Annotated in this window: 52 protein-coding genes and 1 pseudogene (1 of these 53 only partly in view); 29 read left to right on the top strand and 24 right to left on the bottom strand. The window is 74.9% G+C overall.

The window, feature by feature from the left end; all coding sequences use genetic code 11:
• The 5 genes from ABT048_RS11065 to ABT048_RS11045 all read left to right on the top strand — a co-directional run.
• Positions 1-663, top strand: partial view of a response regulator transcription factor gene (locus tag ABT048_RS11065; RefSeq protein WP_350521083.1) — the 3' portion only. It extends 6 nt beyond the left edge of the window; only the last 663 of its 669 coding nucleotides appear in the window; its start codon lies off the left edge, out of view; its stop codon occupies positions 661-663.
• A 556-nt stretch (positions 664-1219) separates the two neighbouring features.
• Complete coding sequence (locus tag ABT048_RS11060; RefSeq protein ID WP_350521049.1) at positions 1220-1999, top strand: transglycosylase family protein; 780 nt, start codon at positions 1220-1222, stop codon at positions 1997-1999.
• A 153-nt stretch (positions 2000-2152) separates the two neighbouring features.
• A complete protein-coding gene (locus ABT048_RS11055; protein ID WP_350521048.1) occupies positions 2153-2827 on the top strand; it encodes a class I SAM-dependent methyltransferase in 675 nt (224 codons plus the stop codon).
• Positions 2828-2979: 152 nt separating this feature from the next.
• Entirely contained in the window at positions 2980-3735 is a 756-nt protein-coding gene (locus tag ABT048_RS11050) for an SDR family NAD(P)-dependent oxidoreductase (protein ID WP_350521047.1), read from the top strand.
• Between the two features lie 201 nt (positions 3736-3936).
• On the top strand, positions 3937-4542 hold the full coding sequence (locus ABT048_RS11045) for a TIGR03086 family metal-binding protein (RefSeq protein WP_350521046.1): 606 nt from the start codon (positions 3937-3939) through the stop codon (positions 4540-4542).
• Between the two features lie 69 nt (positions 4543-4611).
• On the opposite strand, the gene ABT048_RS11040 is transcribed toward ABT048_RS11045, so the two are convergent.
• Together ABT048_RS11040 and ABT048_RS11035 are read right to left on the bottom strand one after the other, a co-directional pair.
• Positions 4612-5079 (bottom strand): (2Fe-2S)-binding protein, encoded by a 468-nt coding sequence (locus ABT048_RS11040; RefSeq protein ID WP_350521045.1) that lies wholly within the window; start codon positions 5077-5079, stop codon positions 4612-4614.
• A 161-nt stretch (positions 5080-5240) separates the two neighbouring features.
• Positions 5241-7637: a xanthine dehydrogenase family protein molybdopterin-binding subunit gene (locus ABT048_RS11035; protein WP_350521044.1), complete on the bottom strand. Its 2397-nt coding sequence runs from the start codon at positions 7635-7637 to the stop codon at positions 5241-5243.
• Between the two features lie 420 nt (positions 7638-8057).
• On the opposite strand from ABT048_RS11035, the gene ABT048_RS11030 reads away from it, so the two are divergent.
• From ABT048_RS11030 to ABT048_RS11020, 3 genes are all read left to right on the top strand, one after another.
• Positions 8058-9383 carry an MFS transporter gene (locus ABT048_RS11030; protein ID WP_350521043.1) on the top strand — a complete coding sequence of 442 codons (1326 nt, stop codon included), beginning with the start codon at positions 8058-8060 and terminating at the stop codon, positions 9381-9383.
• Between the two features lie 122 nt (positions 9384-9505).
• Positions 9506-10258 (top strand): Mut7-C RNAse domain-containing protein, encoded by a 753-nt coding sequence (locus ABT048_RS11025; protein ID WP_350521042.1) that lies wholly within the window; start codon positions 9506-9508, stop codon positions 10256-10258.
• A gap of 100 nt (positions 10259-10358) precedes the next feature.
• The gene (locus ABT048_RS11020; protein ID WP_350521041.1) at positions 10359-10784 is read left to right on the top strand and encodes a cupin domain-containing protein; all 426 of its coding nucleotides are present in this window, start codon (positions 10359-10361) and stop codon (positions 10782-10784) included.
• A 24-nt stretch (positions 10785-10808) separates the two neighbouring features.
• Here ABT048_RS11020 and ABT048_RS11015 read toward each other — a convergent pair whose 3' ends face one another.
• The 3 genes from ABT048_RS11015 to ABT048_RS11005 all read right to left on the bottom strand — a co-directional run bounded on the left by ABT048_RS11015 (position 10809) and on the right by ABT048_RS11005 (position 14348).
• On the bottom strand, positions 10809-11885 hold the full coding sequence (locus ABT048_RS11015) for a restriction endonuclease (protein WP_350521040.1): 1077 nt from the start codon (positions 11883-11885) through the stop codon (positions 10809-10811).
• An 81-nt stretch (positions 11886-11966) separates the two neighbouring features.
• Complete coding sequence (locus tag ABT048_RS11010) at positions 11967-12842, bottom strand: hypothetical protein (RefSeq protein WP_350521039.1); 876 nt, start codon at positions 12840-12842, stop codon at positions 11967-11969.
• A gap of 246 nt (positions 12843-13088) precedes the next feature.
• Positions 13089-14348 (bottom strand): PA0049 C-terminal domain-containing protein, encoded by a 1260-nt coding sequence (locus ABT048_RS11005; RefSeq protein ID WP_350521038.1) that lies wholly within the window; start codon positions 14346-14348, stop codon positions 13089-13091.
• Between the two features lie 69 nt (positions 14349-14417).
• On the opposite strand from ABT048_RS11005, the gene ABT048_RS11000 reads away from it, so the two are divergent.
• From ABT048_RS11000 to ABT048_RS10990, 3 genes and pseudogenes are all read left to right on the top strand, one after another.
• Positions 14418-15626 carry a cytochrome P450 family protein gene (locus ABT048_RS11000; protein WP_350521037.1) on the top strand — a complete coding sequence of 403 codons (1209 nt, stop codon included), beginning with the start codon at positions 14418-14420 and terminating at the stop codon, positions 15624-15626.
• A gap of 180 nt (positions 15627-15806) precedes the next feature.
• A pseudogene (locus ABT048_RS10995) lies at positions 15807-16358 on the top strand (TerD family protein); the annotation flags it as partial.
• Between the two features lie 674 nt (positions 16359-17032).
• Positions 17033-17641: an SUKH-4 family immunity protein gene (locus ABT048_RS10990; RefSeq protein ID WP_350521036.1), complete on the top strand. Its 609-nt coding sequence runs from the start codon at positions 17033-17035 to the stop codon at positions 17639-17641.
• Positions 17642-17706: 65 nt separating this feature from the next.
• On the opposite strand, the gene ABT048_RS10985 is transcribed toward ABT048_RS10990, so the two are convergent.
• Entirely contained in the window at positions 17707-18444 is a 738-nt protein-coding gene (locus ABT048_RS10985) for a TetR/AcrR family transcriptional regulator (protein WP_350521035.1), read from the bottom strand.
• 119 nt (positions 18445-18563) lie between these two features.
• Here ABT048_RS10985 and ABT048_RS10980 point away from each other — a divergent pair, with 119 nt between their 5' ends.
• The 4 genes from ABT048_RS10980 to ABT048_RS10965 all read left to right on the top strand — a co-directional run bounded on the left by ABT048_RS10980 (position 18564) and on the right by ABT048_RS10965 (position 24188).
• On the top strand, positions 18564-19601 hold the full coding sequence (locus tag ABT048_RS10980) for an aldo/keto reductase (RefSeq protein WP_350521082.1): 1038 nt from the start codon (positions 18564-18566) through the stop codon (positions 19599-19601).
• Positions 19602-20091: 490 nt separating this feature from the next.
• On the top strand, positions 20092-22848 hold the full coding sequence (locus ABT048_RS10975; protein ID WP_350521034.1) for an SdrD B-like domain-containing protein: 2757 nt from the start codon (positions 20092-20094) through the stop codon (positions 22846-22848).
• 227 nt (positions 22849-23075) lie between these two features.
• Complete coding sequence (locus ABT048_RS10970) at positions 23076-23861, top strand: hypothetical protein (protein ID WP_350521033.1); 786 nt, start codon at positions 23076-23078, stop codon at positions 23859-23861.
• Positions 23862-23948: 87 nt separating this feature from the next.
• Complete coding sequence (locus ABT048_RS10965; RefSeq protein WP_350521032.1) at positions 23949-24188, top strand: hypothetical protein; 240 nt, start codon at positions 23949-23951, stop codon at positions 24186-24188.
• A gap of 36 nt (positions 24189-24224) precedes the next feature.
• Here ABT048_RS10965 and ABT048_RS10960 read toward each other — a convergent pair whose 3' ends face one another.
• Positions 24225-26291 carry an MDR family MFS transporter gene (locus ABT048_RS10960; protein WP_350521031.1) on the bottom strand — a complete coding sequence of 689 codons (2067 nt, stop codon included), beginning with the start codon at positions 26289-26291 and terminating at the stop codon, positions 24225-24227.
• 229 nt (positions 26292-26520) lie between these two features.
• Here ABT048_RS10960 and ABT048_RS10955 point away from each other — a divergent pair, with 229 nt between their 5' ends.
• Entirely contained in the window at positions 26521-28056 is a 1536-nt protein-coding gene (locus tag ABT048_RS10955; RefSeq protein WP_350521030.1) for an MFS transporter, read from the top strand.
• Positions 28057-28153: 97 nt separating this feature from the next.
• Positions 28154-28795 carry a maleylpyruvate isomerase N-terminal domain-containing protein gene (locus ABT048_RS10950; RefSeq protein WP_350521029.1) on the top strand — a complete coding sequence of 214 codons (642 nt, stop codon included), beginning with the start codon at positions 28154-28156 and terminating at the stop codon, positions 28793-28795.
• A 53-nt stretch (positions 28796-28848) separates the two neighbouring features.
• Here the strand turns inward: ABT048_RS10950 and ABT048_RS10945 are convergent, their stop codons facing one another.
• The gene (locus ABT048_RS10945; RefSeq protein ID WP_350521028.1) at positions 28849-29709 is read right to left on the bottom strand and encodes an ABC transporter permease; all 861 of its coding nucleotides are present in this window, start codon (positions 29707-29709) and stop codon (positions 28849-28851) included.
• Positions 29706-30644 carry an ABC transporter ATP-binding protein gene (locus tag ABT048_RS10940; protein ID WP_350521027.1) on the bottom strand — a complete coding sequence of 313 codons (939 nt, stop codon included), beginning with the start codon at positions 30642-30644 and terminating at the stop codon, positions 29706-29708. Before ABT048_RS10940 ends, ABT048_RS10945 begins: the two co-directional genes overlap by 4 nt.
• A 147-nt stretch (positions 30645-30791) precedes the next feature.
• On the opposite strand from ABT048_RS10940, the gene ABT048_RS10935 reads away from it, so the two are divergent.
• The gene (locus ABT048_RS10935; protein ID WP_350521026.1) at positions 30792-32024 is read left to right on the top strand and encodes a sensor histidine kinase; all 1233 of its coding nucleotides are present in this window, start codon (positions 30792-30794) and stop codon (positions 32022-32024) included.
• Between the two features lie 50 nt (positions 32025-32074).
• Entirely contained in the window at positions 32075-32749 is a 675-nt protein-coding gene (locus tag ABT048_RS10930; RefSeq protein WP_402803159.1) for a response regulator, read from the top strand.
• Between the two features lie 55 nt (positions 32750-32804).
• On the opposite strand, the gene ABT048_RS10925 is transcribed toward ABT048_RS10930, so the two are convergent.
• Together ABT048_RS10925 and ABT048_RS10920 are read right to left on the bottom strand one after the other, a co-directional pair.
• Positions 32805-33644: an SAM-dependent methyltransferase gene (locus tag ABT048_RS10925; RefSeq protein WP_350521024.1), complete on the bottom strand. Its 840-nt coding sequence runs from the start codon at positions 33642-33644 to the stop codon at positions 32805-32807.
• A gap of 168 nt (positions 33645-33812) precedes the next feature.
• Positions 33813-34562: a hypothetical protein gene (locus tag ABT048_RS10920; protein WP_350521023.1), complete on the bottom strand. Its 750-nt coding sequence runs from the start codon at positions 34560-34562 to the stop codon at positions 33813-33815.
• Between the two features lie 191 nt (positions 34563-34753).
• Between ABT048_RS10920 and ABT048_RS10915 the strand changes: the two genes are divergently transcribed.
• Positions 34754-35962, top strand: a complete 1209-nt coding sequence (locus ABT048_RS10915) for a hypothetical protein (RefSeq protein ID WP_350521022.1) — start codon at positions 34754-34756, stop codon at positions 35960-35962.
• Positions 35963-36137: 175 nt separating this feature from the next.
• Here the strand turns inward: ABT048_RS10915 and ABT048_RS10910 are convergent, their stop codons facing one another.
• Positions 36138-37160 (bottom strand): DUF1648 domain-containing protein, encoded by a 1023-nt coding sequence (locus ABT048_RS10910; protein ID WP_350521021.1) that lies wholly within the window; start codon positions 37158-37160, stop codon positions 36138-36140.
• Positions 37157-37504 carry a GntR family transcriptional regulator gene (locus ABT048_RS10905; RefSeq protein ID WP_350521020.1) on the bottom strand — a complete coding sequence of 116 codons (348 nt, stop codon included), beginning with the start codon at positions 37502-37504 and terminating at the stop codon, positions 37157-37159. The genes ABT048_RS10910 and ABT048_RS10905 overlap by 4 nt, the downstream gene beginning before the upstream one ends.
• Before the next feature lie 259 nt (positions 37505-37763).
• Here ABT048_RS10905 and ABT048_RS10900 point away from each other — a divergent pair, with 259 nt between their 5' ends.
• Together ABT048_RS10900 and ABT048_RS10895 are read left to right on the top strand one after the other, a co-directional pair.
• Positions 37764-38327, top strand: coding sequence for a universal stress protein (locus ABT048_RS10900; protein WP_350521019.1), 564 nt, complete (start codon positions 37764-37766; stop codon positions 38325-38327).
• Between the two features lie 12 nt (positions 38328-38339).
• A complete protein-coding gene (locus tag ABT048_RS10895) occupies positions 38340-38750 on the top strand; it encodes a hypothetical protein (RefSeq protein WP_350521018.1) in 411 nt (136 codons plus the stop codon).
• 243 nt (positions 38751-38993) lie between these two features.
• On the opposite strand, the gene ABT048_RS10890 is transcribed toward ABT048_RS10895, so the two are convergent.
• Both ABT048_RS10890 and ABT048_RS10885 read right to left on the bottom strand, forming a co-directional pair.
• Positions 38994-39368: a hypothetical protein gene (locus ABT048_RS10890; RefSeq protein ID WP_350521017.1), complete on the bottom strand. Its 375-nt coding sequence runs from the start codon at positions 39366-39368 to the stop codon at positions 38994-38996.
• A 112-nt stretch (positions 39369-39480) separates the two neighbouring features.
• The gene (locus ABT048_RS10885) at positions 39481-40491 is read right to left on the bottom strand and encodes a S1C family serine protease (RefSeq protein WP_350521016.1); all 1011 of its coding nucleotides are present in this window, start codon (positions 40489-40491) and stop codon (positions 39481-39483) included.
• 168 nt (positions 40492-40659) lie between these two features.
• On the opposite strand from ABT048_RS10885, the gene ABT048_RS10880 reads away from it, so the two are divergent.
• Positions 40660-41853, top strand: coding sequence for a Clp protease N-terminal domain-containing protein (locus ABT048_RS10880; RefSeq protein ID WP_350521015.1), 1194 nt, complete (start codon positions 40660-40662; stop codon positions 41851-41853).
• A gap of 109 nt (positions 41854-41962) precedes the next feature.
• Here ABT048_RS10880 and ABT048_RS10875 read toward each other — a convergent pair whose 3' ends face one another.
• Positions 41963-42379, bottom strand: a complete 417-nt coding sequence (locus tag ABT048_RS10875) for a DUF3592 domain-containing protein (RefSeq protein WP_350521014.1) — start codon at positions 42377-42379, stop codon at positions 41963-41965.
• Between the two features lie 165 nt (positions 42380-42544).
• Here ABT048_RS10875 and ABT048_RS10870 point away from each other — a divergent pair, with 165 nt between their 5' ends.
• Positions 42545-43543: a right-handed parallel beta-helix repeat-containing protein gene (locus ABT048_RS10870; RefSeq protein ID WP_350521013.1), complete on the top strand. Its 999-nt coding sequence runs from the start codon at positions 42545-42547 to the stop codon at positions 43541-43543.
• A gap of 46 nt (positions 43544-43589) precedes the next feature.
• On the opposite strand, the gene ABT048_RS10865 is transcribed toward ABT048_RS10870, so the two are convergent.
• The 5 genes from ABT048_RS10865 to ABT048_RS10845 form a co-directional block, all read right to left on the bottom strand.
• Positions 43590-44855, bottom strand: coding sequence for an NAD(P)/FAD-dependent oxidoreductase (locus ABT048_RS10865; RefSeq protein WP_350521012.1), 1266 nt, complete (start codon positions 44853-44855; stop codon positions 43590-43592).
• Between the two features lie 137 nt (positions 44856-44992).
• On the bottom strand, positions 44993-45424 hold the full coding sequence (locus ABT048_RS10860; RefSeq protein WP_402803069.1) for a nuclear transport factor 2 family protein: 432 nt from the start codon (positions 45422-45424) through the stop codon (positions 44993-44995).
• Between the two features lie 7 nt (positions 45425-45431).
• Positions 45432-46235 (bottom strand): MBL fold metallo-hydrolase, encoded by an 804-nt coding sequence (locus ABT048_RS10855; protein ID WP_350521011.1) that lies wholly within the window; start codon positions 46233-46235, stop codon positions 45432-45434.
• A gap of 171 nt (positions 46236-46406) precedes the next feature.
• Entirely contained in the window at positions 46407-46973 is a 567-nt protein-coding gene (locus ABT048_RS10850; RefSeq protein WP_350521010.1) for a hypothetical protein, read from the bottom strand.
• Between the two features lie 27 nt (positions 46974-47000).
• The gene (locus ABT048_RS10845) at positions 47001-48341 is read right to left on the bottom strand and encodes an MFS transporter (protein ID WP_350521009.1); all 1341 of its coding nucleotides are present in this window, start codon (positions 48339-48341) and stop codon (positions 47001-47003) included.
• 101 nt (positions 48342-48442) lie between these two features.
• Here ABT048_RS10845 and ABT048_RS10840 point away from each other — a divergent pair, with 101 nt between their 5' ends.
• Both ABT048_RS10840 and ABT048_RS10835 read left to right on the top strand, forming a co-directional pair.
• Positions 48443-49537 carry a DUF5937 family protein gene (locus ABT048_RS10840; protein WP_350521008.1) on the top strand — a complete coding sequence of 365 codons (1095 nt, stop codon included), beginning with the start codon at positions 48443-48445 and terminating at the stop codon, positions 49535-49537.
• Positions 49538-49681: 144 nt separating this feature from the next.
• Positions 49682-50557 (top strand): PhzF family phenazine biosynthesis protein, encoded by an 876-nt coding sequence (locus tag ABT048_RS10835; RefSeq protein ID WP_350521007.1) that lies wholly within the window; start codon positions 49682-49684, stop codon positions 50555-50557.
• A 7-nt stretch (positions 50558-50564) separates the two neighbouring features.
• Here ABT048_RS10835 and ABT048_RS10830 read toward each other — a convergent pair whose 3' ends face one another.
• From ABT048_RS10830 to ABT048_RS10820, 3 genes are all read right to left on the bottom strand, one after another.
• Positions 50565-51068, bottom strand: a complete 504-nt coding sequence (locus ABT048_RS10830; protein WP_350521006.1) for a P-loop nucleotide/nucleoside kinase family protein — start codon at positions 51066-51068, stop codon at positions 50565-50567.
• 198 nt (positions 51069-51266) lie between these two features.
• Positions 51267-51524, bottom strand: coding sequence for a ferredoxin (locus ABT048_RS10825; RefSeq protein WP_350521005.1), 258 nt, complete (start codon positions 51522-51524; stop codon positions 51267-51269).
• Entirely contained in the window at positions 51521-52741 is a 1221-nt protein-coding gene (locus tag ABT048_RS10820; protein ID WP_350521004.1) for a cytochrome P450, read from the bottom strand. Before ABT048_RS10820 ends, ABT048_RS10825 begins: the two co-directional genes overlap by 4 nt.
• Before the next feature lie 649 nt (positions 52742-53390).
• Between ABT048_RS10820 and ABT048_RS10815 the strand changes: the two genes are divergently transcribed.
• The 3 genes from ABT048_RS10815 (at position 53391) to ABT048_RS10805 (ending at position 55603) form a co-directional block, all read left to right on the top strand.
• Complete coding sequence (locus ABT048_RS10815) at positions 53391-54476, top strand: S-(hydroxymethyl)mycothiol dehydrogenase (RefSeq protein ID WP_350521003.1); 1086 nt, start codon at positions 53391-53393, stop codon at positions 54474-54476.
• Positions 54473-55108, top strand: a complete 636-nt coding sequence (locus ABT048_RS10810; protein WP_350521002.1) for an MBL fold metallo-hydrolase — start codon at positions 54473-54475, stop codon at positions 55106-55108. The genes ABT048_RS10815 and ABT048_RS10810 overlap by 4 nt, the downstream gene beginning before the upstream one ends.
• 93 nt (positions 55109-55201) lie before the next feature.
• On the top strand, positions 55202-55603 hold the full coding sequence (locus ABT048_RS10805; RefSeq protein WP_350521001.1) for a pyridoxamine 5'-phosphate oxidase family protein: 402 nt from the start codon (positions 55202-55204) through the stop codon (positions 55601-55603).
• Positions 55604-55698: the final 95 nt, after the last annotated feature.

Below are 55698 nucleotides of genomic sequence, written 5' to 3'. Positions count from 1 at the left end.
CGAGTCCTCGTCGCCGACGACGAGCCGCTGATCCGGGCCGGGATCAGGATGATCCTCGGCTCCGCCGACGACATCGAGGTGGTCGCCGAGGCCGCCGACGGGCGGGAGGCGCTGGAGCTCGCGCGGTCGCACCGGGTGGACGTGGTGCTGCTGGACATCCAGATGCCGGTGATGGACGGGCTGACGGCGCTCGGGGAGCTGGCGAGGATCGCCCCCGGCGCGCGGGCGCTGATCCTCACCACCTTCGGGGAGCGCGAGAACGTCCTGCGCGCCGTGACCGAGGGAGGCGCCGGCTTCCTGCTCAAGGACACCGCGCCGAACGAGCTGATCCAGGCCGTCCGGGCGGCGGCGGGCGGCAACGCCTTCCTGTCCCCGGCGGCCACCCGGCACATCGTCGACTCGCTGGCGGCCGGGCGCAGCGGCTCGCTGGCCGCCCGCAGCGCCGCGGCCCGGCGCCGGCTGGAGGTGCTCACCGGGCGCGAGCTGGAGGTGCTGGCGCTGCTCGGGGAGGGCCTGTCGAACGCCGACGCGGGGGCCCGGATCCACATGAGCGAGGCGACGGTGAAGACCTACGTGAGCCGGATCCTGGCCAAGCTGGGGTGCGAGAACCGGGTCCAGGCGGCGCTGCTGGCGCGTGACGCGGAGCTCGACGGACGGAACTGAGCGCGTTCGTGTGCTCACGTCAAGTAGTGAGTGTGGCGGACGCCACTCGACGGCCGCTCGGAGCAGGGAACTCCGGATGCCGTGGTGACGGTCCGTCAGTACGTCGTTGCGATGAGTTGATGGTGTGCCGTCTCTGATGAACGGACAGATGTGAGTGAGGGCACGGGAGTTGATCGTTAGATCTTGTAAATGCGGTCAAACCCGGTCGAACCGGTCACCGTTTCTTGATCGATACCGCCGGTAACAGTCAACTGACCTGCGACGTCCAAGAATTGCTTGCTGAGCCCCGGGGATGCCCCTAGCTTCATTGGCGGCGCAACGAGCGCCACCCGGGTTCACCCCGACGCACCGCCCGCCGACTGACCCACGGCGCCAGGGCGGTGCCCGCCGAGCAGGCCGGCTCGTCCAGGCCCCGTCGGCGAGCGGAGGTGACCGGGGCGGCACGGCACGTCCGACGCGTGCCCGGCCGCCCGTCGAGTGAGGTGAGCGGACACCACCGGCCCATGTCCCGGGCCTGGTTCCGCCTGCCCGCCCGGGGCTTGTCGAGAGGATCCGCATGAATCCCCGTCACGAGACCACCGCTGCCACCGAGACCACCACCCAGCGCAACCGCGTGCGGCTGGCGGTCGTCGCGGGAGCCGCCGTCGCGGCCCTGCCGGTGGTCGGCCTCGTCACGGCCACCTCGGCCTCCGCCGCACCGGCCTCCGTCTGGGACGCCGTCGCCCAGTGCGAGAGCGGCGGCAACTGGAGCATCAACACCGGTAACGGGTTCCACGGCGGACTGCAGTTCTCCGCCGGCACCTGGAGGGCGTACGGCGGCACCGCGTACGCCCCCCAGGCCAACCAGGCGACCAGGGCGCAGCAGATCGCCGTCGCCGAGAAGGTCCTCGCCTCGCAGGGTCCGGGCGCCTGGCCGGTCTGCTCGAAGAGGGCGGGCCTGAGCAGGGGCGGCGCCCCGGCCACCGTCGACACCCCGTCGGCCGCGAAGCCGGCGGCCAAGCCCGCGGCCAAGCCCGCGGCCAAGCCGGCCGAGACGCCCGCCAAGCCGGCGACGCGGGCGGCGAAGCCCGTCGACACGTTCGCTGCGGCGGCCGGGCGGCAGGCGCCCAGGGCCGCCGACCCGGCAGCGGGCCGGCCGTCGGCCAAGCCGGCGCAGTCCGCGCCGTCCACCGAGAAGAACAGCGCGAGCGGGAGCTACACCGTCAGGAGCGGCGACACCCTGAGCGACATCGCCGCCAAGTTCGGCGTCGACACCGACGGCCTCTACCGCAAGAACGTGCGCGTCATCGGCGGCAACCCGGACCTGATCTTCCCGGGCCAGACCCTGACCGTCTGACACGGCCCGACCATCCGGCGGAAGGCCTGACCCAGCCTCCGGCGGAGCCCCGCACCACTCGGCCGAGCGGCCGCCCCCTGCCCGGGGCGGCCGCTCGGCGCGACGCGTTTCCCGGCCGTCTGATGACTCCTCGGGCGCCGGTAGGGTCGGCTGATGGTCCGACTGATCAGTGACGACGAGCTCATCGCCACCTCTGTGGTGGCGAACAGCACGATGAACCGCGAGCGCGGGCTCAGCGGGGTGAACAGCTACGCCCGCACGCTCGGCTTCGACCCGCTGGCCTGGCTGCGGGAGCGCGACGCCGCGGTGCCGGGCTGGCTGGACCTGTGCAGCGGTGAGGGCCGGGCCCTGGCGGAGGCCGCGCGGCAGCTGCCGCCCGGGGGCGCCGAGCTGACCGGGGTCGACCTGGTCGGCCCGATGGCCCCGCCGCCGGACGGGGCGGCCCTGCCGCACCTGCGGCTGGTCACCGCGGCGGTCGCGGACTGGGCGCCGGACCGGCCGTACGACCTGATCACCTGTGTGCACGGCCTGCACTACCTCGGCGACCAGCTCGGCGCGATCGCCCGCGCCGCCTCCTGGCTGGCTCCGGACGGCCGGTTCGCCGCCCACTTCGACCCCGAGTCGGTGCGCCGGACGGACGGGAGCAGCGCGGCCCGCCCGGTGGTGGCGGCGCTGCGGGCGGCCGGGTTCGGGTACCGGGCGCGGCGGCACCTGCTCGTCCTGGACGGTGGCCGGCCGGTCGAACTGCCCTTCGTCTACGCGGGGGCCGACCCGGGCGCCGGGCCGAACTATACGGGGCAGCCGGCCGTCGGTTCGTACTACCGGTAGGCGGCGCGCACGCCGGGGCGCGCGGCGCGGGCAGGGGGCACGGCGTGGCATCGTTGAAGGTTCAACGCAACGTCCGAATACCGCCGGAGGTCCGCGGCGCCGCGGACCAGGATCGAGTCATGTCCGAGATCGGAACGAGGAGTTCTGGAGATATGACGATGAACGGAACCGCGGTGCTCGACGGCAAGGTGGCCCTGGTGACCGGTGGCAGCCGGGGGATCGGAGCGGCGGTCGCGCTGCGGCTCGCCGAGGACGGCGCCGACGTGGTGCTGACCTACCAGGGCGGCGCGGAGCGGGCCGAGGAGGTCGCCGCGAAGATCACCTCGATGGGGCGGACCGGCTGGGCCGTCCGCGCGGACAGCGCCGATCCGCAGGCGGTGCAGGCCGTGGTGGCGGCGGTCGTCGAGCGGTTCGGACGGCTGGACGTCCTGGTCAACAACGCCGGCGTCGGTGCCGTCGGCCCGATCGGCGAGGCGGCGCTGGACGACATCGACCGGGTGCTGGAGGTGAACGTCCGGGCGCCCTTCCTGTTCGCGCAGGCGGCCTCCGCGCACCTGGGCGAGGGCGGACGGATCGTCACCATCGGCAGCTGCGTGGCCAAGCAGGTCGCCTTCCCCGGCGCCACGCTGTACGCGACCAGCAAGTCCGCGCTGATCGGGCTCACCAAGGCGCTGGCCCGCGAGCTCGGCCCGCGCGGGATCACCGCCAACCTGGTGCACCCGGGCCCGATCGACACCGACATGAACCCGGCCGACGGCCCGTCGGCGGAGTTCCAGCGCGGGCTCACCGCGCTCGGCCGTTTCGGCACCGGCGCGGAGGTCGCGGCGGCCGTCGCCTACCTGGTCGGCGAGGACGGCCGTTATGTGACGGGTGCGGAGCTGGCGGTGGACGGCGGCGTCGGGGCCTGACGGTCCTGGTGGCCGGTGGCCGGTGGCCGGTGGTCGGTGACCCGCTGGTCCGGTAGCCGCCGGTCCGCCGGCCGGCGTCCGGCACCCGGTGGGAGCGGGGCCCGGCGCGGTGTCGTGCCGGGCGGTTGTCGGCGCACGCGCTTACGATCGCCCGGCACGACCCGTGCCCCGACCGATGTGCCCCCGACCGAGAGGTGTGCCATGACCGCAGCGGAAGACCCGATCGGACTGCTCGCCCGGGCCCTCGCGCAGACCGCCGGGCTGATCGACGGCACCGGCGTCGAGCTGGCCGGCCACCCGACTCCCTGCCGCTCCTGGGACGTCGGCGACCTGGTCAGTCATCTGCTCCACGACCTGCGGCAGTTCACCGTCCGGGCGAAGGGCGGGCAGCCGGACTGGTCGCAGCCCTTCGCGCGGGTCGAGGAGGACTGGCTGCACGCCTTCGAGGCCGGGGCCGAGGAACTGGTCGATGCCTGGCGTGCGGCCGGGGACCTCGGCGGCACGCTGGAGGTGCCCGGCTTCGGCACCCTGCCGGCCCGCTTCCCGGTGGACCAGCAGATCGCCGAATTCGCCGTCCACGGCTGGGACTTGGCGCGGTCCTCGGGCCAGTCCACCGAGGGGCTGGACCACGAGGTGGCGCTGGCCGCGCTGGCCTGGGCCGAGGGCGCGCTCAAGCCCGAGTACCGCGGCACGGAGGAGGACCACCACGCCTTCGGCCCGGCCGTCGCCGTGCCCGAGGACGCGCCGCCGTACGACCGGCTCGCCGCGTTCTTCGGGCGCGATCCGGCGGCGCCGGTCACCGGGTAGCGCGGGGGCGGCGGACCGGCCGACGGGTGCGCACGCCCCCGCCCGCGACCGGGCGGGGGCGCACCACGGTCACGGCTTGGCCGGCCGTGCGGCCGCCGCCTGCTTGATCGCCTCCCGGATCCGCGGGTAGGTGCCGCAGCGGCAGACGTTCTGGATCCGGTCGATGTCCGCGTCCGTCGGATCCGAGGTGCGGCGCAGCAGGGCGACCGCCGCCATGATCTGCCCCGGCTGGCAGAAGCCGCACTGGGCGACGTCGCAGGCGAGCCAGGCCTCCTGGACGGGGTGCAGGGTGTCGCCGTCGGCGAGGCCCTCGATGGTGGTGACGGTGTGGCCCGCGCAGTCCTTGACGGACCGGGTGCAGGGCTGGAACTCCTGGCCGTCGAGGTGGCTGGTGCAGGCGCGGCAGACGCCCACCCCGCAGCCGTACTTGGGGCCCGTGACGCCGAGCTTGTCGCGCAGCACCCAGAGCAGCGGCATGTCGTCCGGGGCCTCGACGGTGACGGGCTGCCCGTTGAGGAGGAAGGTGTGGGTGGGCATGGGGAGTCGGGATCCTCGGCTCTGGTGGTCGGGAGGCGGTGCCGGACGTTCGCGGTGCCGGACGTTCGCGGTGCCGGACGTTCGCGGTGCCGGACGTTCGCGGTGCCTGACGTTCGTGGCTCAGGGCGGATGCGGTGCCGGGCGTGCGTGGTTCCGGGTGGTCAGAAGTTGACGGGGAAGGAGCGCGGGCTGGTGCCGGTGGCGCGGGCGTAGGCGTTGGCGACCGCGGCGGAGGCGGCCGGGACGCCCAACTCGCCCGCGCCGCCGGGTGGTCCGCTCGGCGGCATCAGGTGGATCTCGACCACCGGCGGGGTGTGCCGCTGCCGGGCGTAGTGGAAGTCGCCGTAACTCCCTTCCCGGAAGGCGCCGTTGTCGAGGTGGTTGCCGGCCTGCAGGATCACCGAGATGCCGTCGACCAGCGCGCCGGTCAACTGGGCCTCCAGCCCCGTGGGGTTGATCACCCGGCCGACGTCGGCGGCGATCACCGCCTTGGTGACCCGGGGGTTGGCCCGGTCGGTGGCGTCCAGCTCGACCAGGTAGGCGGCGGTGCCGCCGTTCTCCTCGTGGTAGCCGACACCCTGGGCTTGGCCGGGCGGCATCGGACGGCCCCAGCCGCCCTTCGCGGCGACGGTGTCCAGGACGGTCCGGCCGGCGGCGCTGCGCAGCCGGGCGCGCCGGAAGGCGACCTCGTCCTGGCCCATCCGGCGGGCCAGTTCGTCCATCACGATCTCGTCGGAGACCCGGACGGTGCCCGAGTAGACCGACCGCCAGCTGCCGGTGTGCAGCTCCAGCGGGACCTCGGCGAGCAACTGGACGGGGACGCCGACGTCGTACGGGTTCTTCTCGGTGAGCAGGAAGAACGCCTCGGAGGTGGTGAGCCCGGCCAGCGGGAGGTTGTAGCCGGCGGCGGTGAGGGCCTCGCCGAGGCCGTGGCCGAAGTCGGTCTGCACGCCGGCGGCGCGGTGCTCCCAGCCGAGCACGTGGTCGAGGCCGTAGACGGCCCGGATCCGGTGGTGGCTGGCCGGGCGCATCCGGCCGTGGCGCATGTCGTCGTTGCGGGTCCACATCAGCTTGACCGGGCGGCCGGCGGCCTTGGAGATCCGGGCGGCCTCCAGGGCGGCGTCGAAGAACAGCCGACGGCCGAACGAGCCGCCGCCGCGCACCACGTGGACGGTGACGGCGTTCTGCGGCAGGCCGAGCTCGGCGGCGATGGTCTGCTGGGCGACGATCGGGCTCTGCGCGGCGAACCACAACTCCGCGCGGTTCGGCCGGACGTCGGCGATGGCGGTGAGCACCTCCATCGGGGCGTGGTTGACGAAGGCGAAGTCGAACTCGGCGTCCAGGTGCTGGGCGAGCAGCGGCGGGGGGAGGAACGGCGCGTGGGCGGCGCGCAGCCGGCTCCTGACGTCGTCGGTGGAGAGCCCGGCGACCGGGCCCGGGTTCCAGGTGGTGCGCAGCGCGTCGCGCGCCTTGAGCGCCTGGTCGAAGGTCTCGGCGAGGACCGCGACGCCGCTCGGCACCTGCACCACGCCGAGCACGCCGGGCATGGCGCGGGCGGCGGAGGCGTCCAGGGACTTGAGGGTGCCGTTGACGGTGGTGGGGCGGGCGACGACGGTCGGCACGGCGCCCGGGATCTGCAGGTCCCCGGTGTACTTGGCGCGGCCGGTGACGATGTCGCGGGCGTCGATGCGGCCGGTCGGCCTGCCGACCAGGCGCAGCCGGTCGGCGGCCTTCGGGACGGCGGGGACGGCGGGCGCGGAGATCGCGGCGGCGTCGGCGGCGAGGTCGCCGTAGCCGAGCCGGCGGCCGTCGGGGGCGAGGACGGCGGAGTCGGCGGTGCGCAGCGTGGCTGCCGGAACGTTCCAGCGCCTGGCGGCGGCCGTCACCAGTCGGGCCCGGGCGGCGGCGGCCGCGCCGCGCACCGGGTCGTACAGCGAGCGGATGGAGTTGGATCCGCCGGTCAGCTGGTTGAAGAGCAGCTCGGGACGGCCGTCGGAGAGTGGTACGTCCACGTCGGTGAGCCGGGCGTCGAGCTCCTCGGCGACCAGCATCGCGATCGCGGTGGTCAGGCCCTGGCCGACCTCCAGCCGCGGCAGGTACAGCACGGCGCGTCCGGCGGGGGTGAGTTCGAGGACCAGCAGGTGCGAGGTCGGCAGCCCGGCGAGGATCATCGCGTCGCCGAGGTCGACGATGTCGGGGATGCCGGGCAGGCCGAGCAGCTGCGGGGGCGCGGCGGACCCGGCGGCCGCGGCGGCGTGGACGGCCTGCGCGGCGGCCTGTCCGGCGCCCGGGGTGGCGGCCCGCGCGGTGGCGGGTTCGGCGGCGTCGAGGCCGAGGCGGGCGGCGACGGTGAGGGTGGGTGCGGCCAGCAGGTAGGTGAGGAAGCGGCGTCGGTCGGCGGGTTCGGCGGGGGGTCCGGCATCGCCCGGGTGGCCGGTGGAGTCCGAGGGGGCGACGGAGGTACTGATGGGAGGAACCCTTCGTGCCGGAGACGGCGCCGGATCGGGCGGGCACGGCGGCCCCGGCCCCGGTGCCGGATCGCGAACGCCGTTGAGCATAAAAGGGCGCTACTGACGGGTCAACACGGTCAAAGTTGGCCCCCGGCTTGGGCGATCGGGCTTTTGCAGCGTTCGGCGGGCGCGGATTCGGAACGGGTACGGACGGCGCTGCGGGGGCGCGGGAACAGCTCGGCCGGAACGTTCCCGAAGGGCCTGGAGAGCCCAACGACCCACTGTCGCACGAGGGTTCAGCGCTCGGTCGGCGGTGCGGCGGCCCGCGGAAGTGGCCCAAGGAACTCCTTGATCATTGGACCTGTCGGATGGGCCAGTTCCGGCCTAGGGTAGGAGCCGAACCGTCGCCGACGGTTGTGAACTCCCGGCCCGCGCGCCGCTCGTCGAATCGGTGATGTCGCCCGTCCGTGGGTGGGTGGTCAGCCGTCGGGCGGACAGTGACGGTCGGTCACCCAGTGGAGGAGAGACGTGCCGACCGACCGAGCCGCCCGGCGGAGCAGCCTCCTCCCGCCCGCCGGCCCCCAGCGGACCCTGGCCGCAGCCCAGTTGGCGAGCGCGGTGGGCGACGGCGCCTACTACACCTGCTCCGCGCTCTACTTCACCCGCGTCGTCGGCATGTCACCGACCGCCCTCGGCCTGGGCCTCGCGATCGGCTGGGCGCTCGGCTCCGTCGCCGCCGTCCCGCTCGGCCACCTCGCCGACCGGCGCGGCCCGCGCCGCACGGCGGTGGCGCTCGGGCTCGCGGCCGCGGCCGTGGTCGTCGCCTTCCTGGTGATCCGCTCCTACCCGTCGTTCCTGCTGGCGGTCTGCCTCTACGCCACCGCGCAGTCCGGACTGACCGCGGCCCGGCAGGCTCTGGTCGCCGGTCTGGTGCCGGCCGGCGAGCGGACCGGCCTGCTCGCCCACCTGCAGTCGACCCTCAACGGAGGCCTGGCCGTCGGCGCGGCCGTCGGCGGCATCGCCCTGAGCGTCGGCACCCGGGCCGCGTACCTGGGCGCCTTCGTCGTCACCACGATCGGCCTCCTCGTCGGCGCGCTGGTGCTCCGGCGACTGCCCGAAGTCCCGCCCGCCGCCCAGGAGTCCGGCACCGGACCGCGCCTGGCCGTGCTGCGCGACCGGCGGTACGCCGCCGTCACCCTGGTCAACGCCGTCCTGCTGCTGCGGATGCCGCTGCTCAGCCTGGTCATCCCGCTCTGGATCGCCCAGCGCGCCCCCGGGATCGGCTGGCTCGGCTCGGCACTGTTCGTGCTCAACACCCTTGCGGTGCTGGCCTTCCAGGTCCGGGCGGCCCGTGACGTCACCGGGCTGGACTCGGCGGCGCGGGCGGTCCGCTCGGCCGGGGTGCTGCTGCTCGCCTGCTGCGCCGTCTTCGGACTGTCCGCGCTCGACGTGCCGGTGTGGGCGGTCGGCGCGCTGCTGGTCGTGGCGTCCGTGCTGCAGGTGGCCGGCGAGATGCGGCAGTCGGCGGGTTCCTGGCAGATCGGTTTCGACCTCGCTCCGCCGGACCGGATCGGGCAGTACCAGGGCTTCTTCGGCACCGGCGTCGCCGTCGCCCGCACCCTCGGGCCGCTGCTGCTCACCGCGCTGCTGCTGGACGGAGGCCTGGCGGGCTGGCTGGTCCTCGGCGGAGTGTTCCTCGCGGCCGGGTTCGCGATGGGGCCGGTGGCCCGCTGGGCGGAGCGGGACCGCGGTCACGCGCTGTCACCGTCGGAGCCGGTCGCGCCGGTCGCGCCGGTCGTGACGGCCACGCCGGTCGGGACGGGCACGGCCGGCACGGCGGCCGAAGCGGCGTAACGGCCGAAGCGGCGCAGCGGCGGCCGGGCCGGCGCGCGGGGCACCCCGGGAGCGGCGGGCGAGCAGCCGGACCGTCCGGAAACCGCTGGCACCGGCCCGCCGCCCACTGGCATGCTGGCCGCGTGGACAGACCCCGGATATGGCTCGACTTCGCCCCTGAGCTGCACCTCTTCGTCTCCGCGCCCCGGCGGGCCGGCCGCACGGCGCTGCACACGGACGGCACCTCCACCCTCGGCCACGTCGTCGAGTCGCTGGGCGTCCCGCTCACCGAGGTCGGCGCCCTGCTGGTGGACGGCCGGGCCGTGCCCGACGCGTACGTCCCGGCCGACGGCGAGCACATCGACGTCCGCGCGGTGACCAGGCCGCAGCCCTCGGCCACCCCGCCGCGCTTCCTCCTGGACGTCCACCTCGGCACCCTCACCCGCCGCCTGCGCCTGCTCGGCGTGGACGCCGCGTACGAGAACCCCGACATCGGTGACGCCGCGCTGGCCGCCCGCTCCGCCGCCGAGCAGCGCGTCCTGCTCTCGCGCGACCGCGGCCTGCTGCGCCGCCGCGAACTGTGGGCCGGCGCCTACGTCTACAGCCACCGCCCCGCCGAGCAACTGCGCGACGTGCTCTCGCGCTTCGCCCCGCCGCTCGCTCCCTGGAGCCGCTGCACCACCTGCAACGGCACGCTGCGCACGGTCACCAAGACCTCGGTGCGCGAGCAGCTGCGGGACGGCACCGAGCGCTCCTACGACGCCTTCGCCCAGTGCACCGAGTGCGGCCAGGCCTACTGGCGCGGCGCCCACCACGCCCGGCTGGAGGCGATCGTCACCGAAGCCGTGCGCGACTTCGGCGACGGGCAGGACCGGCTCGGGGCGGCATCGGGCTGAGGCGCTCTGGCGGGCGGCCGCGCGGCCGTGTTCCCATCGACGGTGGGGGGAACACGTCGTTCGGTCGCGGGACCGGTCGCGGGAGAGGCCAGGTCGTCGGATGAGCAACCAGCCGGAGCACGACCCCTTCCGCACCGCGCGCCTGGCGGACGCCCCCGTCGTCGCCGCGCCGGACGGAGCCGCGGTGTACCCGCTGCTGGTCCTGGAGGGGCGGGGGAGCCTCGCGGTGTTCACGCTCGCTCCCGGGCAGGTGACCCACGCGGTGTCGCACGCCACCGTCCAGGAGCTGTGGCAGGTCACCGCGGGCAGCGGCGCGCTGTGGCGCCGCCAGGGCGCACGGGAGGAGACCGTACGGCTCGTGCCCGGCACCGCCGCGTCGATACCGCTCGGCACCGCCTTCCAGTTCCGGGCGGACGAGGACTCCGACGGGCCGCTGCGGATCACCGAAGTCACCGTGCCGCCCTGGCCCGGCACGGACGGTGAGGCCCGCCCCGAGGACGGCCCCTGGCGGGCGACCGTCCGCTGAGGCAGGCCGGGCCGGCCGGCACGGCTACGCGTCGTCGACCTCCAGGCCGTACGCCACCACGGCCTGGTGCAGCCCGCCCGGGTAGCCGGCGAGGGCCGGGGTGAACTCCCAGTCACCGTGGGCGTCGCGGTCGAAGCGGCCGAGCCGCATGGCGGTGTTGGTCTCCGCGCCGTCCGCGAGGTGCATCACGGCGGCGTCCTGGCCGGTGCCGGTCTCCAGGATCAGTGCCGGGCCGGCGAATCCGGCCATGGTGGCGTCCGGGTGGTTCCCGGTGTCGGCCGCGGCGATGACCACGAGCCGGTCGACGTCGGCGGGCAGGGCGTCGAAGTCGACCATCAGGCAGGCGTTCGCGTCCTCGTAGCCGGTCACCAGCCGCACCGAACCGTCCGGCGTGGAGGCGTTGTTGTAGAAGACCAGGTGGTCGTCCGACACCGCGACGTTCCCCCGGCAGACCAGGGCGGCGATGTCGTACTCCTCCGCGCCGGTCCAGTGCAGGAGGAGCCGGGCGGGCTCGGCGGCGACCTCGATCGCGGGCAGCCCGTCCAGGCCGGCCGCCTCGGCGGAGGCGTCCTCCTGGGCGGCCGCGAACACCTCGTGGAAGCCGTGGTGCTTGAGCAGCCCGACCAGCTCGGCGCCGTTGATCAGGGTGACCGCCTTGCCGGTGACGAACTGGTGGGCGCTCGGGCCGAACTTGCTGGTCGTGACGAGGACGGCCTTCGTCGCGGCCTCGTCGTGCCGCAGCGTGCCGTAGAGGTCCCGCACCGCCGAGGGCGGCACGGTGTCGCGGTACCGCTTCACCTGCACGATCACGTTCCCGCCGCGGAACGGGTCGGTGTCGATGCCGCGGACGTCCACGCCGCCGTCCCGGGAGCGGGCGGTCAGCTCGACCTTCATGCCCATGGCCTCCATCAGCCGGGCCACGAGCTGCTCGAACTCGACGGGGTCCATCGCCATGAGGAGCTGGAGCTCGCGGACGCGCCTGGCCATCCGGCCGCGGTTGGCGTTGGTGTCGTCGCGCAGGTGGCGGAACAGCACGCGCTGGGCGCGGCGTTCGTCGGCGTCGGGGTTGCCGAGGCGGTGGAGTTTCCGGCTCCGGGACATGGAGTGCCCCCTCTTGCAGGTGACGATTCGTGCAGGTAGGCGTCACCGTAGGGGAATCGCCGGCGACGGATCGTCACCCCGTCAGTTCCGCTGCCCAATCGAGACCTGGCGAGGCGGGGAGGGGTTCCGGGCCGGCTGCGGGGGGTGCAGTTCGAGGGTCCAGGCGTGCGTGGTGTACGAGCCCATGCGGGTCGGGTGGCGCTCGACCAGGGTCACGTCGAGGCGGTCGGCCGTGCGGCGCAGCGAGCCGGTGAAGCGGTGCTGCCGGTCGGGGGCCAGGGGGTGCAGCTCGGCGAGGACGGTGTCGTCGAGGCCGCGTCCGACGGAGCGCAGCGTCCCCGCGTCGAGCACCAGGAGGGTGCCGTCGGGCAGCACCAGCGGCTCGGGGGCCTGCGGGTCGGCGAGCAGCGGGCCGTGCTCGATCCGGCCGCCGGGCAGCAGCCGCACCACCCGGCTCCCGGTCGGGTGGCGGCGGTCCGTCTCGACCACCCGCAGGCCGCTGCCGACGACGTAGTGGCCGTAGCTGCGCCAGGAGTCGACCGGGGTGCCGTCCCGGTCGTACGCCCGGGTGTCGAACGCGTCGTAGCCCTGCAGGCCGAGGACGAAGCGGCCGCCGCCGAGGGCCGCCCCGCGCTCGCCGCGCAGTTCGGCGACGAGCGCGCCGTCGGCGAGGTCCAGCAGGAGGGCGGGGCCGAGGTGGCCCCGGGCGGTGTACTCGAAGGAGTCGGTGGTGACCAGGACCCGGCCGGCGAAGACGTGCGCGGCGTTCGGCCGGCCCGGGCACGGCCGGCGCCAGCGGACCCGGCCGGTGGCGTCGACGCAGCGGAGCTCGCCGTCGCGGCCGTGCACCTCCAGCCCGTCCCGCCGGGCCAGCGGCCCTTCCGGGCGTCCCTGCGGCCGGCCGCCGCTCCTGCGATGGTGGTCCGTGACCGTGACCGTGACGTGCCAGCTGCCCATGGTCCGGATGGTAGGGCGTGTCCGACAACTCCCGCCGAGCGCGACGCGAACCGTCGGGTACGTCCCGGTGGACTCCGCCCGGTGGACTCCGCCGAACGGAGGCGGCTGCTTTCGGAGCGCGTCCGGGCGGCCGAGGCGGACGGCAGCGGGCGGGGGGCGGCGGACGTCGGCGGGCGAGGGCGGGCGGGGCGGGCCGCCGGGGGCCGGTGTCGGCCCGCCCCGGTGGGTGCTCGGAGGCGGGGCTGCTCAGAGCCGGGCGCTGCTCAGGATCGCGCGGACCTGGTCGGCGATCGCGGCCTCGTTCTGCTCGAACTCCGGTGCGGTGAGCAGGTCGCCGTCGGCGGGCAGGCCGGTGAGGACCGGGGTGTGCAGGTGGCCGCCGGGCAGGCCGGGGGCGAGGTCGAGGCGCAGGCGGTTGGAGCGGTAGGCAACCTCGTTGGAGAGGTAACCGCCGCCTCCGCCGGCGACCGCGCGGGAGCCGGGGGTGGGGCCGTCGGCGCGGACGACGGGGTCGGTGGTGCCCGCGGGGATCTCGGTGACGGGCGTGTTGAGCAGGACCGGGTAGGGCTGCTGCACCGCCGTCATGGCGTCGGTGGGCAGGGTGGTGCGGACGAACTGGGGCCCGGCGGCCAGCCCGGGGGCGTCGACCGGGTGCCGGGTGGTGCCGCCGGAGAGCGCGCCGACGTTGTCGGTGGCCGGGTCGGCGGAGCGGGCGCGCCCGGCCCAGTCCTCCAGGGTGAACTTTCCGGGGTAGCCCTGGCTGATGCTGGTGATCAGGTCGGCGGACTGCGGGCCGGGCACCAGGTGCGGGCCGAAGGCGCGTTCCACGATCCCCCCGTCGAAGTCGCCGTAGCGGACCGGCAGGACGACGGCCCGCACCTCGGCGGTGCTGCCGTCGGCGAGGGTGATCTGCCGCCCGTTCAGCTGCAGGACGGCCGAGCCGGAGGGGTTGGCGCGGCGCGGTTCGGTGTCCAGGCCGTACGGGTCGAAGCCGCTGACGAAGATCCGCCGCAGGCCGTGGGCGGCGCTGAAGCCGTCCGCCAGTCCGCGCGAGGCGTCCTCGAAGCGGGCCCGCAGCCCGGCCCGGTCGACGGCGAACCCGGGCTGCCACTGCGCCAGCCGGACGGTCATGGCGAGCCTGGTCCAGTACAGCGGGCGGTCGTCCGCGGCGGGCAGTTCGCCGCCGGGCCGGCGGCCCTGGGCGCGGTCCACGCCGGCCTGCCACAGCGCCCGGCCCCAGGCGTCCACCACCCGTTCGGCGCGGTGGGCGGTGCGGGCGGAGCACAGGGCGGCCGGGAAGCCCCGGAGCAGGTCGCCCAGGCCGGACCGTTCGGTGAAGGCGGCCGTGCGGGCGTCCTGGAGACGGGCCTGCTCGGCGTCGAGCGACACCGTGGCGGCGGTGCGGCAGCCGGCCGGGTCGGCCTGGGCGGCGGCCGGGGCCAGCAGGGCGGCGAGCGTTCCGGTGAGGGCGGCGGCCAGTCCGGCGGTACGGCGAAGTAATGTCATGTCACCTGACAATAGGTTCAGACCTGACACCCCGCCAGGGTGCCGCCGCGATGCCCGTAGGCTGGCCCGGTGACAGCGCCCGACCTCGACCTCGCCTCCCTGATCGCCGACCCGTACGGCGGCTACACGCGGCTGCGCGCCGACGCGCCCGTCCACCGCGTCGTCGGCCCGGACGGCCTGCCCTTCTGGCTGGTGACCCGCTACCCGGACGTCCGCCAGGCCCTCGCCGACCCGCGGCTCGCCCTCGACAAGGCACACGCCGCGCCCGGCAACTACCGCGGCTTCGCCCTGCCGCCCGCGCTGGACGCCAACCTGCTCAACATGGACCCGCCGGACCACACCCGGATCCGCCGACTGGTCTCCCAGGCCTTCACCCCGCGCCGGATCGCCGCACTGCGCGCCCCGATCGAGAAGGTCGCCGGGCAACTGCTGGACGCCATGGCCCCGGCCGGCCGCGCCGACCTGCTCGCCGCCTACGCCGCGCCGCTGCCGATCACCGTCATCTGCGACCTCCTCGGCGTCCCCGAGGACGACCGCCACGACTTCCGCGCCTGGACCGACAGCCTCATCACCCCCGACCCCGACCGCCCGGAGGCGACCCGCGCCGCCGTCAAGGCGATGCTCGGCTTCTTCACCGGCCTGATCGAGCGCAAGCGCACCCAGCCGGGCGACGACCTGCTGTCCGACCTGACCGCGGTCCGCGACGAGTCCGTCCGCGGCGGCGCGGAAGGCGGCGACCGCCTCACCGAGGACGAACTGACCTCGCTCGCCTTCCTCATCCTCTTCGCCGGCTACGAGAACACCGTCCACCTCATCGCCAACGCCGTCCTCGCCCTGCTCACCCACCCCGGGCAACTCGCCGCCCTGCGCGCCGAACCGGAGCTGATCGACGGCGCCGTCGAGGAGTTCGCCCGCTTCGACGGCCCCGCCCCGCTCGCCATCCGCCGCTTCCCGCGCGAGGACGTCACCATCGGCGGCGTCACCGTCCCGGCGGGGGAGACCGTGCTGCTCGCCCTCGGCTCCGCCAACCGCGACCCCGCGCAGTTCACCGACCCCGACCGGCTCGACCTGCGCCGCCGCGAGACCGGCCACCTGGCCCTCGGCCACGGCATCCACTACTGCCTCGGCGCGCCGCTGGCCCGGATGGAGACCGCCGTCGCACTGAACGCCCTGCTGCGCCGCTTCCCCGACCTGGCCCTGGACGTGCCGGTCGAGCAGCTGCGCCACCGCCCCACCCTGCGGGCCCGTGGCCTGCTGGAACTGCCCGTCCGGTACTGAGCCGGGGCGGCTCGGGGGCGCTCCCGGGGGATGGCACCGGGGCGGCTCGGGGGGCGTTCGGGCCGGTCCGGGGGCGTCCGGGGCTGACGCGATCCTGACGGCGGGAGCGGGAACCGGCTCGACTTCTACAGCGTTGTCGTAGTCGAACAGCGGTACTCGTACGGTCGTGGAGGAAGTCCCATGAGTGTGGCCCTGACGAAGGGCGGCAACGTCTCCCTGGGCAAGCAGGCACCCGGACTGCAGGTGGTCCGGATCGGCCTCGGCTGGACGGCCGCGGCCGGGTACGACCTGGACGCCAGCGCGTTGCTGTGCGGGGCGGACGGGAAGGTCGGCTCGGACCGGAACTTCGTCTTCTTCAACAACCTGCGGAGCCCGGACGGCTCGGTCCGCCACCAGGGCGGCTCCGGCGGCGGGCCCGACCGCGAGCAGATCGAGGTCCGGCTCGCGGAGGTCTCCGCCGACGTGGAGAAGATCGTCTTCGCGGTGGCGATCTACGACGCGGCGCAGCGACGGCAGAACTTCGGGCAGGTCCGCGGCGCGTACGTCCGCGTCACCGACCCGGACGGCGGCGCCGAGGTGGCCCGCTACGACGTGGCGTCCGTGGCGGGCAGCGAGACCGCGATGGTGTTCGGCGAGCTGTACCGGCACGGCGCGGACTGGAAGTTCCGGGCGGTCGGGCAGGGGTACGCCGCGGGGCTCGCGGGCATCGCGACGGACTTCGGCGTCGACGTCCTGCAGCCCGCTCCCGCTCCCGCGGTCCCGCCCGCTCCGGCATCGGCGCCGGCTCCGGCTCCGGTGAAGCCCGCCGTGCCGGACGCCCCGCCGGCGGTGCCCGCCGCACTGCCCCCCGTCCCGCAGACCCCACCGGCAACAGGGAGTTCCCCCGTGACGTGTTTCTTCGACCCCTCGCACGGCGCCGGCACGACGGCGGTGCTGTGGTCGCCGCAGTGGGGCGTGCCCCGCCAGATCGAGACCTGCGCCGCCTGTGCCCAGCGGGTGCAGACGACCGTCCCGCCGTTCTACACCCCGCCGCAGGGGTACCCGCAGCCCGTCCAGCAGCAGGGCTACCCGCAGCAGGGCTACCCGCAGGCGCCCGGCCAGCCGGCGCAGGGCGGCGGCCGGCGCTTCGGCACCGGCGCGCTGATCGGTGCGGGCGCGGCGGGCCTGGTCGGCGGCGCGCTGCTCAACGAGGCCTTCGACGACGACGGGCCCGAGGTCGTCGTCAACAACTACTACGAGGACGACGGCCTCTTCTAGACCGTCGGGCGAACCGCCGGGCGAGCCGTCAGGCAGCGGGGAAGCGCAGCTCCTGAAGGGCCGTCGGGGACCACCCCGGCGGCCCGTGCTGTCGGTGCCGTGCGTTTGAATGGTCGTCGCCACACGTTCTGACCGGGGGAGACGCACTGATGACCACGTCCGAAGCCGAGCTGCTCGACGCCGCCCGCCATCCCACCGCGGCCTGGCTGGAGTCCTGCTTCGGCCCGGGCACGCTGTGGCGGCCCGAGGTGCTGCCCGAGCGTCTGGAGTCGCCCGCCGCCCGGGCGTTCCTGACCGAGGTCGGCCTGCCGGCCGTCGGGCTCGACTTCGTCGGCTTCGACGCGACGGACCTGCCCAAGCGCGGGATGTGGGAGGCGGACCTGGACGACCTGTTCGGCAACCGCACGCCGGACGACGAGACCCCGCCGAGCAACTGGGGGTACTGCGTCGGGACGTTCGACGAGTGGCACCTGATGGTCGACGCCGGATCCGGCGCCGTGAAGATCTACAACGCGGACGGCTGGGACCACGCGCGCGGCTACGGCGGCTGGGCGGCCGACTCGCTGCCCGCGGTGATCGGCGCCCTGGGGCTGCTGGCCGGCTTCGAGGAGCGGGTCGTCGGCGGCGACGCGAACGCCGCGCTCGACGAGTTCGAGGCCCTGGTCGAGCAGTTGGGCCAGGGGCCGGACGAGTCGGACCTCTGGTGCCAGATCGCGGTGAACCTGCGGGAGGAGTACGAGGAGCTGGACGAGGACTGACCCCCTCCGTCCCCTCCGCACCGGGCGGCCGCACAACGCGCAGGCGTTGTGCGGCCGTTCGCGTTTCAGGGACCCTGCAGCCGGTACGCCCCGGCGCGGGCGGCGGCCCCGGCGGCGGCCGCGGCCCGGTCGGCGGCGGCCTCGTCCAGCGGTTCGACGGTGGTCAGCATCCGGTAGTAGAGCGGTGCCGACACGGCCCGGACGACCTCCGACGCGTCGGTGTCCGCCGGGAGCTCGCCGCGCTCGACGGCCTCGGTGACGCACGGCGCCCACTCCTCCACCCGGCGCCGGTAGAAGTGCCGCAGCGCCTCGGCGGCGTCCGCGTCGCAGTTCGCCGCCACGATCACCGCGCGGAACAGCGCGCCCTGCCGGGGGTCGGCCAGGGTGCGCCGGACGAGCCGGGCGTTGGCCCGCAGGTCCTCGGCGAGGGAGCCGGTGTGCGTGCGCGGCAGCGACTGCTCCGCCATGTCCGCCAGGAGGTCGGCGACGAGCGCGGTGGTGCTGCCCCAGCGGCGGTAGACCGTGGTGCGGCCGACCTCGGCCCGCTGGGCGATGTCGCCGAGGTCGAGACCGCTGAAGCCGTGCTCGACCAGGGCGTCCTCGGCGGCCCGCAGGACGGCGGTGCGCACCCGGGCGGTCCGGCCGCCGGGGCGGACGGTACCGGGCGTGAAGGGCTCGGCGGTGCCCACGGACGCGGCGGTGCCCACGGACTCCGCGGTGCCCACGGGCTCGGGAGTGCTCGCGGGCTCGGCGGGGTCGACGGGGTCGACGGACTCGCCGGGGTCGACGGATCTGGCAGCCATTAACGGGATTCCTGTTCCATTAGTCGCGAGGGGTCTGCTAGGTTCAGAGCATCCTAACGGAACGGGAGTCCCATTAGGGGCTTCGAGGGGAGAGCACCATGGGCATCGCCACCACCGACATGGAATACCGCCGACTCGGCGCATCCGGACTCAAAGTCCCCGCGCTCAGCCTCGGCACCGGCACCTTCGGCGGCCGCGGCCCGCTGTTCGGCGCCTGGGGCACCACCGACGTCGACGAGGCCCGCCGCCTGCTCGACATCGCCATCGACGCCGGGGTCACCCTCTTCGACACCGCCGACGTCTACTCCGACGGCGCCTCCGAGGAAGTGCTCGGCCGGGCGATCCGCGGCCGCCGCGACCAGGTCCTCGTCTCCACCAAGGCCGGCCTGCCCACCGGCGACGGCCCGCAGGACGCGGGCACCTCCCGCGCACGCCTGGTCCGCTCGGTGGACGACGCGCTGCGCCGCCTCGACACCGACTACCTCGACCTCTTCCAGCTCCACGCCTACGACGCGGACACCCCGATCGAGGAAGTGCTCGCCACCCTGGAGGACCTGGTCCGGGTCGGCAAGATCCGCTACACCGGCGTCTCCAACTTCTCCGGCTGGCAGCTGATGAAGTCCCTCGCCCTGGCCGACCGCCACGGCCGCCCCCGCTACGCCGCCCACCAGGTCTACTACTCCCTCGTCGGCCGCGACTACGAGTGGGAGCTGATGCCGCTCGCCCGGGAGGAGGGCGTCGGCGCCCTGGTCTGGAGCCCGCTCGGCTGGGGCCGCCTGACCGGCCGGATCCGTCGGGGGCAGCCCCTCCCGGCCGGCAGCCGCCTGCACGACACCGCCGACTACGGCCCGCCGGTCGAGGACGAGCTGCTCCACCGGGTGGTCGACGCCCTCGACGAGGTCGCCGCCGAGACCGGCCGCACCGTCCCCCAGATCGCCATCAACTGGCTGCTGCGCCGCCCGACCGTCTCCTCGGTCATCATCGGCGCCCGCAACGAGGAGCAGCTGCGCCAGAACCTCGGCGCGGTCGGCTGGTCGCTGACGGACGACCAGATCGCCCGCCTCGACGCCGCCAGCGCCCGCACCGCCCCGTACCCGTACTTCCCGTACCGCCGCCAGGCGGCCTTCGCCCGCCTCGACCCGCCGATGGCCGGCTGACGCTTCGGTGCGGGACGGGTTCGAGGGCCGCCCCACGCGACTGGGCGCAGTCTGGGGCAGCTCGGGCTGCGCCCAGTCGTGTGGGCGGTGGGGGGCCGTTGCGCCAGGTGGGTTTCGGCCGGATGGGGGAGGCCGGGGCGGTACGGAAGTTGTCGGTGGGGTAGGCGATTTGGGTCACGGTGTGTGCAGGTTCGGCAGGAACTGTGTTCGATTGTCGACAGGTTCATGCAATGCTTCTCGGGGAGCGACGGACTCCCGGGTGACGCTCCCGTGCAGGTCGGCGGCCTGCTTCCGGCAGGGTGGCGCGTTGGTGCGACCGCCGTCGAAACGTCTGACGCTCCGTCAAGGTTCCTTGTTTTCCTGCGAACTTCTCGCGTCCGCTTTAAGCTCCCGTTAACAATGGCGGCTTTCCGCCACTCGCGAACCCCCGTGCGAGGTCGGGCGGCAGGCCCCCACCGGACGCATGCCCAACGTGACGATGAGAGCAGGGATGACGACGACAAGTGAACGAACAGTCGGCGCGGCGCGCGACCCGGACCGGTGGCGACCGGCTCGGCTCGGCCGCCGCACCGCAGGCGGCGCGGCGGCGGTCGCCGTCGCGATCGGCGCCTGCTCGTTGGCCGCGGCCCCGTCGGCGTTTCCGCAGACGGGCGACGGCACCGTAACGGTCCGGGTGATCCGGGCCGTGGACACCACCGGGGTGTGGACCCCCGTGCTGGAACCCGGGATCGCGGGCGTGAAGGTGACGCTCACCGACGACGCGGGTGTCGGCATCGAGGGCACCACCGCGGCCGACGGCACGGTGACACTGGCACCGGCCGCCAGCAAGGCGACCGGCGGCAAGTACCGGATCCAGGTGGTGAACCCGAAGCCGGGCGTGCTGTTCCCGGCCTTCGCCTCGCGCCAGGGCCTGACCGGCGCGCCGAACCAGCTCAGCAGCAACGAGGAGTTCGTCGACCTCGGCGGCGGCAAGAAGGTCGAGCTCACCACGGGCCTGTGGAGCCCGGGTGACTACTGCCAGAAGAACGCGCCGCTGGTGTCGACCTGCCAGCCGGCGCCCCGGGAAGGCGCATCGGCGCGCACGCTGGTCTCCTTCCCGTACAGCGCCCGCGGCGTGGCCGGCACCGACGCGACCGTGACCGACCTGGCCACGGCCGAGCAGACCGGCAACATCTACGGCATCGCGTGGAACCGGGCGGACAAGCGGATCTTCTCCGCCGCCTCGGCCAAGCGCACCACGGCGTACGGCCCCGGCGGCCCGGGCGCGATCTACGTGACCGACCCGGTGAAGAAGACGACAGCCCTCTTCACGACCGTTCCGGACGCCGGCAGCACGCCGCACGGCCCGGACAACGACGACGCCTTCCTGCCCGCGGTGGGCAAGGAGAGCCTCGGCGCCGTCAAGATCTCCGACGACGGCAAGGACCTGTTCGTCGTCAACCTCCACGACCGCAAGCTCTACCGCTACGACGCCACCGGCCCGACGGCGGCGGAGCCGAAGGCCGCCTACCCGATCCCCGACCCGGGCTGCCCGGCGGCCGGGGACTGGCGCCCGTACGGCCTCGGCCTGCAGGACGGCACCGGCTACCTCGGCGGCGTCTGCTCGGGCGAGTCGACCGGCAGGACCGCGGACCTGCGGGCCGTGGTGCTGCCCTTCGACCCGGACACCGGCACGTTCAAGAAGGCCGTGCTGGACCAGAAGCTCGACTACCCGCGCGGCAGCACGGTCGGCACCGCGTGCCCCGGCACCGGCTGGTTCCCGTGGCAGGACACCTTCCCGACCACGCAGAACGGCCACGCCTGCACCGACTACCTGGCCAACCCCGAGCCGGCCCTGGCCGAGATCGCGTTCGAGACCGACGGCTCGATGGTGCTCGCCTTCCGGGACCGCTTCGGCGACCAGTCGGCGGCCGCACCGACCGGCGGCACGATGGCCAAGGTCCTGCCCGGCGGTGACCTCAACAAGGCCTGCCTGGTGAACGGCACCTACGTGCTGGACACCAACAACGGCTGCGGGGCCACGACCCGGGGCACCCGGTTCTTCGACAACAACCGCATCGGCCACAACAACGCCCTGAACGCCGGGATGGCGTTCTCCAAGGTCGAGGACTCCATCGCGACCTCGGGCTACGACACCAACGGGATGGCCTACGGCTACGGCGCGGGCTTCGACAAGCGCGACGGCAAGGCCGACGGCGGCCTGCGCCTCAACCCGGTCGGGCCGATCCCGCCGTTCGGCAAGGGCGCCGCGATGGGCGACCTCGAAGTGCTCTGCGACCAGGCGCCGCTGCAGATCGGCAACCGGGTCTGGTACGACCCCGAGCGCAGCGGCCTCCAGCTGCCGGGCCAGCGCCCGGTGCCGGGTGTCACCGTCCACCTGTACGACGAGTCAGGGAAGCTCGTCGGTACGACGAAGACGACGGCGCGCGGCGAGTACTACTTCGACGACAGCAACGTCGAGGGCGGCCTCAAGGCGAGGACCACGTACACGATCAAGCTGGACAACCCGGCCGACTACGCCAAGGACGGCCCGCTGTTCCAGTGGGCGCCCACCGAACACGACGTCGGTGACAACCACTTCATCGACTCCAAGGGCATCGTCCCGGCCGGCGGCAAGTACCCGGAACGGGGGCTGACCACCGGCGGACCGGGCCAGAACGACCACACCTACGACTTCGGCTTCCGCCAGCAGGAGGGCGCGCTGCGCCTGGTCAAGCACGACCAGGACGGCAAGCCGCTGGCGGGCGCCAAGTTCCAGCTGTGGCACGAGACGAACGGCACGGACGGGCTGCAGCCGACCGGCGACAAGCCCGACACCAAGGTGGGCGAACCGTGCACCACCGGCGCCGACGGGCTCTGCCAGGGCAAGGGCGTCGTGGGCACGTACTACTGGCAGGAACTGAGCCCGCCGGCGGGCTACTCGGCGCCGGAGGTCACGGTGCTCGGGCCGCTGGTGCTCACCAGCGGGAACCTCGACGACGGAGTCGAGGTGACGGCCGTCAACCGGCTGATCCCGACGCCGACGCCGACACCCACCCCGACGTCGACACCGACCGAGACACCGCCGGCGACGTCGACCCCGGTCCCCGCACCCCCGGCCCCGCCGGCTCCCGGACCCGGGCACCTGCCCAACACCGGTGCGGGCGCGGCGATCCCGTTCGCCGTAGCCGGAGCGGCGGCGCTGATCACCCTCGGTGCGGCGCTGGTGCTGCTGGTCCGTAGGCGCAGGGCAATCCGGCAGGGCTAGCAACCCCAGGCCGGGCTGGCAACCCCGGCCAGGGGTGGTAACCCCCGGCCGGGCAGACCGGCACCGGCGATCCGTGCCGGTGCCGGATCGGGCGGGTTCGCGGACCACTGGTCCCCGAACCCGCCCGACTGTCGTGACCGGCCCCCGTCGCGGGCAGCCCGGTCCCACGCAGACCACTCACCTACAGCACACCGACCGCACACCGACCCACGAGAGAAGGCACCCGCATGGCCCGGAGGACGAAGGACGACACCCGCAGGCCGTGGCGGAGCCGCTGGCTCCTCACCCTGGCCGCGATCGCGGTGTGCGGCACCGCGGCGGGCGGTCTGGTCGTCTACCGGACGGTCTCCGACGAGGCCGACGAGCGGCCGGTGACCAGCGACGAAGCCTCCCGGCTGGCCCTGTCGCGGCTGAACCTCTACCAGGCCGCTCCGGTCGGGGTGACGCTCACGGCCGCCGAGGGCGGAGGCGTCACCATCCGGGTGGAGGGCGTCGTGGACTACCGCACCCACCGCGGCGTGGGCCGCTACCGGACGACCGGGGCGAGCGGCCCGCTCGACCACGGGCTGATCATCTGGGACACCGGCGGCCTCGGCCTGGCCCCGGAACCGGCCGGCGTCGACGGCCCGGCGTGGCAGCAGGCCGAGCACGTGCCGCGGCAGGGCTGGTCGCCGCGCTCCTACACCGCGGACCCCCTGGACTCCGGGCTCAGCCTGGTGGTCCAGCTCGGCGCGGACCGCCCCGACAACCCGCTGCTGCTCGCCCAGTCCGGGGCGCGCTGGCTGGGCCGCGACCGGATCGACGGCCGCGGCTACGACCGCATCGCCGGCCCGCGCGCCCAGGGCTCCGCACCCGATGGCGGGCGCTCGCCACTGACCTACTGGGTCGACGGCGACGGCGCGCTGCGGCGGGTGACGATGCGGATGGCCGGCCTGGGCACGCCGACCACGGCGGACTTCTCCGGCCACGACGCCGCCGCCAAGCTCCCCGAAGCCCCCTGGCTGGCCGGCTGACGCCGACCGCGTCGCCCGACGACGCGGCGTCACGGCCTGGCGGAGCCGACGCCCCGAAACCGATCGATCCCGGGAAGGAGACACATTGTGAGTACGGCACCCCGAACCCCCGGCGACTACAGCACCGTCAGTGACCCCGAGCGGGCCTTGAAGTACGCGATCCGGCACATCGCGGGCGACCGCACCGAGATCATCGAGGGGGTCGTCACTCCCGTGTCGCGGTCATGGGCGCGCGAGTCCGCCGCCGAGGTCGTCCGCCGTCAGATCACCCCGCGCATGGAACAGCTCGACCTGCTCTCGGGCTCCGGCAACCTCGATCTGCCTTGATCTCGACACCACCCGCCTGTAGCGGGCGGCGGACCTCTAGACCCGTGCGCTGTCCGTCGAACGGGCCTTCGCGGGGAGGCCGTTGGCGAGGTCCTCGACCAGGAGGCGCCAGGCGATGGCGTCCGCGGCGGTGCGCAGTTGCGGGCTGCGCGGTCGGCCGGCGTCGGCGTCGAGGCGGGCGTTGAGCCAGTCGGACCAGGCGCGGGCGAGGGCCCGGACCTCGCGGGTGCCGGTCTCGGTGTTCACCAGGACGCCGCCGTCGCGGACGAGGTAGCCCTCGGCGGCCATCCGGTCGAAGACGGGCTCCAGGACCTCGGGCGGGATCCGTTTGCGGGCGGCGATGAGGTCGAGGTCGGCGCGGCCGATCACCTTGGTGTGCTGGGCGACCTCCATCAGTGCCCAGGCGCCGCCGAGGTCCACCCGGGTGTCGGCGTCGGAGACGATGGCCCGGACGGTGTCGAGGTCCACGCCGCGGACGATCTTGCAGACCGCGTACTCCAGGTGCGGGTCGGAGTCGGCGGTGGTCGGCTGGGCGAAGCCCTCGCCCATGTCGGTGGAGCCGGCCCGGGCGGTGTCGCGCAGTGGTACCTGTTTGAGGAAGAGCGCGACGACGAAGCCGATCACGGCCACCGGGATCGTCCACAGGTACACGGTGTGCAGCGCGTCGGAGTAGGCCTGCACGATCGGCGCGGCCTGGTCGGCGGGTAGCCCGTGCAGGCTCTGGGGGCTCTCGGCGGCACGGGCGAGCACGGCCGGGTCGGCGCCGGTGAGCCGGGCGGCGGTGGCGACGCCCTCGCGGAGTTCGGTCGTGAGGCTGTTGGTGTAGATGGTGCCGAACACGGCGGTGCCGAAGGAGCTGCCGATGGTCCGGAAGAAGGTGACCCCGGAGGTGGCGGTGCCGAGGTCCGCGTAGTCGACGGTGTTCTGCACGGCGATCGTCAGCACCTGCATGCTCAGTCCGATGCCGACGCCGAGCACGAACATGTAGAGCGAGGCGAGCGCGGTGCCGGTGCCGGGTTCGAGCCGGGAGAGCAGGTAGAGGCCGAGGGCCATGACGGCCGTGCCGACGATCGGGAACACCCGGTACTTGCCGGTCCTGCTGACCGCGGTGCCGCTGCCGATCGAGGCGAGCAGCAGGCCGATGACCATCGGCAGCATCCGGATGCCGGAGACCGTCGCCGAGTCACCGTCGACGTACTGCAGGAAGGTCGGCAGGAAGGTGAGCGCGCCGAGCATCGCGAAGCCGACGATGAAGCTGAGCACCGAGCAGACCGTGAACACCGGGTTGCGGAACAGCCGCATCGGCAGCATGGGTTCGACGGCCCGGGTCTCGGTCCAGCAGAACAGCCCGAGGGCGATCGTGCCGCCGACGAACAGGCCGATGATCACCCCGGAGCCCCAGGGGTACTGGTTGCCGCCCCAGCTGGTCGCCAGGATCAGCGCGCCGGCGCCGACCGCGACCAGCGCGATGCCCAGGTAGTCGATCACCGGCCGGGTCGCCGAGCGCACCGAGGGGATGGTCCGGGCGGCCGCGATCACCACCACGACCGCGAGCGGCACGTTGACGTAGAACGCCCAGCGCCAGGACAGATGGTCGGTGAACAGCCCGCCCAGCAGCGGCCCGATCACCGTGGCCACGCCGAACACCGCGCCGATCGCGCCCTGGTACTTGCCGCGCTCGCGCAGCGGGATGACGTCCGCGATCAGCGCCATGGCGGTGACCATCAGCCCGCCCGCGCCGACGCCCTGCACCGCCCGCCAGGAGATCAGCAGTGTCATGTTGGTGGCCAGCCCGCACAGGAACGAGCCGGCGACGAAGACGACCGCCGAGATCTGGAAGATCAGCTTGCGTCCGTACAGGTCGCCGAACTTGCCGGCCAGCACGGTGGCCACCGTCTCGGCCAGCAGGTAGGAGGTCACCACCCAGGACATGTGCGCGGCCCCGCCGAGGTCCGCGACGATGGTGGGCAGCGCGGTGCCGACGATGGTCTGGTCGAGGGCGGCCAGCAGCATGCCGAGCACGATCGTGGCGAAGACGACGTTCCGCTGCCGAACGTCCAGCACCGGTGGGGCGAGCGGCGGGTTCTCGGTGGCGACGGTCATGCCGTCAGCCTCTGGGGTCCGGGCACCGATCGCGATCCGGTTCGACCGTTCGGGTGAGGCTGCGGGGGAAGCGGCCGGGTGAGGCGGCCGGGGGAGCGGAAGGGAGCGCTGCCCGGGTACGACCCGGGTGGCGGTACCCGGAGGGCGGGGCGACGATGAGCCGAGCGAAGCCCGCCGACCACCGGCCGGGCAGCGAGCAAGCCGCCCCGGACACCGGGAAGAGGCTCCCATGACCCCCGACGCCCCGTCCGCCACCGCGCACCCGGACCCGCCCGGCGCTTCCGCCGCGGGCGGCCGGGCCGACACGCGGCGTTGGCGGGCGCTCGCGGTCTGCCTGGTCGCCGGCTTCATGACCCTGCTGGACGTCAGCATCGTCAACGTCGCCCTGCCGACCGTACGGGCCGGGCTGCACATGTCGGAGAGCGGCCTGCAGTGGGTGCTCAGCGGCTACGCGCTGGCCTTCGGCCTGGTGCTCGTCCCGGCCGGACGGCTCGGCGACGCGCGCAGCCGGCGCGCCGTCTTCCTCACCGGACTCGCCCTGTTCACCGCGGCCAGCGCACTGGCCGGCGCGGCGCAGAGCCAGGAGTGGCTGGTGCTGGCCCGGCTCTTCCAGGGCGCGGCGGGTGGCGTGCTCGTCCCGCAGGTGTCCGGCTTCATCCAGACCCTCTTCCGGGGCGCCGACCGCGGCCGGGCCTTCGGCGCGCTCGGCGCCACCATCGGGCTGTCGACCGCCGTCGGACCGCTGCTCGGCGGGCTGCTGATCCACCTGTCCGGCCCGCAGGACGGCTGGCGCTGGGTGTTCCTGGTGAACCTGCCGATCGGCGTCGCCGCCCTGCCGATCGCCCACCGGCTGCTCCCGGCGCCCCCGCCGGCCGCCGAGCGCGCCGGGCACCGCGACTTCGACCCGGTCGGCGTGGTGCTGCTCGGCGCCGGCACGGTCGCGCTGCTGCTGCCGTTCGTCCAGGCACAGCAGTGGCACAGCCCGGCGCGGTGGCTGCTGCTGCCGGTGTCGGCGGTGCTGCTCGGGGCCTTCGTCGGCTGGGAGGTGCACTACGGGCGGCGGCACGAGCCGCTGGTGAGCATGGCGCTGTTCGCGGTGCGCCCGTACGCGGCGGGGGTGCTGCTGTCGTTGGCGTACTTCGCGGGGTTCACCGCGATCTTCTTCATCTTCACGCTGTACCTGCAGGTCGGCCTGCACTACTCGGCCCTTGCGGCGGGCGTGGCGATCACCCCGTTCGCGATCGGTTCGGGCGCGGCCGCGGCGGTGGGCGGGCGGCTGGTGAGCCGGCTCGGCAGGCGGCTGGTGGTGGTGGGGCTGCTGCTGGTGCTGGCCGGCCTGCTGGCCGCGGCGCTCGCGGTGCAGCTGTGGTCGGGGCCCCGGGTGGGCTGGACGACGGCGCTGCCGCTGCTGGTCGCCGGGGTGGGCAGCGGGCTGGTGATCGCCCCGAACCAGACGCTGACCCTCCAGCAGGTGCCGGTCGCCCGGGCGGGCAGTGCGGGCGGCGTGCTGCAGACCGCGCAGCGGGTCGGTTCGGCGGTGGGCATCGCGGTCGTCGGGTCGGTGTTCTTCGCCCACGCGCGCGGTCGGCACCCGGACTGGGCGACGGCCTTCCAGCTGGGCGTGACGGTCGCGGCGGGGCTGGTGCTGACGGCTCTGCTGGTGGCCTTGGTGGACACCGTGGCGGGAGCGCCGCCCACCCCGGCCGGGTCGGGTGGGTCGGACGGGGGTGGTGGGTCCGGCGGACCGGGTGGCGGTGGCTCGTGAACGGCTGCGGTGCGGCGGTGGGGCGGTCGACGGTGCGGTCCGGTGCGGTCGGTGGGGTCCGGTTTCCGGGCCTCCGTGGTGCGGTAGGGAGCGGATCGTGAGCGATTCCCGAGCGGATTTCCTGGCCGCGGCCCGCGCGGCCGAACAGCTGCTCCGCGTCCCCGAGGTGGCCGAGGCCTGGCGGCGGCCGAGCGCGCTGGCGGAGTGGAGCGTCGGCGGGCTGGCCGGGCACCTGGCCTTCCAGGTCCTGTGCGTGTCCGAGGCCCTGGCCGCCGCGCCGCCGACCGAGACGACGATCGGCCTGCTGGACCACTACGCCCGGGTCGCGTGGGTCGGCGCGGAGCTCGACGCGGACATCAACGTCCGGATCCGGCAGGGCAGTGAGGCGTTCGCCGCCGACGGGCCGGCCGCACTGCACCGCCGGGTCGACGCCGCCGTCGCGGAGCTGACGACCGCGTTGGCGGCGGCGGACGGCACGCGCCCGGCCCGGCTGCCGTTCTGGGGGCCGTGGTCGCTGACGCTCGACGACCTGTTGGCGACCCGGACGATGGAACTGGCCGTCCACGCCGACGACCTGGCGGTCAGCGTGGGCGTTCCGACTCCCGGACTCCCGCCGGAGACCGCCGACTCCGTGGCCGCACTGCTGGCCCGGCTGGCGGTCCGGCGGCACGGGTGGGTGGGCGTGCTGCGGGCGCTCAGCCGGGCCGAGCGGGCACCGGGGAGCATCGCGGCGTTCTGAGCCGTGGCAGGTCGGCGCGGGCAGTGGCCGGCTGTTCGGGCCTTCCCCGGCCGTCAGTGGTCCCGGCGGTGGATCACCAGTGCCGCGATCGCCACCGAGGCGAACGACCAGGCCGCGAGGGTGATCCAGGAGCCTGCGACGGTCGCGGGGTAGGCGCTGGGGCGCCAGCCGGCCAGGCTGATCCGGGCCAGGCGCTGCCAGGCGGGCAGCGGCAGGGCGTGCAGCAGGTCGGCCGTCCAGCGGTAGCGCTCGGTGACGAGGGACGGGAGGAAGAACAGCACCACGACGGTGCCCACCACCGCGCCCGCGCTGTGCCGGATCAGGGTGCCGATCCCGAGCCCGACCAGCGCGCAGACCGGGCCGAACAGCGTGGCCGCCGCGACGTACCGGAAGGCGGCGGGGTCGGTGAGGGACTGTCCGATGCCGGAGTCGGACAGGACCGCCTGGCTGAGGCCGAAAGACACGCCGACGGTGAGCACGCCGAAGCCGAGCATCACGGCGGCCAGGACGCAGGCCTTGGCCACCAGCACCGCCCTGCGGTCGGGCACGGCGGCCAGCGTCGTGCGGATCAGCCCGGTCGCGTACTCGCCGGCGATGACGATCGCGCCGAGGCCGCCTCCGAGGAGCAGCAGGATGTCGGCGGAGGCGATGTTGAAGGCGTCGTTCAGCGCCACCTGCGCCATGGCGGCCGGATCGCCGCTGCCCGGTGTGTAGTGGTCGCGGGTGTACAGGGCGGACTTGAGGTTGGCGGCGACGATGGCCACGGCGCTCAGGCCGAGCACCCACGGGATCGAGCGCAGTGATCGGAGTTTGATCCACTCGGCGGCGAGCAGGTCGGTGAAGCGGGGTGCGGGTTCGGCGGTGTGTGCGGCGGTCGGGGCGAGGGGGGTGAGGGCGGTGTGGGTCGTGCTCATCGGGGTTCTCCAGCCGGGTGTTCGGCCGCCGGGTACTCGACGCTGTCGGCGGTCAGGGACATGAACGCGGTCTCCAGGGACGAGGTGCGGGTGGTCAGTTCGCCGAGCACCACGCCGTGTCGCAGGGCGAGTTCGCCGATCCGTTCGGCGGGCAGCCCGGTGACGATCGCCGACTGCGGCTCGTGGAGCTGTACGTCGGCGCCTTCCGTCCGCAATGCTTCGGCCAGCAGCGGGAGTTCGGGTGAGCGGACGGTCACCGAGGTCGTCGCGTTGCGGGCGGAGAACTCCGCCAGGCCCTCGTCGGCGATCAGCCGGCCGCGCCCGATCACCACCAGGCGGTCGGCGGTGTGCTCCATCTCGGCCATCATGTGGCTGGAGACGAACACCGTGCGCCCCTCGGCGGCGAGGCGGCGGAACAGTCCGCGCACCCACAGCACGCCCTCCGGGTCCAGCCCGTTCAGCGGCTCGTCGAAGAGCAGCACCGGCGGGTCGCCGAGCAGCGCGCCCGCGATGCCGAGCCGTTGTTTCATGCCCAGCGAGTAGCCGCCGATCCGCCGTCCGGCGGCCCGGCCCAGTCCGACCTCCTCCAGCACCTCCTCGACGCGTGCGGCCGGGATCCGGTTGCTGCGGGCCAGCGCCCGCAGGTGGGCGCGGCCGCTGCGTCCGCCGTGGACGTCGCCCGCGTCCAGCAGCGCGCCGACGTGCCGCAGCCCGCGAGGCCGGCCGCGGAAGGGTCGGCCGTCGACGGTGACGCTGCCGGTGGTGGGGTCGTTGAGGCCGAGGACCAGCCGCAGCGTGGTGGACTTGCCGGCGCCGTTGGGGCCGAGGAAGCCGGTGACGGCGCCGGGCCGGACGGTGAAGGTGAGGCGGTCGACGGCGGTCCGCACGGCGGTGCGGCGGCCGTAGCGCTTCGTCAGCTCGTTGACTTCGATCATGGGTTCCACGGTGCCGGGCGAGCGGCGGCCGCACATCGGACCGGTGTCGACAACGCGGGTCACCCCCGGCCGTACGCGCAGGTCACCCCCGGCCGTACAACCACGGTCGGATGACGGCTCGTCGGGCCGCCGTTACGATCGTGGACCATGCCGTCGACCCCCACCCCGCCGCTGTTCCGGCGCGTCCCGCCCGAGGTCTGGGTCGGGCTCGCCTGGTGCGTGGCCGCCGCCTACCCCGCCGTCCGGCTCGGTGGCTCCGCGCAGCACCACGGCGCCGCCGCGCACGGCGGGTGGGCGTTCACCCTGGCCGACACGGCGGTGGCCTTCGCGGGCGCCGCGTCGGTGCGCCGGCTGCCGGTGCTGTCGGTCGTCCTGCTGCTGATCGCCACCTGGACCGAGACCGACGGCTGGTCCGGCGGCACCCAGGTGCCGCCCGGCGCGCTGCTGGCCGTGGACACCGCGCTCTGCCTGATCACCGCCACCCGGCCGCGCCGCACCTCGCGGGCCGCGTTCGCCCTCGTCATGGGCTTCCTGGTGCTGCACATCGGCCTGGTGCGCGGCAACACCGTCGGCATCTTCACCGGCACCCACATCGGCTCCGCCGACGGCGCCGCGCTGCTCGCGCTGGTCGCCTGGCTGGTCGGGCGCTCGGTGCGGCAGAACCGGGAGCACGCCGAGGCGCTGAGCAGCCGGGCGGCCGCCGAGGCGGTCACCGCCGAACGGCTGCGGATCGCCCGGGAGATGCACGACACCGTCGCGCACAGCCTGGGCATCGTCGCGCTCCAGGCGGGTGCCGCCCGCCGGGTCATCGACCGCCGGCCCGAACGCGCCAAGGCGGCGCTCGGCGAGATCGAGGCCGCCGGACGGGACACCCTGGCCGCGCTGCGCCGGATGCTCGTCGTCCTGCGCCGGGCCGACGGCGACGGCCCGGGCACCGGCGCGCAGGGCCTGGCGGACCTCGACCGGCTGGCCGGGGCGACCACGGCGGCGGGGGTGCGGGTGGAGGTCCGGCGGCACGGCGAACAGCGGGCGCTGCCACCGGAGATCGACCTCGCGGCCTTCCGGATCATCCAGGAGTCCGTCACCAACGTGGTCCGGCACGCGGACGCCGACGCCTGCGTGGTCCGGGTCGACTCCCGGACGGCGGGGGAGCTGTCCGTCGAGGTCACCGACCGGGGCCGGGGGCACGGCAGCGACCCGGGCAGCGGCTTCGGGCTGGCCGGGCTGCGCGAGCGGGTCGCCCTGCTGCACGGCCGGTTCGACGCCGGGCCGCGCGCCGACGGCGGCTTCCGGGTCGCGGCCACGCTGCCGGTCCCGGGGCCGGTGGCGATCCCGGTCGGGGTCACGGTCCCCGCGGTCGCGGGGGAGGTGCGCGCGTGATCCGGGTCGTCCTGGCCGACGACCAGCCGCTGGTACGGGCCGCGCTGGAGATGGTCATCGCGGAGACCACCGACATCGAGGTGGTCGGCGAGGCGGGCACCGGGGCGGAGGCCGTCCGGCTGGCGGCCGAACTGTGCCCGGACGTCGTGGTGATGGACATCCGGATGCCGGGGACGGACGGCATCGAGGCCACCCGGCTGGTGACCGCCGCCGGCGGTCCGACCCGGGTGGTCGTGCTCACCACCTTCGACGAGGACGAGCACGTCTACGCGGCGCTGCACGCCGGGGCGTCCGGGTTCCTGGTCAAGGACATGGCACTGGACGACATCCTCGGCGCGGTGCGGGTGGTCGCCGCCGGGGACGCGCTGATCGCGCCGAGCGTCACCCGGCGGCTGATCGGTGCCTTCGCGGCCGGCCGTCCGCCCGGCTCATGGGGCGGTTCCCGGGACGGCCGACTGCCCGGCGCCCTTCCCGGCCGGCCGGCCGGTCCCGGCGCGCGGAACGAGGCCGTGCGCCGGCTGGCGGCGATCACCGACCGGGAGCGGGAGATCCTCACGCTGGTCGGCCGGGGCCTGTCCAACACCGAGATCGCCGCCGAGCTGGTGCTCAGCATCGCCACCGTCAAGACCTACATGACCCGGCTGCTCGCCAAGCTCGACGCCCGGGACCGGGTGCAGCTGGTCATCCTGGCCTACGAGGCGGGCCTGGTCTCCGTCCCCGGGTGACCGGGGCCGCCGCGGCCCGCCGTGGGCCCGCCGCGGGCCGGAGTGGGAGACGGGTTCAGCGCTTGACCGCCACGCCCGCGTACATCGCGATGTCCTGGTCCCGGACGGGCGCGGCGTCCGCGTCCGGGCGCCAGTGGTGCACCAGCGTGACGCCCGGGTCGAGCAGCTCGTAGCCGTCGAAGAAGGCCTCCGTCTCGGCCTTGTCGCGGATCTGCAGCGGGATGCCGCGCGCGTTGTACTCCCGGCCGACGCCGCCCACGCCGACGGGGTCGGTGTCGCCGGTGAAGACGGTCAGCGCGAGGAAGCTGCCGGGCGCCAGCGCGTCCATGAAGCGGCGCACGATGCCCTGCGGGTCGTCCTCGTCCAGCACGAAGTGGACGATCGCGATCAGCGACAGCGCCACCGGCTGCGAGAGGTCGAGCACCTCGCGCAGCCGGGCGTTGCCGATGATCGACTCCGGGTCGCGGAAGTCGGCGTCCACGTAACAGGTGCGGCCCTCGGGCGTGCTGTCCATCAGCGCCCGGGCGTGGGTCAGCACGATCGGGTCGTTGTCCACGTACGCGACCCGCGAATCCGGTGCCACCGCCTGGGCGATCTCGTGCACGTTCGGCGAGGTGGGGATGCCGGTGCCGATGTCCAGGAACTGCCGTACGCCGTACTGCTCGGCGAGGTGGCGCACCGAACGCTGCATGAAGTCGCGGGTGGTGCGCATCGAGATCGGGAGTGACGGCCAGGCCTTCACCGAGGCGTGCGCGGCGACCCGGTCCGCCTCGAAGTTGGTCTTGCCGCCGATCAGGAAGTCGTACACCCGGGCGGAGTGCGGAACGTCCATCCGCAGGTCCACCGACGGGTAGTCCTCCTGTGGACCGCGCTGCGCCCCGACCTCGTTCGCCATGCTCGTCCTCCCGTTGCTGGGGATCCGTCACCGGCCGCCTCGGTGGCGGTCCTTGGTGCGCATGGTAACGGTCGGCCGGTGTGACGATATGACGAACCCTCGGGTATGGCTCTGGGTCTGAGCCGGTCGGCCGGGGGCCCAGGCCGACCGGCTCAGGCCCTCAGGCCCTCAGGACTGGGCCTCCGGCTGCCTCGGTTCCACCAGCGCCCCGCCCGGCTGCCGGGGCACGGCCGCCGTCTCGGAGCCGCCCCGGCGGTGCGCCGCCAGTTCGAGCGCGGCCCCGATCCAGGCCGCACCGAAGGACCACGTCGCCAGCCACTCGCAGAGGAACAGCGGCTGCACCGACCAGTCGTCGCCGATGCCCGTCACCCCGGCCACGACGGACAGCAGCAGTGCGACCAGGATCAGCACCCCCGCCGCCAGGTAGGCCGTACCCACCCGGGCCGGCTGGGTGGAACGGGGATTGCGGAAGGAGTAGAGGCAGAACATCGCCAGCATGACGAACAGCAGGCTCGCGAAGACCAGGTGGAACACTCCGATGGTGCGCTGGACGTCCGACGCGCCGTCCGGCGACGTCGGGCACAGCGCCACCCCGACCGCGAAGACCCCGGCCGCCGTGCTCCAGCGGTCGTCCCGGCGGTCGAAGCGGTAGCAGATCAGGAACACCCCGAGTGCGCACAGGGTGCCGACGAAGACGTTCCGTGTGTCGGTGTAGTACGAGGCGCTCATCGAGCCCGGCCAGAAGCCCTCCGTGCTGCGCCCCGTCACCTCGGCGGCCAGCCAGTTGCCGAACGGCAGGGCCGGCGGCAGCAGGATGCCGATCAGCCCGACGCCGAGGCGGAGGAACATGACCGTCCGTTGGTCCTGGACGCCCCGCCGGGTGTCCGGGGAGTCCTGCGCGCGTGAGTCGTGAGTCACGGACGCCTCCTTGCTTGGGTGCGGGCGCGCGGGCGCCCGCTGACTTCTCGGCCACCGGGGACAGGACGGGGGCGGTGTCGACGGGGCGCCGCCCGAACCTGAGTGACCGTCAACTTGTGTACCCGCATTGGCGTTCGAAGCACCACTGATTTGAGTGGTTTACCGCCCGCCGACCGCCTAATATCCCCCCGGTGACCAGCATCGATGACCTGATCCCCTTCGAGCGGCCGTACGACGCGGCCGCCCTGCGTGCCCGCGACGCCGACGAGCTCGCCCGCTACGCGGCCGACCCGGAACGGCACTGGTACCGCCGCCGCGCCTGCGTCGAGGCCCTGGCCGGCCGGGTGCCGGAGCCGCACGCCCCCGCCCTGCTCGACGTCCTGAGGAACCACGGGGAGACCGCCGAGCTGCGCGTCGCCCTGCTCGACCTGTTCGCCGACCGCGCCGAACTGCTGCCCTGGCTGCGGCACCCGGACCGGAACCGGGACGGGCAGTACGGGCTGTGCCAGGCCTTCCTCAAGGCCCGTGGCGTCCTCGGCGACCGCACGGCCACGGCCGAACTCGCCACCCTCGCCGCCCACCCCTGGTCGCGTTGGCGGGAGTTCGGGGAGGCCGGGCTGGACGCGCTGGCCGACCGCCACGGGCTCCCGACCGTGCTGGCCGGCCTCGGCGACGCCCGCCCCGAGGACCGGCTGGCCCGCGACCGGCTGCGCCACCGGGCCGGGCAGGACGTCACCGACTCCCTCGCCGACCCGGACCGCCTGGTCGCCCACCAGGCCCACACCCTCGCGGCCGACCCCGAGCGGCTGCGCGCCCTCCTCGCCTCGGACCGGCCCGTCGAGGCCGCGCTGTGGGCGGTCTGCGCGCTGCACCGCCTCACCGGCGACACCGCGGAGGCCCGCGCGTGGGACGACCGCCTCGGCCGCCCCCGGGTCGACGTCCCCGGCCTGCCCGAGGAGATGCGCCACGCGATAGTCCACGAGTACGCCGCGCGCTGCGAGCGCGACACCGACCCGCGCTGGCGCGTCGAGGCGCTCCGCACCGATCCGCCCGCGCCCGTCGACGCGGACGGCCGACTGCGCCGCGTCACCGAGGCGCTGGAGGCCGCCGGGATCGACTTCGACCCGCCGGTCTCCGCACACGAGGACAACGGGGCGGGCGAGGGCACGTACCACGTGATCGAGCTCGACGAGGACAGCCTGTTCGTCAGCACCCTCGGCCCCTTCGCCGGCGGCACGGACACGGACGACGCCCCGGCCCGCCCGGTCCTGGAGGGGGCCGGCTTCCGCTGGGTGGACCAGGCCACCAGGGACACCGTCGTCACCGGGCTCTGCGTCTACTACTTCGGCGAGCGCGGGCCGCTGAAGGTCGACACCCTGCTGTTCCACTGGCAGGACTGACCGACGGGCAGGGCCGGCCGACGGGTGGGAACGACCGGCGGGCAGGACCGGTCCGCCGTCCGGACCCGGCGCCGGACCCGGCGCCGGACCCGCCGACCGGACCCGCCGACCGGACCCGCCGTCCGGACCCGCCGTCCGGACCCGCCGACCGGACCGGCGCGGCCGGCGGCCGGGCTCAGCCCGTCGGCTGCCCGGCGCGCGCGATCAGCGCGTTGAGCAGCGCCGCCCCGCGCTCGGCGTCGTCGACGCTGACCGCGAAGTCGGTGCCCCGGCGGGTGCGCACCACCAGGCACGTGCCGCCGCGCAGCATCACCGTGGTCCCGAGGCCGTTGATCCGGTAGCCCCAACCGCCCGCCTGCGCGGCGGTGCGCTGCTCGACGCGGGCCGAGACGAGGTCGGCGGGCGACCAGTGCCGGGCGGGCCGGCCGAACGGGCCGAAGCCGACGGTCAGGCCGCGGGCGGTCACCCGCGCCTGCACCGAGGAGCAGACGAGGACGGCGACGGTGGGCAGCGCGAACGGCAGCACCAGCGACCAGTCCAGGCCGGCCAGCCCGCTCGCGGCCGCCAGCACACCCGCCACCGTGACCAGTCCGAGCACGGCGGCCAGCAGCTGCAGCCACGGGTTCGTCGCCCAGGAGAGCCAGACGAACTCCTCGCCCTCCGGCACGTCCAGCGTCGGCGCCCCGGCCGCCGGAAGCACGTCGGCCCGGGCCCCGAACCGGCGGCCGGCCAGCCAGGCCAGCACGCCGGCAGCGGCCGTGGCCAGCAGGACCAGGACCACCTCGATGCCCATCGGCGCGGCGTCCTGCCACCGGGCGCGGTCCAGGTTGGCGTGCACCACGGCGGTCTGCGCCCCCGTGAGCAGCACCCCGCCGGACGCCAGTGCCGCCGCCCCGCAGCCCGGCGTCCGCTCGCCGCAGTACCGCTGCAGCAGCGCGGAGACCAGCACCAGGACCAGCCAGAGGAGCGCTGGGACCAGCACGGCTCCGGTGAGCGACATCGAACCGTCCGGGTCCCGTCCGCCCCAGTGGGTGGCCAGCGGGTCCGGCAGCCGGTGGCGGGCCGCCAGCGGCAGTGCGACCAGCAGGGCCAGCACCCCCACTGACCAGGCGAGCGCGGCCCACAGGCCGCCCCGGCCGCCCCAGCCGTCACGCTTCCGGGCCCCTGGCCGGTGCGTTCCTGATCCTTCGTCCGTCACGACATCCCCCTGATCATGTCCACGAGATCGTTCCTGCTGTAGCCGGCCAGGGCCGCGTCCTCGATCAACTGCCTGACCCGGTCGACCAGTTCGGAGCGGGTGTCGGCCCCCGCGGCGACCGTGACACCGCGGCCCCGGCGGAACTCCAGCACCCCTTCGTCGCGCAGCGTACGCAGCCCGCGCAGCACGGTGTTGGAGTTGACGCCCAGCGCCCGGGACAGCTCCCGGGCCGGCGGCAGCTTGTCCCCGGGGGCGCACTCGCCCTCGGCGACGGCCCGTCTGATCGCGCCCGCGACCTGCTCGTGCAGTGGTCGGGTGTCCCCGACGTCCAGCTTCAGCAACATGGTGCTACTGACGATAGCACCATTCATCTCGGGGGCTACGGGCTGCGAGAGCGGCGGACCGCGGAGTGTGGGCCGTGGGCGGTGCCCCGGCTGCGGGAGCCGCGCCACCCCGGCCCCTCGCCGTATGGAGTGCGTTGGGATCGCCGCACCGGGCGTCAGGGAGCCGTCAAGAAGTGCCGGTGGGCGCCCGGACCGGCGGTTGGGTGAACGAGTACGGCCGCCGGGACACGGTGCGGCCACCACGACACGAGGACGGGTCATGCACGGCATCGAGCGGCACGAGGACGGCGGGACACCCAGGGTGGTGGTCGGGGTCAGCGGGTCGCTGGGCAGTCTGGCGGCGCTGCACCGGGCGGTGACCGAGGCCCGTGAGCGGGGCGCGGAACTCCTGCCCGTGCTGGCCTGGGAGCCCCCGGGCGGTGAGCACGGCTACCGCCGCTCGCCTTGCCCGCCGCTGCTCGCGGCCGTCCGGGACGCCGCCGAACAGCGCCTGCACCAGGCCCTCGACGAGGCCTTCGGCGGCAACGACCCCGCGGTGCCGCTGCGCCCGGTGGTGATCCGCGGCGAGACCGGCCCGGCCCTGGTCGACGTCGCCGACCGGCCCGGCGACCTGCTGGTCCTCGGGCAGAGCGGCGGCCTGCTGCGCCGCCGGCTGCGGCGCTCGGTGTCCGCGTACTGCGCGCGGCGGGCGGGCTGCCCGGTGCTGACCGTCCCGGTGCCCGCACTGCTCCACGACCTGCACGAGCTGGAGGCGCGGGAACGCCGCGCCCGCTGGCACCTGCCGGTCGGCCCGACGCCCGAACTCCTCGCGGCGAAGCGGTAGTCCGCGGTGCGGATGTACGCAGCCCGACCGGGTGCCGGCCGCTTCCGCCCCGTGCCGGAGCGGCTGCCGGTCGGCACCTCGGGCACGGTCGCCCTGCTCGCGGGCGGCCTGCTGGCGCTCGGCCTCGGCGGGCTCGGCGAACTGCACTCCGGTGGCCTCGCCTTCGTGGCGTACGTGGCGCTGTGCGGCCTGGTCGGCGGCTTCTCCCGGCCCCGGGCCGCGCCGGTGGTCGGCCTGGCCGCCTGGCTCTGCTGCAACGCCTTCGCCGAGCACCGCCACGCCGAACTCGGCTGGTCCGGCCCCTGGCCGGAGAGCGCGCACTACGCGGTGTTCACCGCCACCGCCCTGCTGGTCGCCCTGCCCGCGGCGCTGCCACGGCGCACCGTACGGGTGTCGACGCTGCGCCTCGACCACCGGCCCTGAGGCGCTCCCGAACGGTCCGCCGCCGGCCTCCCCGTGCGCCGGCGGCGGACCACACCGCGAGGCCGGGGGCTCCGGCCGGTACTCCGGAGCCCCCGCCGAACCGGTGGAACGCAGGAAACGGGGTGCGCGGAGCGGGCGCACGTTCGGACCGGGGCCACCCGTCAGGGGCGGCCCGGCGATCCGCTCCGCGCGCCCTGCCCGGCCGCCTCGACGCGTGGCGCCGGCAGTCCCGGTCGAAGGCCCTCAGGCCCGGTAGGTGAACCGGCCGAGGTAGTGCAGGGAGGTGCCGCGCGGGTCGGTGACCACGTTGGGGGCGAAGACGCAGATCGCAGCGTCGGCCGGCTCGGCCGACTCCACCTGGGGAAGCCACTGGTCGGCGTACGAGGCCCCGTGCAGGAGCACCTCGGGGGCGACCGGCGCGGGGTGGCCGTCGTCCCGGGCGTGGACGACTTCGACGCCCATCGGTTCGAGCTCGGCGATCCCGACCTCGCGCATGAGAGCGGACGGCTCCGCGTCCCCGTTCTCCGACCACACCTCGTCGACGTGGTCGCGGATGTCGTCGTACGAGGAGAACCGGCCGCGCGAGAGGAAGACGTGCACCACGTTCACTTCGGTCACCCGCCGATTCTCGCCCCACGCCGAACCCGCGCGCGACCACCCGTGAGACGGCGCCGTTCACGCTTCGGACCCGCCGTCGTCGAGTTCACCGTGGTCGCGCTCGGACCACGGCCTAGTCGTCCGAGGGCAGTTCGGTCGGGACGGCGATGACGTCGACCAGGGCCGCGCCGCGCAGCACCGTCAGGGCCAGGGGGCGGCCGATGCCGTCGGCCAGCATCAGGTGCTGCAGGGTGCGGGCGCTGGTCATCGGTTCGCCGGCGGCGGTGAGCAGCAGGTCGCCCTCGTGCAGTCCGGCGCGGTCGGCGGGGGCGCCGGGGACGACCTCGACGATCCGCAGGCCGGTCTGCTGCCCGGTGCGCCGGCGCAGGGTGGGCGGCAGCGGCGCGGGCACGCCGGCGAGGCCCAGGTAGGCGCGGCGGATCCGGCCGTCGGTGAGCAGGGTGGCGATGATCTGCCGGCTGGTGGCGTCGATCGGGACGGCCAGGCCGAGCCCGTTGCCGGCCACGGCCGTGGTGATGCCCACGACCTCGCCGGTCGCGGTGGTCAGTGCGCCGCCGGAGTTGCCGGGGTTGAGGGCGGCGTCGGTCTGGATGACGTTGTCGATGACGCGTACGGCGGTGTCGGAGCGGGCCGGGAGCGAGCGGCCGAGGGCGCTGACCACGCCCGCCGTGACCGTCCCGGCGAGCCCGAGCGGGTTGCCGACGGCGACGACGAGCTGCCCGACCCGCAGGGCGGTGGCCTCGCCGAGCCGCACCGGGGTGGGGGTCGGGCCGTCGGCGCGCAGCACGGCCAGGTCGGAGAGCGGGTCGGCGCCGATGGTGTGGAAGGGGGAGGTGGTGCCGTCGGCGAAGGCCAGGGTCCCGGCGTCGGCGTGGCCGACGACGTGGGCGTTGGTCAGCAGGAAGCCGTCGTCGGTGAAGACCACCGCTGAGCCGAGCGCGGTGCTGAACCAGCCGCCCCGGCCGCGGCGGGGCACCTGGAGGGCGGCGACGCGCGGAGTCACCGCGGCAGCGACGGTGGTGACGATCCGCGAGTAGGCGTCCAGCGCCTCGGCGGCTCCGCCGTCGGGGCCGGTCGTGCCGCCGCCGGGTACGTGCTCGGGCCCGGGGAGCGTGTCGGCCACGGTGCTCACCCCTTTTCGCCGGCGCGGCTTCTCCCGCTTTCCAACAACGCTGCGTCGCCGATGCTTCCGCCGCGGGCTCGCGATGCCGTCCGGACGGGCGGCCCACTACAAAGAGAAGGCAAAGCAAGCGTATGGTGTGGGCAAAGCCACCTGTGCGGGGAGGGCCTGATGGAGACCACGCTGGAAGCGGACTGGCGCACGCTCGGCACGACGGGCGGCGGCCGGCTCGGTACGGAGCACCTGTTGACCGCGGTGGTGGGGTCGAGCGGCCCGGCCGGTGCGGCCCTCGCTGCTGCCGGGGCCACCGAGAGCGAGCTGCGCACCCTGCTGCGTGACCGCGACCGCCACGGTCACGGCGGGCGCGACGGTGGCGCCGACCGCGAACGCGGCGGGGGCTGGGCCGCGGACGACGAGGCCGACGCCGGTGTGCCGGCCCGGGAGATCCTGGGCTCGACCAGGGCCCCGGACCTCGTCCTGACCGGCGCCGCGGCCCGCGCACTGTCCACCGCGGTGACGGCGGTGCGGCGCAGCGGCGGGCGGCAGCTCACCGCGGAGTACGTCCTGCGCGCCCTGCTGGCCGACGACCGCACCCGCGCCGCCGAACTGCTCCGCGCGGCGGGCGTCGCGCCGCAGGCCGTCCGGGACCGGCTGGACGCGACGCACCCCGGGCCGAGAACCCTGCCGGCGGCACCACCGGCACCACCGGCACCACCGGCACCACCGGCGGCACCACCGGCGCCGACGGCACCGCCTGTGCCGGAGGCCACGGCCCCGGACGGCGCCTCCGACGCGCTGGACCCGCTGCTGCACCCCACCCGGGACGCCCTGCTCGGCCACCGGTCGCACCGACTCCCGCTCTGGAAGCGGCTGTTGAAGCCCGGTGCGGCCGGCCCGGCGGCGCCGACCGCGGACTGGATCCGACGGGAGACGGACGACCAGGCGCTGCGCCTCGGCCGCCGGACGCCGGGCACCGAGCACGTCCTGCTGGCCCTCCTCGCCGTCCACGAAGTCCTGGGCCACCGGCCGCAGCCGGACGTGGACGACACCGGCGGCGAGCTGCTCGCCTGGGTCGGGCTGGACTACGCCCGTGCCCGTGCGGCCCTCACCGCCGGGACGGTCGCCCTCCCGGCCGATCCGCGCTCCGTCGAGGCCTACCTGGCGGGCGCGGCCCCCGGCCCGCTGGTGCGGGCGCTGCTCGACGAGGACACCCGGGCCCGGCGGCTGGTCGAGGCCCTGGGCGGGGGCGCGGCCCGGGAGGGGGACCATACCGGCCCCAACGGCCAGGACGGCCAGGACAGTCAGGACAGTCAGGACAGCCAGGGCGGGCCCGATCGCGCGCCGGAGGGTCAGCGCGTGGTGTAGCCGCCGTTGGCGAACCATGCGCCTGCACACCGGCCTCACCCCGGCGGGGCTCCGCGCGGGCCGGGAGCGCCCGTAGGGCCCGTCCCGGGAGGCGCAGCGCGCCGGCCGCCTAGAGCGCCGTGGCGGCGAGGGTGATCGAGCCCAGGACGGCCAGCACCCCCAGGGCGAGGAACCCGTACTCCAGCCCCGTCCGCTCCCGCCCGTCGACCAGCACCTGCCGGGGGTCGGCCGGGTCGTAGCGGACGGGCACGTAGCGGCCGTCCGGCAGCGGGTGGCGGGTGGTGGAGGGGACGGGGGAGAAGATCTCGACCACCCGGCCGTCGGTCGTCTCGAACTGCAGCAGCGGACGCGGCGGCAGTGCGTGGTCCTCCGGCCCCCGGATGCGGGCGCGCACCAGGGCCGAGGCGGGGACGCCGACCCGGCGCAGCCGGCGTTGCTCGCGCAGCCCGACGACTCCGGCGAGGTAGGCGACGACGCCGCCCAGCGCACCGAACACCACCACGGCGAATCCGGCCGTCCCGCCCACCGTGCCTCCCTGCCCCCGCCCGATGGTTTCCCGAAGCCGTCCGAGGCTCCCCCCCCGGATCCCAGTATCGCCCGACGGCGGCACCCTTGACGCTTCGGAATGGTCCAGTCCAGTGTGATCGACGGCATGTTCCTGTCACCATCCGTCCCGCAAGGAGCACCGTCCATGAAGCCGACGTCCCCCCGCGCCCTCGGCGCCACCCTCACCGCCGTCGCCACCGTCGCCACCGTCGCCGCCCTCGCCGTCGGCACCGCCCCCGGTGCGACGGCCGCCCCGGCCGCGACCGTCGTCAAGGTCGGCACCGCCAAACAGCTCCAGGCCGCGCTCGCGGCGGCCGTGCCCGGGCGGACCATCCAGCTCGCCGACGGCACCTACTCCGGCAGCTTCAAGGCCACCGTGCCCGGCACCGCCGCCGCCCGGATCACCCTCACCGGCTCCGCCAAGGCCGTGCTCACCACCCCCACCGGCGGCGGCTACGGCCTCCACCTCGACGGCGCGAGCTACTGGACCGTCCAGGGCCTGACCGTCACCGGCGCCCAGAAGGGCATCATGGCGGATGCCGCCAACCACGTGGTGATCGACGGCGTGACGGTCCACCACACCACCATGGAGGGCGTGCACTTCCGCAACTCCAGCGGCTACGGCACGCTGCGCAACTCCCGCATCCACGACACCGGTCTGAACCGGGACGGCCTGGGCGAGGGCGTGTACGTCGGCACCGCCGGCACCCTCACCGACCGCAGCGACCACGTGCAGATCACCGGCAACACCTTCGGCCCGAACATCGGCGCCGAGAACGTCGACCTCAAGGAGGGCACCACCGGCGGCCTGGTCTCCGGCAACTCCTTCGACGGCGACGGCCTCACCGGCCGCAACTACGACGACTCCTGGGTCGACGTGAAGGGCAACGGCTACGTCATCGAGAACAACACCGGCAGGCGCACCACCGACGACGGCTACCAGACCCACAGCGTCCAGCCGGGCTGGGGCTGCGGCACGGTCTTCCGGGGCAACCGCTCCGACCTCACCGGCGCCACCGGAGCGGACCGCTACGCGATCGACGTGACGAACTACGACGCGGCGATGTGCCCGGTGACGATCGGCGCGGGCAACACCGTCACCGGGGGCCGGGGCGTGGCGAACCCCGGTGTCCCGGTGGGCTGACCGCACCGGGACGCCGGGGTGCACGGGTGGTCGTGACGCCGGACGGCTACAGCTCGCCGAGCGGGACCTTCGGGTCGGCCAACGCGTCGGCGTCCACCACCCGCCCGGAGCGGACCAGTTCGCGGATCGGGTCGGTGACGTCCCAGACGTTGACGTTCATCCCCGCGAGCACCCGGCCGCCGGACAGCCAGAACGCGATGAACTCGCGGGCGGCCGGGTCACCGCGGAACACCACCCGGTCGTAGCCGTCGGGCTCGACGTAGCCGACGTACTCCATGCCGAGGTCGTACTGGTCGCTGAAGAAGTACGGGATCCGGTCGTAGACCGCGTCCGGCTGCCCGAGCAGTGCGCGGGCGGCGGTCTGCGGCTGGTTGAGGGCGTTGGCCCAGTGCTCGACCCGGATGTGCCGGTCGAACAGCGGGTGGTAGGCGTTCGCGACGTCGCCGGCCGCGTAGACGTCCGGGTCGGAGGTGCGCAGCTGCCGGTCGGTCTTGATGCCGTTGTCGACCTCCAGGCCGGCCGCCTCGGCGAGTCCGGCGGCGGGGGCGATGCCGATGCCGACCACCACCGCGTCGGCCGCCACCGTCGTGCCGTCGGCGAGCTTCACCCCGCTCACCGTGGTGCCGTCGCCGGTCAGTTCGGCCACCTTGACGCCGAGGCGCAGGTCCACGCCGTGGTCCCGGTGCAGGTCGGCGAAGACCTGGGCGACCTCCCGGCCGAGCACCCGCAGCAGCGGCAGTTCGAGCGCCTCCAGCACCGTCACCTCGGCACCCGACTCGCGGGCCGCGGCCGCCACCTCCAGGCCGATCCAGCCCGCGCCGATCACCACGATCCGGGCGCCCGGCCGCAGCGCCGCCTTGATCCGGTCGCTGTCGTCGACCCGGCGCAGGTAGAGCACGCCGTCCTGGTCGGCGCCCGGCACCGGCAGCCGGCGCGGCACCGAGCCGGTGGTCAGCAGCAGCTTGGCGTACTCCACCCGGCCGTCGTCGGCGAGCGTCACGGTGTGCCCGGCCGGGTCGATCGCGGCCACCGCCGTGCCCAGGCGCAGCGTGATGTCGTGCTCGGCGTACCACTGCGGCGGGTGGACGTAGATCTTCTCCCGGGGCGTCTTGCCCAGCAGGTAGCCCTTGGACAGCGGCGGCCGCTCGTACGGGCGCTCGTGCTCCTCGCCGATCAGGACGACGCCGCCCTCGTACCCGGCCTCGCGCAGCGCCTCGGCCGCCTTCGCGCCGCCGAGGGAAGCGCCGACGATCACGATCGGGCGGTCCTGCCCGCCGCCCGCTCCGGTGGTGCCGATGTCCGTGCCCGCCATGCTCGACTCCTCGTTGTCCGGCCGTGGAAACGGGGTCAGCCTGACGCCGTCCGGGTGGTGTGTCGAGACCGTGGCGGGCGCGTCGCGCCCCGCTCGCCCGTACGGGTGAACGGCGGGTCCGGGGGGACCGGGCGGCGCTACGGCGTCATCGCGTCCCTGACCAGCGCGGTGTCGGTGAACTGCTCGAACCGGACGATGCGTCCGCCGCGCACCGTGAAGTGGTGGGCGACCCGGACCGCGAGCGGTTTTCCGGTGGTCTTGTGGACGGCCGTGTAGCGGGCCAGGACCACCACCTCCTCCCCGTCCACCACGTAGGTGTCGTCGTGCGCCGTCCAGTCGTGCCACTCGGCGGCCAGCCGCTCCATCACGCTCGCGGTGACGCCCTTGGGGGTGCGGTAGGTGCCGGCCAGCGGGAAACCGGCCATCTCGGTCCACTCGACGTCCTCGGCGAGCGTGGCGCGCAGTGCGGCCAGGTCGCCCCGGGCGGCGGCCAGGTACTGGCGGCGGACCACGTCGGCGGGCGCGGAGGACTCGGCGAAGCCGGCCACGTCCCTCGGGATCTCGATCACGACTCGCTCACCCCCAGGCCATCTCGCCCATGACGACCTTGGTGCCGATGTCCACCGCGATCCGCAGCCCCAGCTCCGGGAAGCGGCGCTCCAGGGCCTCCTTGGCGGCGGCCGCGTCCGCGGCCCGGCCGATCTCGGTCTCGAAGGCGCGCAGGTAGGCGCGGGTGTGGTCGACGGCGTTCAGGTCGGTGGGGGCGTCGGCGACCCGGTGGCCGGCCGCCACCCAGGTCGGGTGGAGCGCCTCGATGCCGTCCAGCAGGTCGATCCAGGCGGCCCGTTGGGCAGCGGTGGGGGTGTCGGCCGTCCACACGTGCAGGCCCTCGAAGAGCAGCACCCCGCCGAGCACGGCGCGGTGGTGGTGCTGCCAGAGGTAGTGCCGGTCCGGCAGGTGGAAGTCGGCGCCGCGCACCTCGAAGCGGTGGCCCTCGAAGACGATCTCGTCGCCGTGCAGCACCTCGGGCCGCACCAGCCGGGTGGCCAGCTCGGGCCCCAGGTGGGACCAGGCGCGCAGCTTGTCCTCCCAGGTCTCCTGGATGTGGTCGACGGTCATGGCGGTGGCCAGGAACCGGGCCTGCGGGAAGGCGTCCTGCACCTCCTGCGCCCCGAAGTAGAAGTCCGGGTCGCCGTGGCTGACGAACACGGTGGTCAGCCGCTTGCCGGTGGCCCTGATCCGCTCGACCAGGCGGCGGCCGTCGGAGCGGGTGAACCCGGCGTCCACCAGCATGGCGTCGTGCGGGCCGGTGACCAGGACGGAGGTCTTGTTGAGCGAGCTGTCGGGGCTGTCGACGATCTCGAAGTCGAGCGCACTCATGGGATCGGGTGTCCTTCCTCGGGCCTGGCACGCCTCGCCGCCAGCATCGGCGCTGGGCGTCCCGGGCGCATCCGGAAGGCGGCCGCAGCCGGCCGGCGCCCCTGCCCGTACGGCGCCAGGGTCCGCCCGGGATCCGTGCCCGTACGGCGCCCGCCGCCGGAGGGCGGGACCTCAGGCGCGGGTCCAGAGCGTGAGGTCGCTGCTGGTGGCCACCGCGAGGGTCCGGCCGGTGGGGGAGAAGCCCGCGGCGCGCAGGGTGGACCAGCTGGAGTCGAAGACCTGCCACCAGCTCTCGCCGTGCTCGCCCTGCCACGGCCCGCGGCCGGTCGCGAGCAGCACCCGGTGGTGCGGCCACTCCGGGGCGGCGACCTCGACGTGCCAGCCGCCCTCGGCGTCGGCGTGCAGGCCGCCGCCCCACGTCCCGGCCACCGGGATCCGCACATCGGTGACCTGGCCGAGCCCGGGGCAGCAGAGGTCCGGGCCGTCCGGGTCCTCGGCCGGGTCGTGGTCGCGCGCCAGCTTGAGGCCCGTCACGGCGTCGAACAGTCCGTGCCCGCCGTGCGACACGGTCAGTACCAGGTCGTGCCCGCTCTCCGGGTGGACGGCGAAGCCGATGCCGAGCAGCCCGCCGACCGGGATCGTCCCCCGGCCGACCGGCCGCCACGGCTCCGGCGGCGCGGTCACCGAGGCGGCCAGGATCCGGTCGCGCAGGTGCTGCTGGTGCGGGGTCAGGGCCATGGAGCCGATCATCCCACCGGGGCGGGGCTACTGCGCCGGGCCCAGCCGCAGCACCGCCAGCGCCCCCAGCGCGGTGGCGGCGGCCAGCGGCAGCCACAGTGCGCCCGGACCGGCGGCGAGCAGCGCCGTCACCACGGCCGGCGCGGCCGCCCGGCCCACGCCCATCGACAGCTCCCAGCGGGCCAGCGAGCGCCCGAGCAGGTGCGGCGGGGCGACGGCCGCCACCAGCGCCGTACCCGAGCCGGTGTAGAGGATCTCGCCCAGCGTGTACAGCACCGAGACCACCGCGATGCCCGCCGCCCCCGGCGTGCCGCCCAGCGCCCCGGCCGCCCAGAAGCCCAGGTACGAGAGCGACAGCAGGGCGCCCGAGGCCGCCAGCACGGCCCGCCGCGAACGGTCCGCCAGCCGCAGCACCAGCGCCAGCTGCAGGGCGATCACCAGCACCGTGTTGCCCACGAACAGGCCCGAGGACCAGGCCGGGGAGGCGTGCAGCTGCAGCACCAGCAGCGCGGGCAGCGCCACCTCCAGCACGTCGAAGCAGAACGCGTACGGCAGGTTGGCCAGGCTCAGCAGGCTGATCCGGCGCAGCGGTGCGCGCCGCTCCCCGGCGTCGGTGTCGGTGTCGGTGTCGGCGTGGGCGCCGGTGTCGGCGTGGGTGTGGGCGTCGGCCCGTACGGCCCTGTGCGGCGCCTCCCGGTGCGCCCGCACCCGCAGCGAGCCCACCAGCGCGGCGGCGACCAGGCAGGCCACCGCCGTCACCCCGGCCAGCAGCCGGATCGCGCCCGCGCCGCCGCTCACCGCCACGGTGGCCAGCAGCGCACCCAGGCCCAGCCCCGCGTTGCGCACCGACCGCCCGGCGGCGAGCGCCGCGTCCCGCAGCCGACCCTCCGTCAGGGTGCTCACCACCGCCGCGTGCGTGGTCGGCCAGGACTGGCTGCCCACCCCGAACAGCACCGCCGCGGCCGTGAACACCGGCAGGCCGTCCGCGAGCAGCAGCGTCAGTGCGCCCGCCGCCCGCAGCAGCAGGGTCACGGCCGCGGGGAGGGTCCGGGCGCCGCGGTCGATCCAGCGGCCGGTCAGCGGCACCACCAGCAGGCCCGCGACCATCCCGGCGGACAGCGCCAGCCCGACCGCCCCCGCGCCCAGGTGCAGCATGCCGATCCCGTACAGCAGCAGGAACGGCCGCAGCATGCCGCCGCCCACCGCGTCCACCGCCAGCGCGGCGGCGTACCGGGGCCCGCCGGCGGCGGTCAGCAGGCTCAGCAGCGCGGACGGGCCGCCGCGACCGGTGCCGACCGGCAGGGCGGGCGGCTCGCCGGTGCGGGCGGCGGCGTGGTCATGGACGGACTTCTCCTGGATCAGGCTCATGGCCGGTACCGTCCGCCCTGGCCGGGCCGCCTGGCACGTGGATTGACGGTTCCCGTCAATCGGCGGCAGGCGTCACCGGATCGGGTGACAGGATCTCCTGCGTGAGTGTGACCATCGACATCACCGGACTGTCCGACGAGCGCCTGCTCTTCACGCCCTCCCCGCTGGCCGAGCTGAACGCCATGCTGCACGTCCTCGCCGAGCCGGCGCACCACCCGGCGCTGAGCGGCTGGGCGAGCAGCACCACCGCGGCGATCCCGCCGGAGCTGGCCGAGCGGCTGCTGGAGGCCGACTTCCTCTGGCGTTCCTCGCGCGCCGACTTCCTCGTCCCCGGCCTGCCCGGCGCGACCCTCGCCGAGGAACTCGACGCCGTCGACCGGCTCGACGACGAGCTGTTCGTGGCCGGCGCCCTCATCACCACCTGCGGCTCCTCGCGGCTCACCTTCCGGAAGACCTCCCCGCTCACCGACCCCGCCGCCAACGAGCGGGCCCGCGAACTCGCCCTCGCCCGCGGCCCCCGGCAGGCCGCCTTCGCCGACCGGCTGCTCGCCGACCCGCCCGCCGTGCGGGCGCTGGTGCGGCGGATGCTGGAGGACTGCGTGTCCGCGTTCTTCGCCGACGCCTGGCAGCGCGTCCTGCCCGACCTCGCCGCCGACGCCCGGCGCAAGGCCGACCTGCTGGCCCGTCGGGGCCTCGGCGAGACGCTCGCGGCCGTCTCACCCTCCGTCAGCCTCGACCAGGGCGGCGGGCGGCGGCGGATCGTCATCGACAAGCTGCAGGACAGCACCACCAGCGCCGCCGACAAGGGGGGCGTCACCTTCATCCCCACCGCCTTCGGCCGCCCCCACCTCCTGGTCGTCCACGCGCCCGGCTGGCGGCCCGTCCTCCAGTACCCCGTCGCCGAGGCCGGCCTGCCCGAACCGGTCTCGCTCGCCCTCGTCCAGCAGCGCCTGGAGGCACTGGCCCACCCCGTCCGGCTGCGGCTGGCACGCACCATGGCCCGCGGCCCGCACACCACCGGCGAACTGGCCTCCGCCTGGCAGCTCAGCGCGCCCGAGGTGTCCCGGCACCTGGCGGTGCTGCGGAAGGCGGGGCTGCTGACCACGCAGCGGCGCGGGCGGTACATGCTCTACCAGCTCGACCTGGCGGGCAGCGCCCGTCTCGGTTCGGACTTCCTGGAGGCGGTCCTGCGGTGACCGGGGCGGGCGGCGACAGCGGTCGGCCAGGAGCGGTGACGGGGCGAGCAGGAACAGCGGCCGGGCAGGAGCGGTGACCGGGCGAGCGGGAACAAACGCGCGGCGGACGGGAACAGCAGCCGGGCGGAACGCGTTCGTCCGGGCATGACCGACGACGCTGCAGTCTCCGCCGCCCCCTCGCCCGAGATCCTCCGCTACGCCGCCTTCGCCACCCGCCCCGAGGGCGGCAACCCGGCCGGCGTGGTGCTCGACGCCACCGGGCTGACCGACCGCCGGATGCTCGCCATCGCCGCCGAGCTCGGGTACTCCGAGACCGCCTTCCTGACCGCCGGACCGGCCGAAGGGGCTTACCGCGTAAGGTACTTCAGCCCGCTGGCGGAGGTGCCGTTCTGCGGGCACGCGACGGTCGCCTCCGCCGTCGCGCTCGCCGAGCGCACCGGCCCCGGGCAGTACCTCTTCGCGACGGCGGCCGGGGACGTCCCGGTCGAGGTCGAGCGCGGCGCCGACGGGCTGCTGCGGGCCACGCTCACCAGCGTCGAGCCGAAGGTCGAGGAGGTCACCGCGGCCGACGTCGAGGAGGCGCTCGCCCTGCTCGGCTGGTCCGCCGCCGACCTCGACCCGGCCCTGCCGCCGCGGGTCGCCTACGCCGGTGCCCGGCACCTCGTGCTCGCCGCCGCCACCCGCGGCCGACTGGCCCGCCTCGACTACGACTTCGACGGCCTGGCGGCCTACATGCGGGCCCGGGACCTCACCACCCTCCAGCTGGTCTGGCGCGAGGCCCCCGAGGTCTTCCACGTCCGCGACCCGTTCCCCGTCGGCGGCGTGGTCGAGGACCCGGCCACCGGCGCCGCCGCGGCCGCCTTCGGCGCGTACCTGCGGGAGCTGGGCGCGGTGGAGGCCCCGACGGTGCTGACGCTGCACCAGGGCGAGGACCTGGGCCGCCCCGGCGTGCTGCGGGTCGAACTGCGGGCGGAGGACCCGCGGGTGCGGGTCTCGGGTACGGGCGTGGCGATCGGCTGACGCGCCATCAGGGCGAGGGCTGCAGCAGGACCTGCTCGCCCTCGCCCCGCGGCTCCTCGAAGTGGGCCAGGTAGCGGGCGAACAGCTCGGCGCCGACGGTGACGGCGTTGGCGCCCTCCCGGCCGTTGCGGACGGCGAGGCGCTGCTCCAGGGTCGCCCGGTCGGCCTTGAGGTGGATCAGCTCCCAGCGGCCGCCGTGGCTCTCCACCAGTGCCTTGTAGTCGTCGCGGGCGGCGCGGCTCCAGAAGCTGTAGTCCACCACCACGTCGCTGCCGGACCGCACCAACTCGACCAGCTCCAGCCGCTGTTCGGCGCGGACCTCCTCCTTGAGCCGGTCGAACGCCTCCTCCGACAGGACCACACCGGCGTCCCGCCCCCCGAGGCGCCGCCACACCGCCTCGTCGATGGACAGCCGTACGTAGCCGCGCCGCACCAACCCCAGCGCGTACGTGGTCTTGCCCGCCCCGGGCAGGCCGCACATCAGCACCACCGTGCTCGATCGCTCCGTCACGAAGGCAGGCTAGCGCCGGGCACCGGCGCCGGTCGCGGGGATTCCCGCCCGGCGCGACCGGAAGACCGTTCGACGCCGAGGCTGCATCGATCCATGAGCCCGGCTCATCGATCCGGGCGTACGGCGGCCCGGCTCCCGGTGGCGCCCGCCGTGCACCCGCCCGAGCGGGTCGCGGCGGCGGGCGCCACCGGGGCGGGTTCAGTCCGCCGGGTCGATCCGGTAGCCGCCGCGGGCCGAGTGGAGGGTGAGCGCCTCGACCGGACAGCAGTCCACGGCCTCGCTCAGCCCGTCCGTCAACTCCGCACCGCCGTCGGCGTAGTCGGCCAGCGGCGCGGCCAGTCCGTCCGCGCCGAGGGCCAGCGAGTCGGGCGCGCTGAGGGCGCACATCCCGGAGCCGATGCAGCGGTCCCGGTCGACCCGGATGACGACCGGCTCGGTGTCCGCCCCGCGCGTCACCAGGTCACCTGCAGGGAGTTCGGGCTGCGGGTGAGCAGGCCGCGCCGCCAGTCGATCCGCTCGACCTGGTCGGCCATCCGCAGGGCGGGCAGCCGGCGGGCCAGCCGGTGCAGGGCGAGCTCCAGCTCCATCCGGGCCAGCCACGCGCCCAGGCAGTGGTGCGGCCCGGCCCCGAAGGTGAGCATCGGTGCGGCCAGCGGGGAGAACAGCTCGGTGCGCAGGTCCCCGGTGAAGACCTCCGGGTCCTGGTTGGCGGCGGCGGTGTCGGCGGCGACCACGCTGCCGGCCGGGATGACCACCCCGCCGATCTCCACGTCCTCGACGGTGCGGCGCATCAGTCCGGGCATGTGCTCGTGGGCGTCGCCGAGCGGGACGGCGCGCAGCAGCTGCTCGGTCGCGGCGGCGGCGCTGGCCTCGTCGGAGGCGAGCTGCTGCCAGGCCTCGCGGCCGTCGTGGAGCAGGTAGACCAGGGCGTTGCCGAGGCTGGTCATGGTGGTCTCGTGGCCGGCCACGACCAGGCCGACGACCAGCGCGACCAGCTGTCCCTCGGTGATCGAGCCGTCCTCGGCGGCGGCCGTCAGTAGGCTGCTGACCAGGTCGTCGCCGGGTTCGGCACGGCGTTCGGCGATCACCCCGGCGCCGAAGGCGGAGAACTCGTTCATCGCGGTGACGATCGCCTCGGCCGGGTAGGCGGTGGTGGAGAGCGCGTGGTCGCTCCAGTGGGCGAGCCGCTTGGTGTCCAGGTTGTCCAGGCCCATCAGCCGGCTGATCACCGCGACCGGCAGCGGCCGGGTGTAGGCGGCGACGATGTCGGTGGGGGAGCCCTGGTCGATCAGTTCGTCGATGAGCGACTCCACGACCGAGGCGACCCACGGCTTCCAGCGGGCTATCGCGCGCGGGGTGAAGGCCCGCTGGACCGTGCGGCGCAGCCGCTGGTGCTCGGTGCCGTCGATGTTCAGCATGCTCTGCGGGTCGTCCAGGATGTTGGGCGTGACCGTGACCGGCGGCGCGTCCGGCGCGTAGAGCGGGGCGCGGCCCAGGCGCGGGTCCGTCAGCACCTGCCGCACGTCGGCGTGCCGGCTGACCAGCCAGACCGGCGTGCCGGTGGGCAGCGCGGCGAGCCGCGGCGGTCCGGGTTCCAGGTGGCGCAGGCAGTGCAGCGGGGGGAGCGGGGCGGTGCCGGGCCCGGCACCGGTCGCACTGTTCTCGGTGGACATCCGTACTCCAGACTCCAGGGCGGTGGGCCGCTCGGCGCGGCCCGACGGGGGGTGGATCGGAGGATGGTGCGGGGACGGGTGGTGCGGCCGGCTGGCGGCTCGACACGTGCCGGGGCTGGGTAGGGCATCTGCTGCGGGGTGGCGCGAAATGTGCGGGGGCGTACGTTCGGTGCGCGCCGGGCACGGACGGTGCACGGTGGCGCACCGTCAGGTGGGGCGGGTGTGCTGAGCGTGGTCGCGTGGACCGTCTCAGCTACGACCGTACGTGGGCCGCGGGGCGCCCGTCTGCGGCAGTTCCAGCCAACACCGGTGCTTTCCGGGCGGTTCGAGGCGCGCTGACGAGCGCTCAGCGCCGTCCGTGCGCCCCCGTTCCGGGGCCGTGCCGGGCCGTCGGCGGGCGGTCCCGCGGGTAGGCCCGTGGCATGTGCCGGATGAAGCGCCGTGAGCTGCCGGAACGTCGGGAACATGCCGTCGGCACGTGCGGTGAGGCGAATCACGCCGGATCGCGCCGGATCGCCGACCCGCTCCGCCGGTGGCCGCCGGAGCGGGCGCTACGCTTCGTGGGCAGTGCTTCTGCAGTCCTACTGCAGTCGTGTCGTCGCAGGTCACGCCGGTGCAGAGCCGCACCGGCCGTCGGAGGTGGAATCGGATGGCCCAGCAGGTCAAGGCAGTGATCGCGCGCGCCAAGGGCGCGCCCGTGGAGGTGACCACGATCGTGGTACCGGACCCAGGTCCGGGTGAGGCGGTGGTCCGGATCCAGGCTTGCGGTGTCTGCCACACGGACCTCCACTACCGGGAGGGCGGGATCAACGACGAGTTCCCGTTCCTGCTGGGCCACGAGGCCGCGGGCGTCGTGGAGTCGGTCGGCGAGGGCGTCACCGAGGTCGCGCCCGGTGACTTCGTGGTCCTCAACTGGCGTGCGGTGTGCGGCCAGTGCCGTGCCTGTCGGCGCGGGCGTCCGCAGTACTGCTTCGACACCCACAACGCCGAGCAGAAGATGACGCTGCTGGACGGCACCGAGCTGTCCCCGGCGCTGGGCATCGGGGCGTTCGCCGAGAAGACCCTGGTCGCGGCCGGCCAGTGCACCAAGGTCGACCCGGCGGCCGAGCCGGCCGTCGCCGGCCTGCTGGGCTGCGGCGTGATGGCGGGCATCGGCGCCGCGATCAACACCGGCAACGTCGGGCGCGGCGACTCGGTCGCCGTCATCGGCTGCGGCGGCGTCGGCGGGGCGGCCGTGATGGGCTCCCGGCTGGCCGGGGCGGCGAAGATCATCGCCGTCGACATCGACGACCGCAAGCTGGCGACCGCCCGTACGCTGGGCGCCACCCACACCGTCAACTCCCGCACCACCGACCCGGTCGAGGCCATCCGGGAGCTGACCGGCGGCAACGGCGCGGACGTCGTCGTCGAGGCGGTCGGCCGGCCCGAGACCTACCGGCAGGCCTTCTACGCCCGCGACCTGGCCGGCACCGTCGTCCTGGTCGGCGTGCCGACCCCGGAGATGAAGCTGGAGCTCCCGCTGCTCGACGTCTTCGGCCGCGGCGGCGCCCTGAAGTCCTCCTGGTACGGCGACTGCCTGCCCTCGCGGGACTTCCCGATGCTCATCGACCTCTACCTCCAGGGCCGCCTGGACCTGCGCGCCTTCGTCACCGAGACGATCGAACTCGACGCGGTGGAGCAGGCCTTCGCGCGCATGCACCAGGGCGACGTGCTCCGCTCGGTGGTGATCCTGTGACCTCCACCGCCCGTGTCGACCGGCTGGTGACGGCCGGGACCTTCGAGCTCGACGGCGGCAGCTGGGAGGTGGAGAACAACGTCTGGATCGTCGGCGACGACGAGGAGGCGGTGGTGATCGACGCCGCGCACGACGCCGGGGCCATCGAGGCGGCGCTCGCCGGGCGCCGGCTGCGGGCGATCGTCTCCACGCACGCGCACAACGACCACATCGACGCGGCCCCGGCCCTCGCGGCCCGGACCGGTGCGCCGATCCTGCTGCACCCGGACGACCTGCCGCTGTGGAAGCTCACCCACCCCGACCGCCTCCCGGACGGCGAACTGGCCGACGGGCAGCGGATCGAGGTGGCCGGCACCGAGCTGACCGTCCTGCACACCCCGGGCCACGCCCCGGGCGCGGTCTGCCTGTACGCGCCCGACCTGGGCACCGTCTTCACCGGCGACACCCTCTTCCAGGGCGGCCCGGGCGCGACCGGCCGGTCGTTCTCGCACTTCCCGACCATCATCGACTCGATCCGCGAGCGCCTGCTGACGCTCCCGGCCGACACGGTGGTGCGCACCGGCCACGGCGACCCGACCACCATCGGCGCCGAGGCCCCGGCCCTGCCGGAGTGGATCGCCCGCGGGCACTGAGGCACCGCCCGTACGGCCCCCGGGAGCACCGGGGTGCGACGCGAACGGCCCCCGGGGGCTTGATCGTTCCCCGGGGGCCGTACGATCCCGATCATGGCCCATGACCCGCGCGACCTCGACGACGCCATGCTCGCCTTCTGGCGCGAACGGCACATCTCCACCCTGACCACCACCCGCCCGGACGGCACGCCGCACGTGGTGCCGGTCGGCGTCACGTTCGAGCCGGAGACGGCGACCGCCCGGGTGATCACCAGCCGCACCAGCCGCAAGGCGCTCAACGTCGCGGCGGCCGGGCCGCAGGGCCTGCGGGTCGCGGTCTGCCAGGTGGACCGCGCCCGCTGGGCGACCCTGGAGGGCGTCGCGGTCGTCCGTGACGAGCCCGAGCAGGTCGCGGACGCCGAGCGGCGCTACGCCGAGCGCTACCGCCAGCCGCGGGTGAACCCGGACCGGGTGGTCATCGAGATCGCCGTGGACCGGGTCCTCGGCCGCGGCTGAGCCCACGGGATCCGCGCACCGGGACGGGGGGGGGGGGGGGCCGGGGGGGGCGGGGGGGCGCGGGGGGGGCGGGGGGGGGGGGGGCGCCGCCGCGC

The organism is Kitasatospora sp. NPDC096140 (genome assembly GCF_040303045.1).
Lineage (GTDB): Bacteria > Actinomycetota > Actinomycetes > Streptomycetales > Streptomycetaceae > Kitasatospora.
The sequence above is the reverse complement of the archived record's forward strand: the minus strand, read 5'-3'. Positions and strand labels throughout refer to the sequence as shown.

Coding starts and splice junctions, on each gene's coding strand:
- ABT048_RS11060 (WP_350521049.1), top strand. CDS start 1,220: ATGAATCCCCGTCACGAGACCACCGCTGCCACCGAGACCACCACCCAG.
- ABT048_RS11055 (WP_350521048.1), top strand. CDS start 2,153: ATGGTCCGACTGATCAGTGACGACGAGCTCATCGCCACCTCTGTGGTG.
- ABT048_RS11050 (WP_350521047.1), top strand. CDS start 2,980: ATGACGATGAACGGAACCGCGGTGCTCGACGGCAAGGTGGCCCTGGTG.
- ABT048_RS11045 (WP_350521046.1), top strand. CDS start 3,937: ATGACCGCAGCGGAAGACCCGATCGGACTGCTCGCCCGGGCCCTCGCG.
- ABT048_RS11040 (WP_350521045.1), bottom strand. CDS start 5,079: ATGCCCACCCACACCTTCCTCCTCAACGGGCAGCCCGTCACCGTCGAG.
- ABT048_RS11035 (WP_350521044.1), bottom strand. CDS start 7,637: ATGCTCAACGGCGTTCGCGATCCGGCACCGGGGCCGGGGCCGCCGTGC.
- ABT048_RS11020 (WP_350521041.1), top strand. CDS start 10,359: ATGAGCAACCAGCCGGAGCACGACCCCTTCCGCACCGCGCGCCTGGCG.
- ABT048_RS11015 (WP_350521040.1), bottom strand. CDS start 11,885: ATGTCCCGGAGCCGGAAACTCCACCGCCTCGGCAACCCCGACGCCGAC.
- ABT048_RS11010 (WP_350521039.1), bottom strand. CDS start 12,842: ATGGGCAGCTGGCACGTCACGGTCACGGTCACGGACCACCATCGCAGG.
- ABT048_RS11005 (WP_350521038.1), bottom strand. CDS start 14,348: ATGACATTACTTCGCCGTACCGCCGGACTGGCCGCCGCCCTCACCGGA.
- ABT048_RS10990 (WP_350521036.1), top strand. CDS start 17,033: ATGACCACGTCCGAAGCCGAGCTGCTCGACGCCGCCCGCCATCCCACC.
- ABT048_RS10985 (WP_350521035.1), bottom strand. CDS start 18,444: ATGGCTGCCAGATCCGTCGACCCCGGCGAGTCCGTCGACCCCGTCGAC.
- ABT048_RS10980 (WP_350521082.1), top strand. CDS start 18,564: ATGGAATACCGCCGACTCGGCGCATCCGGACTCAAAGTCCCCGCGCTC.
- ABT048_RS10975 (WP_350521034.1), top strand. CDS start 20,092: ATGACGACGACAAGTGAACGAACAGTCGGCGCGGCGCGCGACCCGGAC.
- ABT048_RS10970 (WP_350521033.1), top strand. CDS start 23,076: ATGGCCCGGAGGACGAAGGACGACACCCGCAGGCCGTGGCGGAGCCGC.
- ABT048_RS10960 (WP_350521031.1), bottom strand. CDS start 26,291: ATGACCGTCGCCACCGAGAACCCGCCGCTCGCCCCACCGGTGCTGGAC.
- ABT048_RS10955 (WP_350521030.1), top strand. CDS start 26,521: ATGACCCCCGACGCCCCGTCCGCCACCGCGCACCCGGACCCGCCCGGC.
- ABT048_RS10945 (WP_350521028.1), bottom strand. CDS start 29,709: ATGAGCACGACCCACACCGCCCTCACCCCCCTCGCCCCGACCGCCGCA.
- ABT048_RS10940 (WP_350521027.1), bottom strand. CDS start 30,644: ATGATCGAAGTCAACGAGCTGACGAAGCGCTACGGCCGCCGCACCGCC.
- ABT048_RS10935 (WP_350521026.1), top strand. CDS start 30,792: ATGCCGTCGACCCCCACCCCGCCGCTGTTCCGGCGCGTCCCGCCCGAG.
- ABT048_RS10930 (WP_402803159.1), top strand. CDS start 32,075: ATGGTCATCGCGGAGACCACCGACATCGAGGTGGTCGGCGAGGCGGGC.
- ABT048_RS10925 (WP_350521024.1), bottom strand. CDS start 33,644: ATGGCGAACGAGGTCGGGGCGCAGCGCGGTCCACAGGAGGACTACCCG.
- ABT048_RS10905 (WP_350521020.1), bottom strand. CDS start 37,504: ATGTTGCTGAAGCTGGACGTCGGGGACACCCGACCACTGCACGAGCAG.
- ABT048_RS10900 (WP_350521019.1), top strand. CDS start 37,764: ATGCACGGCATCGAGCGGCACGAGGACGGCGGGACACCCAGGGTGGTG.
- ABT048_RS10895 (WP_350521018.1), top strand. CDS start 38,340: ATGTACGCAGCCCGACCGGGTGCCGGCCGCTTCCGCCCCGTGCCGGAG.
- ABT048_RS10880 (WP_350521015.1), top strand. CDS start 40,660: ATGGAGACCACGCTGGAAGCGGACTGGCGCACGCTCGGCACGACGGGC.
- ABT048_RS10870 (WP_350521013.1), top strand. CDS start 42,545: ATGAAGCCGACGTCCCCCCGCGCCCTCGGCGCCACCCTCACCGCCGTC.
- ABT048_RS10865 (WP_350521012.1), bottom strand. CDS start 44,855: ATGGCGGGCACGGACATCGGCACCACCGGAGCGGGCGGCGGGCAGGAC.
- ABT048_RS10855 (WP_350521011.1), bottom strand. CDS start 46,235: ATGAGTGCGCTCGACTTCGAGATCGTCGACAGCCCCGACAGCTCGCTC.
- ABT048_RS10850 (WP_350521010.1), bottom strand. CDS start 46,973: ATGGCCCTGACCCCGCACCAGCAGCACCTGCGCGACCGGATCCTGGCC.
- ABT048_RS10845 (WP_350521009.1), bottom strand. CDS start 48,341: ATGAGCCTGATCCAGGAGAAGTCCGTCCATGACCACGCCGCCGCCCGC.
- ABT048_RS10835 (WP_350521007.1), top strand. CDS start 49,682: ATGACCGACGACGCTGCAGTCTCCGCCGCCCCCTCGCCCGAGATCCTC.
- ABT048_RS10820 (WP_350521004.1), bottom strand. CDS start 52,741: ATGTCCACCGAGAACAGTGCGACCGGTGCCGGGCCCGGCACCGCCCCG.
- ABT048_RS10815 (WP_350521003.1), top strand. CDS start 53,391: ATGGCCCAGCAGGTCAAGGCAGTGATCGCGCGCGCCAAGGGCGCGCCC.
- ABT048_RS10805 (WP_350521001.1), top strand. CDS start 55,202: ATGGCCCATGACCCGCGCGACCTCGACGACGCCATGCTCGCCTTCTGG.